We start from the raw sequence: 57671 nt of genomic DNA, 5'->3' as shown, positions 1-57671 counted from the left end.
CTCGGAGAACAGCGTGAACGACTCGCGCTTGTACTCTTGCTTCGGGTTCTTCTGTGCATAACCACGCAAGTGGATGCCGTGACGCAGGTGATCCATGGTCGACAGGTGGTCTTTCCACAGGTCGTCGAGCACACGCAGAACGATTTGCTTCTCAAAGGTGCGCAGCGCTTCGGCGCTCGCCTGCTCTTCTTTCTCGTTGTACGCGGCAAGCAGCTCGGTCATGAGCTTCTCGCGCAGGGTTTCTTCGTACAGGTGGTCGTCTTCGTCGAGCCATTTCTGGATCGGCAACGCCACACCGAAGTCGCTCTGCAACGCGGCTTCCAGACCGGCCACGTCCCACTGCTCAGGCAGCGATTGCGGTGGAATGTGCGCGCTGACGGTGGCGTTGAGCACGTCCTGACGGAAGTCGGCGATGGTTTCACCGATATTGTCGGCAGCCAGCAACGTGTTACGCATGTGATAAATCACTTTACGCTGTTCGTTGTTGACGTCGTCGAACTCGAGCAGTTGCTTACGGATGTCGAAGTTACGACCTTCAACCTTGCGCTGAGCCTTCTCGATGGCGTTGGTCACCATACGGTGCTCGATCGCTTCACCGGACTGCATGCCCAAGGCCTTCATGAAATTCTTCACCCGGTCAGAGGCGAAAATGCGCATCAGGCTGTCTTCCAGCGACAGGTAGAAACGGCTGGAACCGGCGTCACCCTGACGACCGGCACGACCACGCAACTGGTTGTCGATACGGCGCGATTCGTGACGCTCGGAAGCGATCACCTGCAAGCCGCCCGACTCCAGCACTTGCTGGTGGCGTTTCTGCCAGTCGGCCTTGATCTGGGCAATCTGTTCAGGGGTCGGGTTTTCCAGGGTCGCGACTTCCACTTCCCAGTTGCCGCCCAACAGAATGTCGGTACCACGACCGGCCATGTTGGTGGCGATGGTCAGCGCACCCGGGCGACCGGCCTGGGCAATGATCTCGGCTTCTTTTTCGTGGAACTTGGCGTTCAGGACCTTGTGTTCGATGCCTTCCTTCTCGAGCAGACTGGACATGTGCTCGGAAGTTTCGATGGTTGCAGTACCCACCAGCACTGGACGGCCCAGGGTCATGCATTCCTTGATGTCGGTGATGATCGCCGCGTATTTCTCTTCGGCGGTCAGGAACACCAGGTCGTTGTAGTCTTTACGCGCCAGCGGTTTGTTCGGCGGGATAACCATCACCGACAGACCGTAGATCTGGTGGAATTCGAACGCTTCGGTGTCCGCAGTACCGGTCATGCCGGACAGCTTGTTGTAAAGACGGAAGTAGTTCTGGAACGTGGTCGAGGCCAGGGTCTGGCTCTCGGCCTGGATGTTCAGGTTTTCCTTGGCTTCGATGGCCTGGTGCAGGCCTTCGGACAGACGACGACCCGGCATGGTACGACCGGTGTGTTCGTCGACCAGGACAACCTGACCGTCCTGCACGATGTATTCAATGTTGCGGTTGAACAGTTTATGAGCGCGCAGACCGGCATAAACGTGAGTCAGCAGACCCAGGTTATGCGCCGAATACAGGCTCTCGCCTTCAGCCAGCAGGCCGACGCGGGTGAGCATGTCTTCGATGAACTGGTGACCGGCTTCGTTGAGTTCGACCTGACGGGTCTTCTCGTCAACGGTGTAATGGCCAGCCTTGGTGACTTCGCCTTCCACTTCTTCGACGTGCAACTCCAACTGCGGGATCAGTTTGTTGATCTCGATGTACAGCTTGGAGCTGTCCTCGGCCTGACCGGAAATGATCAGCGGGGTACGGGCTTCGTCGATGAGGATGGAGTCTACTTCGTCGATCACGGCAAAATTGAGTTCGCGCTGGAATTTTTCTTCCATGCTGAACGCCATGTTGTCGCGCAGGTAGTCGAAACCGAATTCGTTGTTGGTGCCGTAGGTGATGTCGGCGGCGTAGGCCAGACGTTTCTCTTCCGGCGGCTGGAACGGCGTCACCACACCGACCGACATCCCGAGGAACTCGTAGAGCGGACGCATCCAGTTGGCGTCACGACGGGCCAGGTAGTCGTTCACCGTCACAACGTGCACGCCCTTGCCAGACAGTGCGTTGAGGTAAACGCCCAGTGTTGCCACCAGGGTCTTGCCTTCACCGGTACGCATTTCCGCGATCTGGCCTTCATGCAAGGTCATGCCGCCGATCAGCTGGACATCGAAGTGGCGCATACCCATGACACGCTTGCCGGCTTCGCGGGCGACCGCAAAGGCTTCGGGCAACAGCTTGTCGAGGGTTTCCCCTTTGGCGATGCGGGCCTTGAACTCATCTGTCTTGGCACGCAATTGATCGTCCGAAAGGGCCACCATTTGCTCTTCGAAGGCATTGACGAATTGCACCGTCTTGAGCATGCGTTTGACTTCACGCTCGTTCTTGCTTCCAAAAAGTTTCTTTAACAAAGGCGCAAACATATCGGCAGGATCTTCCACACTAAAGGGATGGAGGGCGGCCCCGTGAGTCGCCCGTGCAGCCCTCATGGCCGCATGCGAACGAGTATTCTACCCGGAAACGATGGTGAGGAAAGTGGCGTTATTCCACGATGCATGCACTGCGTTGTAACGGGGCTCACTTAAAATAAGGGCTTTTTGCGCAACTTCAAGCCATTCACGGCAGAAGTTACTTGTTGATTTAATGGGTAAAGCGCTCGCAAAGCAATGGGTCGGGTGCAGGTGGTGCTTTCTGCTACCATGGCGGCTCTGTTACTTCAGGTGTCTGATCATGGCATTTCGCCCTCTCACGGCCAGAGCACCCGCCGTTCTGCTTCGCGAAGCCAAGCCGCTGAAAGCCATTTTCAGCCACGCTCAACGCCTGGGTCATTTACAACGTCTGCTCGAAAGCCAGTTGCAGCCTGCTGCGCGCGAGCATTGCCATGTGGCCTCGTGGCGCGAAGGCAGTTTGTTGCTGATCGTCACCGACGGTCATTGGGCCACCCGCCTGCGTTATCAGCAAAAACGTCTGCAACGCCAGTTACAGATGTTCGACGAATTCGCCAGCCTGACGCGGATTTTGTTCAAAGTGCAGCCGCCGACCGTCCAGCAAGGGGCGGCGGGCCATACCATCAGTTTGTCGACCGATGCCGGCGCGACCATTCAGGCCACAGCCGATGGGATCAGCGATCCGAATCTGCGGGCGGCGCTGGAACGCCTTGCGGCGCACGCCAAACCCAAAACCTGAAATTAACACCGCCCCTGTAGGAGCGAGCCTTGTGGTGAGGGGATTTATCCCCGTTGGGCCGCGAAGCGGCCCCTGCTCTTCAAAGTCCAACCGCATGTAATGGGTTGACGTCTGCTTCGCAGCCGAACGGGGATAAATCCCCTCGCCACAAGGCTCACTCCCACATTTTTACTGTGCCCGCTTGTCAGCGGCGTTTGCTGCCGCCGAGCAGCGACCCCATCAACCCGCGTACCAGCTGTCGGCCCAATTGATTGGCCGCCTGGCGCATCGCCGATTTCAGCGCCTGCCCCGCCGCCGTGCCGAGGAATTCCCCGGCCTTGTCGGTGAAACTTGGCTCTTCGGCCGCAGGCTTGCCCGCAGCGACGTCAGGTTCTGGGGCCAACCCTTTACGGCCCATTAATATTTCATACGCCGATTCCCGATCAACCGGCTTGTCATACCGCCCTTTGAACGGCGACCCGGCGATCAGCATCGTGCGCTCGGTTTCGGTCAACGGCCCGATCCGCGATTGCGGCGGGGCGACCAATACACGCTGGACCATCTCCGGCGTGCCCTTGTCCTGCAAGGTGCCGACCAGCGCCTCGCCGATCCCCAGCTCAGTCAGCACCGACAAGGCGTCGAACGCCGGGTTCGGCCGGAAGCCTTCCGCCACCGCTCGCAGGGATTTCTGCTCCTTGGCGGTGAAGGCGCGCAAACCGTGCTGGATACGCAGGCCGAGCTGAGCCAGCACGTCATCCGGCAAGTCACCCGGCGATTGCGTGACGAAATACACGCCCACGCCTTTGGAACGAATCAGCCGCACCACCTGCTCCAGACGATCCTGCAAAGCCTTGGGCGTGCCAGCAAACAATAAATGCGCTTCGTCGAAAAACAGCGCCAGCAGCGGTTTGTCCGAATCGCCACGCTCCGGCAGTTGCTCGAACAACTCAGCCAGTAGCCACAGCAAGAACGTCGCATACACCTTCGGCGCTTCGTGGACCAGACGACTGGCATCCAGCAAGTGGATACGCCCACGTCCATCGGACGTCGGCTGCAGAATGTCTTCGAGTTGCAGCGCCGGTTCGCCGAACAGCGCTTCGGCGCCTTGTTGTTCCAGGGTCGCCAGACGCCGTAACAGCGCCTGACTGGAACCGGTGGTCATCAACGCCGCGTCGTCCCCCAGCAATTCGGGGTTGTCACGCAGGTGATTGAGCAGCGCCTTCAAATCCTTGAGATCCAGCAGCAACAGCCCTTCCCGGTCCGCCACCTTGAACGCGGCATACAGCGCCGACTGCTGACTGTCGGTCAGCTCCAGCAGGCTGCCAATCAGCAACGGCCCCATTTCACTCAAGGTCGTGCGCAATGGATGACCGGACTGACCGTGAATGTCCCACAAGGTCACCGGATACGCCGCAGGTTTGTGGTTCAGCCACGGCATCCCGGCGATCCGCTCGGCGATTTTGCCTTGAGGGTTGCCGGCGGCACCCAGGCCACACAGGTCACCCTTGATGTCTGCCGCAAACACCGCCACGCCAGCGTCGCTGAACGCTTCGGCCAGCCGCTGCAACGTAACGGTTTTACCGGTGCCGGTAGCGCCCGCGACCAGACCGTGACGGTTCGCCAGGCGCATGGCCTGAGAGACAGGCTGGCCGGCAAGGTCAGCGCCGATAACGAGTTGCGATGAGTCAGGCATTTTGTCACCCATGGTTAATCTTTGATCCTGCACGGCCGATACAAATAGTTGTAAGACCAATCCGAAAATAGCGTCGGTAATTCCCTAAGGAGAGGATGGAAATATCAGCTTTTTTTCAACATTGCCCATTTTGCGTGCCTATATAAAAGCACGCTCAGGACATTAAGACCTTAGCGGAACCCCAAGCCATGAACAAAAACCTGCGCTTCAGCCATAAAATTTTGCTTGCCGCCGCACTCATCGTTATTGCCGCCTTCGCCTCGTTCACGCTGTACAACGACTACCTGCAGCGCAACGCCATTCGCGAAGACCTGGACAATTACCTCAATGAGATGGGAGACGTCACCGCCAACAACATCCAGACCTGGCTGGCCGGTCGTATCCAGCTGATCGATAACCTTGCTCAAAACATAGCCATCAATCCTGAACAGTCCAATGTCGCCAGCCTGCTTGAGCAGAAAGCCCTGACGTCGACCTTCATGGCGTCCTACCTGGGCGATGCCACCGGCAGCTTCACGATTCGCCCGGACGCAAAAATGCCCGCCGGCTTCGATCCTCGGGTGCGCCCTTGGTACAAAGGCGCCGAAATCAGCAGCACGGCGACCCTGACCGAACCTTACATCGATGCAGCGACCGGCCAGACCATCATCTCCATCGCCACCGCCTCGAAAAAGGCCGGACAAAGCGTGGGCGTGGTGGGCGGCGACTTGAGCCTGCAAACCCTGATCGACACCCTCAGCGCCCGCGACTTTTCCGGCATGGGCTACGCCTTCCTGGTCAGCGCCGACGGCAAGATCCTGGTGCACCCGGACAAAGCCCTGGTGATGAAGTCCCTGAGCGAGGCGTACCCGAAAAACACCCCGCGTATCAGCAGCGACTTCAGTGAAGTGGAGGTCGACGGCAAGACTCGCATCGTCACCTTCACCCCGATCAAAGGCCTGCCGTCGGTCAACTGGTACATCGGCCTGTCGATCGATAAAGACAAAGCCTTCTCGATGCTCAGCGAATTCCGCGCCTCGGCGGTCGTCGCGACCATCATCGCCGTGGCGATCATCATTGCGCTGCTGGGCATGTTGATCCGCATCCTGATCCAGCCGCTGCACGTCATGACCCGCGCCATGGCGGACATCGCCGACGGTGAAGGCGACCTGACCAAGCGCCTGACCATTGAAAACAACGACGAATTCGGCGTCCTCGGCACCGCGTTCAACCGTTTCGTGGAACGTATTCACGGTTCGATCCGTGAAGTGTCCTCGGCCACCGGCCAGGTCAACGAAGTCGCGCTGCGGGTGGTAGCCGCCTCGAACTCGTCGATGTTCAACTCCGACCAGCAAGCCTCGCGCACCAGCAGCGTGGCTGCGGCGATCAACCAGCTCGGCGCCGCCGCACAGGAAATCGCCCGCAACGCCGCCCAGGCTTCCAGTCAGGCCAGCGATGCCCGCAGCCTGGCCGAGGACGGTCAACAAGTGGTGGATCGCAGTATCAAAGCGATGAATCAGCTGTCGAGCATGCTCAGCGCTTCGAGTACCAACATCGAATCGCTGAACAGCAAAACCGTGAACATCGGGCAAATTCTCGAAGTGATCACCAGCATCTCCCAGCAAACCAACCTGCTGGCGCTGAACGCCGCCATCGAAGCGGCCCGTGCCGGTGAAGCCGGACGGGGTTTTGCCGTGGTTGCAGATGAGGTGCGCAACCTGGCGCATCGCACGCAGGAATCGGCGCAACAGGTGCAGACCATGATCGAGGAGCTGCAAGTCGGCGCTCGTGAATCCGTCAGCACCATGAGCGACAGCCAGCGCCACAGCCAGGACAGCGTGGAAATCGCCAACCTGGCGGGCGAGCGGTTGAACAGCGTGACATTGCGTATTGGTGAGATTGACGGGATGAACCAGTCGGTGGCGACGGCGACTGAGGAGCAGACGGCTGTAGTCGAGTCGATCAACGTGGATATCACTGAGATCAATACGCTGAATCAGGAAGGTGTGGAGAACTTGCAGTCGACGTTGCGGGCTTGCTCGGACCTTGAGCAGCAGGCGGCGCGGTTGAAGCAGCTGGTGGGCAGTTTCCGTATTTAGTGTCTGAACCGGCCCCTTCGCGGGCAAGCCTCGCTCCTACAAGGATTCGTGTGAACCTGTAGGAGCGAGGCTTGCCCGCGAAGACGGTCTGAAATACACCGCAAAAACCTCGCTGGATCCCCCCGCCACAAAACCCCAACCGAACATCTATCCTTCATAAAGGTCAACCAAGGGAGAACAACGGACCGGAGGGATGCTCATTGTGCATATCGCGGACATAACCATGTTCTACGCCCCTGCCAGCGGAGGCGTGCGCACGTATCTGGATGCCAAGCACCGTCGCCTGAGTATCAAGCCAGGCATTCGCCACAGTTTGCTGATCCCGGGGGCACACCTGAGTGAACAGGATGGCGTTTTCACCGTTCCAGCCCCGGCCCTGCCCTTCGGCAAGGGGTATCGTTTCCCCCTCCGTCTGGCCCCCTGGCGAAATGTCCTGCAAGACTTACAGCCCGATCTGATCGAAGTCGGCGACCCTTACCTCACCGCATGGGCGGCTCTGGATGCGCGCCGGCAACTGGATGTGCCGGTAATCGGGTTTTATCACTCGGACCTGCCACTGCTGGTCAGCAATCGCATGGGCAATTGGGTGACCCCGAATGTCGAAGCCTATGTCAGAAAATTGTACGGCAACTTCGACCGGGTGCTGGCGCCGAGTCAGGTCATGGCCGACAAGTTGATCGGTCTGGGGGTGAAGAATGTGTTCGTGCAGCCGCTGGGCGTCGATCTGCAAATATTTAATCCCGGAGCAAGGGACAGCGGCTTGCGGGCTGAACTGGGCATCGATGAAAACACCCATCTGCTGATCTTCGCCGGCCGTGGCTCCAAGGAAAAGAACCTGCCGGTCCTGCTCAGTTGCATGAAGCGTCTCGGGCCTCGTTTTCACTTGCTTCTGGTCGGCTCGTCGATGCCCGCCGTGGTGCCGGACAACGTTACCGTCGTCGATGAGTTCTGCCCGGCCACCCAAGTCGCGCGGTTAATGGCCAGCGCTGACGCGCTGCTGCATGCCGGAGATCAGGAAACGTTCGGACTGGTAATCCTCGAAGCCATGGCCAGCGGCATTCCGGTCGTGGCCGTGGCTGCCGGGGCTTTTCAGGAAATCGTGACCGATCAATGCGGCCTGCTGTGCGCGCCGAACAATCCCCTGGCGATGGCCAACGCCGTCCGCGAGCTGTTCAGTCAGGGGAGCGCCGCTCTAGGCAAACGAGCTCGCAGTCATGTTGAACAGCATTACGCCTGGGACACCGTGGTCAACAGCCTGCTGGGTCACTATCACGCTGTTCTCGGCAGCCCATGGCCGCTGACCGCCAATGGTTGAGCCCATGAACCCGCCCAGCGTGTTACTCGTGCTGCACGACGTTGCGCCGCAAACCTGGGCCGATTACCAGCCTTTTGTCGAAGCCGTGGATGCCTTGGGCGAGGTGCCGATGACCTGGCTGGTGGTGCCGAATTTCCATAAGCACAACGATCTGGACGAGAACCCGGGATTCAGACGATTGCTCACCAGCCGAGTCGCCCGAGGTGACGAACTGGCATTGCACGGCTACTTTCATTGCGATGAAGACCCTCCTCCCAGCAACCCCAGAGACTGGTTCATGCGCCGGATCTACACCCACGAAGGCGAGTTTTACAGCTTGTCGCAAGCCGCCGCCCTCGCCCGTCTGCGGGCCGGAATAGAAGTGTTCCATCGCTATCGCTGGCCGCTGGAAGGCTTCGTCGCCCCGGCCTGGCTGATGAGCGAAGGCACTCGTCAAGCGTTGCGCCAGTTACCGCTGAGCTACACCAGCGATCCTCAGCATCTCTATCGTCTGCCGGATTTCACTGCCATCGATGCGCCGGGACTGGTCTGGAGCGCGCGCAGCGCCTGGCGTCGGGGCCTGTCGAAACTCGTCAGCGATCAGCGGGAACAGCGTTGGCGGCAAGCGCCGGTGATTCGTCTCGGCCTGCACCCGGTGGACATGCGTCATGGGTTTTCGCGCCATTACTGGCTGCAAACCCTCAGGCGCTTGCTCGATCAAGGTCGCGTGCCGATGACCAAGGCCCAGTGGCTCTCGCGGCACAGTGACCGTCTTGGTCGCGTCGCATGAGCCGGGGGATTCTGCTGTTTATCGCCCTGCTCGCCGCAGTGTTGATTCCGTTGCTGCTGGGCGGCAACCAGACATGGTCACGGCTGCAAAACTTTCCATTGAATGAATTGCTGATCATGTTCGGCATGATCTTGCTGTGCTGGGGGGTGAACACCCAGCGCCTGCGCCTGTTGCTGGGCGATCAGTGCGACAAGGTGGGCCGGATCAAAAGCCTCGGCGTGGTGATGGCCGCCGAGTTCGCCTACTGCGCCACACCCGGCGGCAGCGGTGGCCCGCTGACCATCATGGCGCTGCTGGCGCGCAACGGCGTGCGCCCGGCAAGGGGCAGCGCGGTGTTCGCCATGGACCAGCTCAGCGACCTGCTGTTTTTCCTCTGCGCGTTGAGCGGGATTCTGATTTATGCGCTGTTCCAGCACCTCAGCGAGCGCCTGGAATGGTTGCTGATCGTCAGTGCCATCTCGATGTTCGGCGGGTTGCTCAGTTGCGTGGTGGTGGCCCGCTACCATCGACTGCTGATTCGCCTGAGTGGGCGGCTGCTCGTTCGCCTCAATGTCGAAGGCACCACGCGCCTGCGCTGGGCGCGAAAGCTGCTGCACTTTCTGGCGGCGTTCACTGACACGCTGAAGTTGCCGGCTCTGACATTGATCAAGGTATTTGCCCTGACCTGCGTCCATTGGCTCCTTCGTTATAGCGTGCTGTATCTGGCGTTGCGCGGGCTCGGGGCGGATTTACAGTGGGCCTGGTGTTTCCTGATCCAGATGCTTTCGCTGAGTGCCGGGCAATTCAGTCTGTTACCGGGCGGTGCCGGTGCGGCGGAGTTGACGTCGGCGGCGCTGTTGGCGCCCATGGTGGGGAAATCCACCGCCGCGGCGGCGATTCTGATCTGGCGGGCGGTGACGTATTACTTCTACCTGGTGGTGGGTGGCCCGGTGTTTTTGCTGATGCTGGGACGGCCGCTGCTCAAGAAGCTGATGAAGTTCAAGCAGGCTTAGGCTTGTCGTCGGGTTCTTGCTGCAACTGCTCCCACAACTCGGCGGCACCGGGGAACTCCGTGCCGTCTTCGGCGCTCATGTCATCCGGATCGTAGCGACTTAGGCAGCCCTCCCCCAACGTAGCGGGGGCCTTGGAGGTGGCTTTGTCGAGTGGATCGGCCATGGTCATGTCCTCAGTGCAGAAACGGCGAAGGGCCTGAGGCGATTGAACGCCCAGGCCCTTCGAATTTCAACCGTGTTGTGTGACTGTCAGAACACCACGGTCTTGTTGCCGTGCACCAGCACCCGGTCTTCGAGGTGATAACGCAGACCGCGGGCCAACACCATCTTTTCGACGTCACGACCGAAACGCACCATGTCTTCGATGCTGTCACTGTGGCTGACGCGCACCACGTCCTGCTCGATGATCGGACCGGCGTCCAGCTCTTCGGTCACGTAGTGGCAGGTCGCGCCGATCAACTTCACGCCACGCAGGGAGGCCTGGTGATACGGCTTGGCGCCGACGAACGACGGCAGGAAGCTGTGGTGAATGTTGATGACCTTGTGCGCATACTCACTGCACAACGCGGGCGGCAGGATTTGCATGTAACGGGCAAGTACCACCACTTCAGCATCGTGATGTTTGACCAGCCGCGAGACTTCGGCGAAGGCTGGCTCTTTGTCCTGTGGATTGACCGGTACGTGGTAATAAGGAATGCCGTGCCACTCGACCATGCTGCGCAAGTCGTCGTGGTTGGAAATCACGCAGGAGATTTCGCAGTCCAGTTCGTCACTGTGCCAGCGGTGCAGCAAGTCAGCCAGGCAGTGGGACTCACGGCTGGCCATCAACACAACGCGCTTTTTCTGCGCGGTGTCGGTAATGCGCCAGTTCATCGAGAACTCTTCGGCAATCGGTGCAAACGCTTCGCGAAAGGCTTCAATACCGAAAGGCAGCGAATCGGCACGAATTTCGTGACGCATGAAGAACCAGCCACTCAGATTGTCCGAGTGATGGCTCGCTTCAGTGATCCAGCCGTTATGTGACGCCAGAAAGTTACTGACTTTAGCAACGATGCCGACGCGGTCCGGGCAAGCAATCACCAGCCGAAAAGTGCGCATGAGGGGGAAACTCCAGAACTTCGCAAAGGCCGCCATTCTAGCGATTGCGCAGCAAAACTGCAGTATTGATGACGCATTGCGCTGCACACGGGTCAGTGGAACAGCTTTCGGCAGCACCTCGCCGCCCGCGCGATGGTGTTCTTGTAGTCATTCTTCAAGCGTTCAATTGTGAATATCTGTGATGACTGCATCACACTTTTAACTCTGCGTTCAATTTGCGCCCTATTCACCACAACTAATTTAACTAAAACACCGGTTAAATGTTTACTTGATGAAACACCCTGACTATTATTGCGGCACTGTCACCCTGCCATCCCGCGCCCAACATAAGGTAGTCCTCATGTCCTTGATCAACGAATATCGTGCCACCGAAGAAGCTATCAAAGAGCTGCAAGCCCGTTTGAAGAACCTGTCCCAAGACGACAAACTGCAAACCGAGCTGGAATTCGAAGGCAAACTGCGCACCCTGATGGGCGAATACTCCAAGTCCCTGCGTGACATCATCGCTTTGCTGGATCCAGAGTCCAAGACCAAAGCACCACGCGGCGGCGCAGTAAAAACTACCGGCACCAAGCGTGCTCGCAAAGTTAAACAATACAAAAACCCGCACAACGGCGAAGTCATCGAAACCAAAGGTGGCAACCACAAGACTCTGAAAGAGTGGAAAGCCAAGTGGGGCGGTGACGTGGTTGAAGGCTGGGCTACCCTGCTGGGCTAATCCCCAGAGGTTGTCAAAGACTTATCCGCGACAAAAAATAACGCCAGCTGATGCTGGCGTTTTTTATGCCCGGTATAAAGCACCGGGCATTTTTCATTTTCAAAGATTCAAACGTTTGCGTAATCCCTGGACATAATTCTGCCATTCATTCAGCACCTCTCGCTGAAACGATGTAGCAGTAATGTTCAATTGGGCCGCGGCGTCTACAAAACTTTCAAGCGTATTTGGCGCGCCCCACTCGGGGGTCGACAAACGTTGCTGACAGAATATTCGCCAGCGCTCTTGCTCCTCGAAACTCAACGTATCAGGGAAGTTGCGTGCTCGATATCGAAACAATAATTCCGGTAAACGTTCGTCATCGAAAGGCCATTGCTCTTGTGATAATTGGGCAGGGTCGGCGGCCCTGACTTGCTCACAAAGTCGACGATCACGATCACCGATAAAACCATCGTATAACTGTTGCTCGGGGTCCTGGCTCGGAGTGAAATCTTCGCCGGCATAAATCGCCAACACTTTATCCCGCCAAACTTGTTGTGCGTCACTTAGCCGCAGTACGCGATCCTGATAAAGCGCCATGTCCAGCCCCAGCCGTTGCTGATCGTCAGGGCGAAGTACCGACAACGGCGCCACCACCGGGCACTTGTTGATATGAATGAGTTTGAGGGGCACCGGCAGTTCGCCGTCGGCCAGGTCATCGCGGCGGGTATACAGCCGCTGACGCAAGGTGTCTGCATCCAGATCGAGCAAGCCCTGGGGATCCAGATGCAGATCACAGACAATCAAGGCGTTTTTGTTGCGCGGATGCCAGGCCAGTGGCAGCACGACCCCCACATAACTGCGAGCCGCCGAGAATCGACCGGAAATATGCACCATTGGCTGTAACAGCCGAATCTGATCCATCACCTTTTGTTTGCCGCGCAACTGAAACAGCCAGTCATACAACTTCGGCTGCTTCTCGCGAATCAGACGCGCGAGGGCGATGGTGGCGCGAACGTCCGACAGCGCCTCGTGGGCATTGCCGTGGTCAATGCCATTGGCGGCGGTCAGCCGTTCGAGTTTGAGCGTCACCCGCCCTTCATCATCGGTTGGCCAGACGAGGCCATCGGGACGCAAGGCGTAGGCCGCACGCACCACATCAATCAGGTCCCAGCGGCTGTTGCCGCCCTGCCATTCGCGCGCATACGGGTCGAAAAAGTTTCGGTACAGGCTGTAACGGGTCATCTCGTCATCGAAACGCAAGGTGTTGTAACCCGCCCCGCACGTACCCGGCGCCGCCAGTTGAGCATGCACCCGGGTCATGAAGTCGGCTTCGCTCAAACCGTGTTCGGCCAACTGGCCGGGCGTAATGCCAGTGATCGCGCAAGCGGCCGGATGCGGCAGGATGTCGTCGCTGGGCTGGCAAAACAGGTTGACCGGCTCGTCTATTTCATTGAGATCGAAGTCGGTGCGAATCCCCGCCACCTGCAGCGGGCGGTCGCATCGGGGGTTGATGCCAGTGGTTTCATAGTCGTACCAGAAGATCGAGGTCACGGGCTGTTCCTGAACTGAAGATCGGCAAAGTCTAGGCGTTCACATCCCGCCCCGGCCAGTAATCTGTCATTCAACCACCTCTGGCCACTCACCGTGCAATACATAGTTATGTCGTTTTCCCCCGAGAGGCTGCTAGCATCGGACGGATATCGAATCCCGAACAGGCCACATCAAGGTTGCCCATGCTCGAGACCACAGCACTGCCAAGGAAAGCGACGCTGTCCCCGCCACTGGACACGCGGTATCAAGTCGAAACGCCCGAAGGCATCGACTTGCCACTGCGCCCGGCCGGGTTGATGGCGCGTGCGCTGGCCTTCTCCATCGACCTCGGGTTGCGCGGGCTGATTCTCGGCGTGCTGTTTATCGTTCTGGCGTTTCTCGGCAAACTTGGCGCAGGGCTGGGCTCGATTCTGTTGTTCGGGGTGAGCTGGTGGTACATGGTGCTGTTCGAGGTGCTCAATCAGGGCCGGTCGCCGGGCAAACAATGGATGGGGTTGCGCGTGGTACAGGACGACGGCACCCCGATCGGTTGGTCTGCTTCGCTATTGCGTAACCTGTTGCGATTCGTCGACCTGTTGCCGTTTGGCTATTTCCTCGGCGCCATCAGCTGCCTGCAACACCCCTCCTTCAAACGCCTCGGCGACCTCGCCGCCGGCACGCTGGTGATCTACCGCGAACAACCGTTGACCCGCCCCCAACTGCCCGACGTCCCGCCTCGACGCCCGGCGTTTACCCTGACGCTGGCTGAACAACGCGCCATCCTCGGGTTTGCCGAACGCCAGGTTGAACTCTCTGAGGCGCGGACCCATGAACTCGCGTCCATCCTTGCCCAACCGTTGCAGGTTTCTGCACCACTCGCCGTAGCGGAACTCAACGGCATCGCCCGTGGTTTGTTGGGGCCCGCATGAAGCAAAGCCTTTTCGAAAATCGCCACAAGGCCGAATGGGAGCAGTTTTCCCTGATGCTCGAACAGCTGGAGCGCGGCAAGGAAGCTCCAGGGATCGCCGGTTTCCCGAAAGACTACCGGCGGCTCTGCCAGCATTTGGCATTGGCTCAGGAGCGCGGCTACAGCAGTTTCCTGATCGACTCGTTGCAGCAACAAGTGCTACGCGGGCATCAACAGCTTTATCGGCATCGCAGTCGATTGGGTGCCAACATACTGAGTTTTATCCTTGCCGGATTCCCGCGACTGGTGCGCGAACAATGGCGCTTCGTGCTCGCCGCCGGCCTGATGTTTTTTGGCAGCCTGATCGGCTTCGCGCTGCTGGTGTATCTGTTCCCGGACCTGGTCTACAACCTGATCCCGGCCGAGCAGGTTACTGAGATGCAGAGCATGTACGACCCGGTCGCCGGTCATTTGGGTCGCTCGGCGGAACGCGCCGCCAGTGAAGACTGGGTGATGTTCGGTTACTACATCATGCACAACATCGGCATCGCCTTTCAGACCTTCGCCAGCGGTTTGCTGTTTGGTCTGGGCAGCGTGTTTTTCCTGCTCTTCAACGGTTTGATGATCGGCGCAGTGGCCGGGCACCTGACGCACATCGGCTTCGGGCAAACCTTCTGGTCGTTCGTGATCGGTCACGGCGCGTTCGAATTGAGCGCCATCGCCCTGGCCGGGGCCGCCGGCCTGCAACTGGGCTGGGCGTTGATCGCACCGGGGCGACTGCCCCGCGCCGAAGCCTTGCGACTGGCAGCGCGTAAAAGCGTGTTGCTGATCTGCGGTGTCATGCTGTTTCTGCTGATTGCCGCATTCATCGAAGCCTACTGGTCGTCGATGACCGCGCCGGCGCCCATGACCAAATACCTGGTCGGCGTGGCGCTTTGGTTGTTGGTGGCCACTTACCTGCTGTTTGCCGGACGAACCCGCCATGCGCCTGAGTGACGCCACGGTTGTGATCCGCCCGCGCACCTCCTGGGAAGCCATGGACCTGGGCGTGCTGCTGAGCCAGCGTCATCGACGATTGCTGATGACCAGCTGGGCCATCATCACCGTGCCGATCTTCGCCCTGCTCACCTTGTTTCTGTGGGACTCACCCTCCCTCGCCGTGTTCATTTTCTGGTGGTTGAAACCAGCGTTCGAGCGACTGCCGTTGTACATACTGTCCAAAGCCATGTTCGGTGAAACGCCCACCTTGAAACAGGCGCTGCGCCAATGGCCGCGCCTGCTCAAGCCACAACTGCTGGCCAGCCTGACCTGGCGACGCCTGAGTCTGAGCCGCAGTTTTCTGATGCCGGTGGTGCAACTCGAAGGCCTGGCGGGTGACGAACGACAACAGCGCTTGAGGGTGCTGCTGCAGCGCAACGCCGGCGCCGCGCAGTGGTTGACGATCATCGGTGTGCATCTGGAAAGTGCGCTGTGGATTGGCTTGATGGTGTTGTTCTATATGTTCCTGCCACAGCAGGTCGAACTCGACTGGAGCTGGCAGACCTTGATCACCGCCGCCACCCAGGACTGGCACTGGCTGGAACACCTGACCAATGCCTTTTATGTGCTGGTGCTGATTGTCTGGGAACCGATCTATGTAGCCTGCGGTTTCAGCCTTTACCTGAATCGGCGCACGGTACTCGAAGCCTGGGACATCGAACTGGTGTTCCGCCGATTGCGCCAACGCCTCAACACCACGGCGATCACTCTGTTTTTGGCGGCGCTCCTGCTGGTGCCGGCCGCACAAAACGTCTGGGCCGCCGACCCGATCATTACCCCGGACAGCCCACGCCTGCTGGACCAACCGCTGACCAGCCAGGCCTCCAGAGACAGCATCAAAACCCTCCTCGATCAGCCGCCGTTCAAGAACAAGGAAACGGTGACCCGCTATCGATTTGGCGAAGACAAACCCGACACCAAAACCCCGGACGACGGGAAAACACCTGAATGGCTGAAGGCACTCGCCAGCCTGCTCGACAGCCAGCGTTTCGGCTTTCTCGCCAACCTGATTGAAGTACTGTTATGGGGGGCGGTAATCGGTGGCATCGGCTTGCTGATCTGGCGTTACCGCGACTGGTTGCTGGCATTCGTCAGCCGTCGGCCGACATTAAACCGTAAAGCCGCACGCCCGTTACCACAGCAAGCGTTCGGCCTGGACCTGAGCCGCGAAACCTTGCCCGCCGACATTGCCGCCAGCGCCGAAAGCCTCTGGCAAACCAACCCGCGCGCGGCGCTCGGGTTGCTCTATCGCGCCCTGCTCAGCCATTTGTTGCACGACCACAACATGGCGCTGAAACCCGCCGACACCGAAGGCGAGGTGCTGCAACGCGTAGAGCAATTGCACCAACCGGCCTTGCTCGCCTTCAGTAAAACCCTGACCGGGCATTGGCAGAACATGGCCTACGGGCATCGCCTGCCACCCGCGCATTTGCAACAGGAACTGTGTGACGGCTGGCGAACATTGTTCGGCCCGGGGGTGGCCCGTTGAGCCAGCGTTTGTGGCTTTCTGTCGGCGTGTTTATCACCGTGCTGGTGGGTGCGTTGAGTGTTTATCTGTACCTGAAGGCCACGCCCTATCAGGCAGAAATCGATCACGGCCCCACACCCGAAGCCCAGGCCAATCCCTATCTGGCCGCCGAGCATTTCCTGCGTAAGCAGGGCCTGACCGTCGGCCATGCCAACAGCCTCGACGTGCTGCCCACCCTCGATCCGCATCAGCACAGTCTGTTGTTGCTGGGTGATCGCTACAACATGACGCCACGCCAGATTGATCAAGTGATGAACTGGACCCGGGCCGGCGGGCGTCTGCTGTTTGTCGCCCAGTCGCTGTGGGATGAAAAGGCCAGCCAGAGCAATGACCTGCTGCTCGATCGCGTGCAGTTGCACCAGTCGCTGAGCAAAGACCTCAAGGATCCACCGCCGGATCCCCTCGACGACCCCTACCCCAAACTGACCAAGCTGTACCTGGAAGATGAGGACGCGCCCGCCTACGCCAGCTTCGATACCGCGTTCCATCTCGAAGACCCGAAAAACCTCGCCCAGGCCTGGGCCAACAGTGGCAAAGCCACGCACATGATGCAGCTGAACCACGGGCTCGGTTCGATCATCGTGGTCACCGACGCCGACCTGTGGAAAACCCCGGCCATCGGCCAATACGACAACGCCTGGCTGCTCTGGTACCTGACCGCCGACACGGGCGTGACCCTGCTGTTCAACACCGATCACGACAGCCTCCTGACGTTGCTGCTGCGAAATTTCCCTCAGGCGTTGGTCGCCCTCATCGCCCTGATCGGTCTTGCCCTCTGGCATGTCGCGGTGCGCCATGGTCCGCTGCTGGAGCCTGCTGCGAAAGGTCGCCGGCAACTTCAGGAACACCTGCGCGCCAGCGCCGATTTCATGTTGCGCCGCAACGGCCAGCAGCACCTGCTGCAAGCCTTGCAACAAGACATCCTGCGGCGTGTGCGGCGCCGTCATCCCGGTTTCGAACAACTCGGCGTTGCCGAGCAATGGCTGGTGCTCGCGCGCCTGACCGGCCAACCCACTCGCGCCATCAGCCAGGCGATGAGCCCGCGACCGAAACAGCGACTGTCCAGCGCTGACTTCAGTCGTCAGGTCGCCCACCTGCAAACCTTGAGGAACACGCTATGAGTCAACAGATCGAGCCCGGCAGCGCGACCCACGCCGCCCAGCAACGCCAGCGCGCCAGTCAGTTGGCCCAGGCCGTGCGCAATGAGTTGCAGAAAGCCGTGATCGGCCAGAACAGCGTGATCGACGACGTCCTCACCGCGCTGATCGCTGGCGGCCACGTGCTGCTCGAAGGCGTGCCGGGTTTGGGCAAAACGCTGCTGGTGCGCGCCCTCGCCCGCTGCTTCGGCGGTGAGTTCGCGCGCATCCAGTTCACCCCGGACCTGATGCCCAGCGACGTCACCGGGCACGCGGTCTACGACCTGAACACCGAGCAGTTCAAACTGCGCAAAGGGCCGCTGTTCACCAACCTGCTGCTGGCCGACGAGATCAACCGCGCCCCGGCGAAAACCCAGGCCGCGCTGCTTGAAGCCATGCAGGAACGCCAGGTCACCCTCGAAGGCCGCGCCCTGCCCATCGTGCAACCGTTTATGGTGCTTGCCACGCAAAACCCGATCGAACAGGAAGGCACGTATCCACTGCCCGAGGCCGAGCTCGACCGCTTCATGCTCAAGGTGCGCATGGATTACCCCGACGCCGAGCAAGAGCTGAACATGGTCCGTCAGGTCAGCCGTTCGACCCGCGCCGACATGCTCGACGTGCAACCGCTGCGCACCGTGTTGCAAGCCAAGGACGTACTGGCCTTGCAGCGCATTGCCAGTGATCTGCCGCTGGACGATCAGGTCCTCGATTACGCCGTTCGCCTAGCCCGCACCACCCGCACCTGGCCAGGCCTAACCCTCGGCGCCGGGCCACGCGCCTCCATTGCGCTGGTGCGATGCGCCCGCGCCCGGGCGCTGCTGCGCGGTGGCGACTTCGTGATTCCCGATGACATCAAAGGTTGCGCCCTGGCGGTGCTGCGTCATCGCGTGCGCATTGCGCCGGAACTCGACATCGAAGGACTGGACGTCGATCAAGTGCTCAAGCAATTGCTCGATCAAGTGCCGGCGCCACGTTTGTGAAACCGTCACGCCTGTTGCTGATCTGGCTCGCCATCCTGCTGGCCATCGGCATCGTGCTGGGCACATTGCGGGCACTGGAATTCGACGTACCGTCGAGGCTGTTGTCGATCAACTGGGGATTGTTGCTGGCGCTGCTGGCCCTGGCCGTTCTCGACGCTGTTCGCCTCAAGCGTTTGCCCTCGCCTCGCGTACACCGGCAAATGCCCGGTAGCCTCGCACTCGGTCGATGGAGCGAAGTGCGTTTGGAGGTCGAACATGCTTTCAGTCACCCCTTGAACATTCAGATTTTCGACTATGTACCGGATGGCCTGAGCTTCGAAAACCTGCCACTGGAGGTCGAACTTCAACCCGGCGAACAAAGCCAGGTCGGCTATCGACTTCGCCCACTCAAGCGCGGCCACTTCACCTTCGAACACTGCGAAATCAACCTGCCGAGCCCAATGGGCCTGTGGTCCGGCAAACGCCTCATTAACGTGACTGACAACACCCGCGTCTACCCCGACTTCGCCCGACTCTACGGCGGTGAACTGCTGGCGGTGGATAACTGGCTCAGCCAGCTCGGCGTGCGCCAGCGCCAACGTCGCGGCCTCGGTCTGGAATTCCATCAACTGCGCGAATTCCGCGAAGGCGACAGCCTGCGCCAGATCGACTGGAAAGCCACCGCCCGCCAGCGCACGCCCATCGCTCGCGAGTATCAGGACGAGCGCGATCAGCAGATTATTTTCATGCTTGATTGCGGTCGACGGATGCGCAGCCAGGACGGCGAACTCGCCCATTTCGATCACGCACTCAATGCCTGCCTGTTGCTCAGCTACATCGCGCTACGCCAAGGCGATGCCGTGGGCCTGAGCACCTTCGCCAGCGACCGACCGCATTACCTTGCCCCGGTCAAAGGCACGGGCCAGCTCAACGTATTGCTCAACACCGTCTACGACCTCGACAGCACCCAACGCCCGGCCGACTATCAGGCCGCCGCCACCCAACTCTTGGCCCGACAAAAACGCCGGGCGCTGGTGGTGCTGGTCACCAACCTGCGGGATGAAGACGACGAAGAACTACTGACCGCGGTCAAACGCCTGAGCAAACTGCATCGGGTGTTGGTGGCGAGCCTGCGCGAAGACTTGCTCGACAGCCTGCGACACGCGCCAGTGCAAACCTTGCCGGAGGCGCTGGCTTATTGTGGGACGGTGGACTACTTGAATGACCGGGCGCAGCTCCATGAGCGGTTGAGTGCTCATGGAGTGCCGGTGGTGGATGCCCGGCCCTCAGAGCTGGGGGCCGGGTTGGTGACGCGGTATCTGGGCGGGAAGAAGGCCGGAGAGCTGTGAGCAATTACGTAAATAAATGAACATCATGGATCTACGAAACTGATGCCTGCACGTTGTTCAACGTTAACTGTACCGTCAGTGTTTTCGACTCGCATGCGTATCTCGAAATGCCCAAATCGGTCCGCTTGATAACTTTTTCTCACGATGCCTCGTTCAGACGATCTTACGATGCCATCGGGTACACCATTCTTGGTAAAGGCGACATTAACACCTTCGACACCTTCTCCAGTGGAGTTAACAACCAGCCGAAAGTAGAGGCGTGCAGTTTCCCCTACCTTGTATTCGCCATTGCCACTGAGATCAACAATGGCTAGCTCCCGATCCTCAACAGTAAACAATAGCAGTGCAGAATCCCACCCCGCCATTCCACCTCGCACAGAGGCGCCCAAAACACTCGGCTGGTCCGCTGAAAGCCTGAACATCACAGTTGCTTTCCCTTCTTTGTCTGTTCTCGTCGGTGCAATCGTCACGCCCGGGAAGCCCCACATTACCTCTACATCCGACAAAGGTGTGCCAGTGATAGCTGAGACTACGATAGCGTTGGCCGAGACCACCTCTCCGGGAAATCCGGCAGGATCCGGGCTAGAGAGCGACAGTATTTCCCGAGGGTCGTTCAAGAAAAACGGCAACAGAATCGACTCAGAATAATCCTGATCTCCGACAGTCGCAGTCAGTTGACCTAAACCCACCTCAGTCGGCGTAAAGCTGATCGTTGCATCACCATAGAAGTTGGTTTTGGTGGACACATGCTCCAGCCCCATGCCCTCCCAGACAACATCCAACCCTGCTATTGCCTTGCCTGACAGCGTCGACACAGCCTTCACTTGAGCGGTGATCTTCGAGCCCCAATCGACGACGTTTAGGAGACCGGCCGGTCCAGAGAGTTTCACTGCTTTCGAGGCCGTCCCCAACGACACGGCAGTGGGAGGTGACAACTCCAACAACCGCGAAGCAGCCAATTGAAAATACACACTGCCATCTTTCTCGCCGTCAGCGTTCAACGTAAAGGGCAAGGCATCAAGAAACGGCCGCCATTGCCCGAACGGAACCGGCCCAATACTCAATCCCAGACCATTGGGACTTGTGCCGGTGCACCCCAACGCCAGGTCTTGACCATGCAGGTAATTGCCATCGTTTGCCGATACAGTAAAACTGAATTCATGACCGCGTCGCGGGAACATCGTCTTCGCCGCCCAAAGATGCGACGGCTCATCCTCGGTCTCAACCCAAAGCTTCTCCCAAGGATCATCTTCTAACGCAACGACCTCGAAACTTTCTTCGGTACGACTGCCGTCATATGGATTTTCGAACCAAACGGGCACGTGGTTCGGGCCGGCGGATTCCGGTTTGCAGTCATTTATCGCCCAACCATTGTCGTCAGTCACCGAGAAAATTGGTGGGGTGCCCCACTGCACTTTCATACCGTTGGCCGGCATATTGGTAAACACTGACAGGTATTGAATTTCCAGCCGGGCACGCTCGCCTTTGCTCAGTACCGGGTCTACTGCGGCCTTTCGTACCGCTCCCACTTTAAGTTTGTTGTGGTCAAGTTTGAAAGATCGGTCCCAAATGGGAAGCAGCCCGCCATAGTAAGTATGAAAGGCGATACCAAAGTCCGCTGCTCCCACATCGGCCGGACACTCAATCTGGTATCGCACACCGCCGGCGGTTATACGTTGTGCAGTTCGCATACCGGGGGTAACGATCACCGGCGAACTCAATGGAGTGCTGTGTAAACGCAATCCCATTGCCCCGCTGAACGCATGAGGCCTTAGCGTCACTTGGTGCTTTGCACCTATGCAAGGGTAGCTCTTCTCACCCAATGGGGAGGTCCTGCTATCGAAAACAAATTCCATCTCATGCTCTAGCCTAGCTCCAATCAAACGACCGGATAGCTCGCGTTTTTCAGCAAGGAATTCGCTTGCTATCTCCAACTCAAACAGACCGCTAGTACCCACATCAGACGTAATCTGAAACTCCTGGCCTTCCTGTGTCAGTAACTCGGAATAAGGAAGCGGCGGATCGAATTTCAGCAGCCCCGATGTCTCTGACCGCAAGTTAATACTTATCCGGCGTCCGATAAATGAACTCCCCTCACGCGCCTCGATTCTGAATAAATGATTAGCACCGACTGTGCACATCATGCTCCGTTCGTCTCTCACGATAGGGCCGCCATCAAAGGAGAAGACGATGTCATTCGCCCACTGACTGGTAGCCAGCGGTTCAACCTGAAAGAGGTACTTCAAGGGTGCAATTTCTTCGCGAATCCAGACCTGCGCCTCGATGCCATAAGCAGCAGCATCCGTCGGTATATCGAACTCGCTCGCCCAGCCCCCCGTACCGGTGTAAGTCGTGGTGGTTATGCCACCCGGGCGGACCCAATCAACCCGAACGTCGAGTGCCGGCTCGTCATTGAGCGTCAGCACCTGCAACATGCAATGCACGCGGTCACCCTCGTCCACCACGGGGCGCTTGTTGGCCTCACGCACCTCTCCGATCTTGAGCTTGTTGCGTGCCAGCGACATGGCATTGTCACGAGAGCTGCGCAAAAGCATCGGGCTAGTGAGATACAAGCCAAAGACTGCGTCCCGCCGGTCACCGCAATCGAGCGTCCACACACATTCATTGCCCGCAATATCCACAAACTCATCAAAGTCAGGATCTGCGCTGACCTCCAGTTCGCCAGGCAAGTGATGTCCTTCACCCCAGCACAGCGCCACTTGAGAACCCAGGAACGGGCTGCCCTCGGGAAACATAAGTGTAAAGGGATAGAGTCCACCGCGACCGGGATGACCGGATTTGTCTCCCCAGACAGCGGCCTGCATGTCCTCGAAGCGGACCTGAACAGCTTTCCAGGGATCGTCCTTCAGCACACGGATCTCGAATGTCTGAACCTGATCTCCGGACGTGTAATAAGGGCTCGATACCGAGGCGGTTATCACCTGAAGGCCCTCATGGGTAACGGTAGGCTGCCAGCTAATCCCGGCCTTCCCCTCTCCATCCGTCTTGCCGGAATGCAATATCTCTTCCCCCCATCGCCAGGTAACCTCCTGATCCGGGACCGGCGATTCGGTGTAAAAGGACAGCACCTGAACCTCCAAAGGCACCGATTGCCCGTATTCCAGAACCGGAAAAAATGTGGCGTCTTTCAGTACATTCATTACCAGTCGGTGGTGCCCCAGCGATACCCGTATCGGGAAAGGAGCAGCGGTATATTTACTGTAGAAATTCAGGTCGAACAGGGAAGGCTCGGCCAACTTCAGGTCAGGGCAATCGAGACGCCAAGGCAAATCGATCCGCTGGTTATCGCCAAGCTCGGGCGAGGTGATAATTGCCTCCAGTGGATTGTCTTCGATCCACAATGCAGCTTCGGTATTGTTCCATGGGCTGTCGGGAGCCACTGTTAAAGCCAAGGTATGCGATTTAGTTCCTGTGGCCCCCAGGCACAAGGGAAGAACCTGCCCCGGATCAAACTCCCGCTCTTCATTGAACAGTTTCACCAACCGCAACGGCTCAAGCTCCACGTGCAGTTCGATTCGCGTCAGGCGTATGGCGGCGAATGCGCCATCTTCCGGCGTTTTTTTAGGGCTGATCAAGGTAATCTCGATCTCGTCATCCTTGTTGAAGGCGAGTTCGAGCGGAAGATAGCGTTCTAGGTCCAGCAGGATGAGCGCCGCCGGCTCTGTGTCAGCCGACGAGCCGATGGCAGGCAATTCGATTTCCAGCGTTTCGCCACCTGACCCCGTCTTGCCGACTATTACCGTGCCAGGGGACGTCTTGAAAGTGTTTTCGTATAGAAAACGCAGGTGATAACGCGCACCAGGGAGATTCAGATCAATCGGAACTTTGAGCGGTTGAAAAACCTTACCGCCATTGGTGAGCCTCATGACAGCGATGGGTTTTCCCTCCCAGGTATCCCCTTCGATGGCTACACCAGACGGATTCGCTAGCTTCCAACACTCATATCCCTTGGAAAAATCCCCATTGCACACCAGATTACTGTTCGAGTTGATCATGAGGTCGTTCATAATTTTTTATCCTTCAGTTCGGGTTCCGGATCAGCCAGCGTTACAAACTCTTGAACCTTTTTGGCAAACGCTGCATCTCCGACCTTGGCCGTGTAACGGATCTTGATCATGATGTCTGTCAACGACGCGAGCATTCCCACCTGTGGTTTACGCTGCGGCCAAGGGAACCTGATTTGCCAACGCGATACGGCGCCGGAATTCTCGAATGAAGCAAGCAAACGATCCTCAGGCCTCAAAACAGCCTTGCCGTCGTCGTCCAACCCGGTGGACAGGGCAACTGACTGGCCGCTACCCATGTTGGTCAGTACGTCCGCAGGGGGCATGACATCATCAGAACGGTATAGGAACTCCAGCGACTGCACCGACGGTTTGATCGCAATGTGGCTGCTGACTTGCAAAAGCGTTGCCTTGACATTTTCGAAGGCAGACGCAAGTAGGGGCAGCGTCACTTCTACGGACTTGATCTGCCGACAGTAATGATCATCGTAATCACGGTCGAACAGCAGTTGGCGTAGCTCGAAGTTCAGAGTGCCTGTGGTTATCAACTGGGTGTACGCCTCACTCCAGCTACTGTGACCCGTTTGTCCGCTGGTGTTATCGTCGAATAACTGCCTCAGGGAAATGGTTTTGACCAACTCAAGACGCCGCTGGAAGCGCAGCAAATAATCGGACTGCATGCGCGACAAATCCGCCTGCAAACAAGCACCCGAGGTCAAACCGTGACGATGATCGAGCCAGACATTAGTACGTATGTAATTTGAATCAAATTCACAGGTCTCCACCTGCAATGCCGCCTGAGCACTCAGGCACAGCCCAACTGCCGCGTCATTGGCTTGAAAATGCAAGGTTTTCAGCTGGCCGACCAGCCAGCGATACAAGTCTAGATTGGTCGTTCGTGTTTTCAGGAAATCAAAAAGGCTCAATGCCTGGGCATTAACCATCACGGTGTGATTCAGGTTAGCCTCGGCCGCCGAAATACCGTGTCCCTGAGCAATGATCTGAGCCTCGATGGCCGTGATTTCGCTGGTAGCCTGCTTCACTGCCAGCTCCCATTCCTGCCGACGACGCGCATAACCAGCAGTGACGGCAGCCTTGTCGGCCTTCGATTGCGCAACACCAGCCGCCAACTGAAAGGCAGACCCGAGCACTGTTATCAATTGGCCAAGCTTTGCGTTGCCAACGGCCATGCCAAAGACGGTGGGAATGGCCCCCACGGCAGCCCCCGCTATTTCAAACCCGCCCACGAGATTTCTAAAAACCACGGCATCTTCGGTGTGCTCCATGACTTTATATTCGAGATCATTGATATTTTCGTCGAACAGGGATTGGTAATGCTCTCGACGCTCTTCGGCTTGCGCTTTACTGACTTGCAACGCGGTCAAGGTGACCCGCTGTTGTTCAAGGGATTGCTCTTGTATTTGACGGGCGAAGTCGCTTAGTTGCGTTAACTGCTCTTGCCGAATCTGTTCTAGCTCGACCTGATCCTGTTGTTCGAGCAAGCGCTGTAGGTCATTACCAAACCCCACGAGCATCAACACCGCACTCATCGCCGCGTCGTACAAGACCTCCCAGCGGAACGCGGCGACATGCATTTGCCCGCCTATTGGTCGCACGGGCCCTGTGGCGCCGGCCGCCAAATGATTCAGTAACGCCCGGGGATCCATCGCAGCGAAAAGCGGAATCGACAATGGCTTGCCATCGAGTGTCATGTTATTGCGAAGGCTGAAAATGCGCTGGCCTGGCAGGGAAAAAAACGCCAGCAACCGTGGGCTGACCGGTATTTTGAAGGATGTTGTGCCAATGACACCCGGGTCCAGAAAACGTTTGGCCGTTACGGGTAACTCGTCAATCTCCAGCGACAACGTTTTTTCGAAGCTGGCCAACATCGATCTTTCTTCGACCTCTTTAACCAGATCCTTCAGCGTCTGAGGTGACCAGCTGTTGACCGTGCGGGTGTCTGGCGTTTGGCCCATCAGTTGCTGGGCCCGCAAGTACAACAGTTTAGCCTCCACAAGGCTGTCGCGAGTCAACTGGCGGTAGAGCCAGTCACCCCAGGAGATGATGCTGTTCACATACTCCATAAAGATCACGATTTGATAATGCACGGGCGATGAGTAGGCAATGGCATCCGGGTCGGTCGGCGCATTGGCTTCGTAGTCGATCGTGCTCGTTTTCACTGCCAATGGCCGGCATTGCCAGTATTCGGGTTGAGCACCAATGATGCCGTCCGCCGGCCTGGCCGGAGCCTGGGGATCGAACAGGTAGTGAAGCCACTGCTGAGCCTCGAGAAAACGCTGTTCATCGCGCAGGCGAGCAGCCACCAAATGAGGCAAATGAAAGAACAATTCCCAGAAAAACAGGCCGTTGCTGCTGTCGAACGGCCCGTTGGGTTCAATCAGACCGCCTGGAAACGGCGGTTCATCCGGGAACTGGGTGGACCAGTGAAGCAGCGCTGCGATTGATATATTGGAGCGGAACACCAGATCGGCACCGATCAGTGTGTTCAAACGAACGTACTTGAGTGCCAGCACGTTGGCAGGTTGGTTAAAGGCCAGAAACTGCGCGCCTTTATCCGTGTTGCCAACTTCACTGGCATCATCTTTTTTATGGATGTATGGCAGAGGACCAGTAGGGGCAATCGCGGCAGGAACTTTTAAAACAATGGTCCTGCTCCCGCTGCTACTGCTCAGTCTGCAAGTGATTTGAGCATTGGCAAATGAAGTTCTTGTCAGCATCAGCCATCCCGTCGACCACCCCCCATTTAAAGAAAAAGTTGCCTTAACTGGAGCGGGATCGTCTTGGGCACCGGCGAGCACTTCCAGTATGAATTCAGCTTGCGAAGCGTTCGTTTTGCCAGGTTCAACAAGCGCGCAATATCCCTGAACAAATAATTGGTAACTTGATCCATCTGATTTGATACAGGCAGCGATGCCCAGGTGACCAGCCAAATCACCTTGCGTCACGCTGCTGGTAACTGAAGGGAAATCACCAGGGGCTATCTTTTGCTGAACCGTCAGCGGGTCAACAAAAAGCGCGTTGGCCAGGTAGTCCATGGTCGGCGATTCGTCCGACACTTTACGGAGCAACGGATCCCGTGTCTCATAGATGGCAACATGGCCCTCCTGCATAGGGGCAAAGGCGGTATTTGTCACATGCACAGCCAGCCGGCCTTTGGGGTATCGCGTATCTATAACATCACGCAAGACCACCGCCACCAGACGGCAATTCTTTGCTACAGGCTTGTCATAGTGGGACAGATGTAAACGGATAGGTGGCGACCAGCTTCCGTTCAGCGCAATAAACGACAGTTTGATCTCCAGCTCATAGGGCTTGTGCATCTGCCCCCCGGCCTTGTCAAACATCGCCGCATGCGACTCGACCCACACCATGCACAAACGCCCTTCCCAAAAAACCAGGCGGCTGTCCAGTACATTCGCGTCAGCGGGGATTTCAGCCAGCTCCCACGAATACCAAGAGGTAGGATTGACCGACTTGGAGTCGGCTGCCAGCTCTATGTCTGCCTTGCGCCAGAAATAGCGATAAGGCGCAACGCGCTCTTGTCCAACAAAGTAATAGTCACCCTTTAACGGATCCGGACTGTCCCGATAACAGGTCAGTACATTCAGGTTGCAGGTTTCTTCAAAGGCTCTCAGGTATTGCCGCACTCCCGTGAGTACCGAATCCTGGGTGATACGCGCCTGGTTCAGATGACTCTCAAGCGTCTGGAACAAAGCAGTTTTGCGAATGCGCGTAAAAGGCGTGATGTAATCTTCGGGCAGGCACCTGAGCAACTGGCTCGCAGACCATGAGCCGTAGCTTTTGGCATAGAGCCATTCGGCCAGGTCATCAGAATCGAATTCGCGCCCTGTATAACCCGGTTCCAGCTTCTGATACACCGAATGGATGTACTGCTGAAGGCAGCTCACCGCTTCCGCCCCCCATGACGTTTGTACCAGTTCGCTGTCCAGCGGATCCGAGCGCAGCAGTAAAAGCAACTCATTGGCCGTTTGCATTCTAATCAAAGAAGGCAACTGCTCTTTGATGTGCTTCTCGCCGAGGCACAAATCAATCAAGGCATCGCGCCGCCGGGCCGCCACTTTATCGAGCTGTTGGGTGATCATCACCGCCTCCTTTCAGTATTGAGTCGCCACGGCTCGAGTCGCGTGCGCATGGCATTGAACGGGCAAAACCTTATTGCGCTGGATCAGACGAAACGAATTCGATTGGGTGAAAGGTGATATAATCCGGACCGTCTTCTCTCTCGACCTTTACGCTGACACTTGCAGCGTCTGCGCTGGTAAACGTTATTTCAGCGAAGCCCCTGCTGTTGGTCAGGGTTTCGATTGCGGGTTGTGACAGAGTACCCAGCGTCCACTTCAACCGTTCGTTCGCGACACGGTTCTCGTATTTATCCATCACTGTCACAAACAAGGTGACAGCGGTTTTCACCAAAACAGAGCCAGTGGGCACTGGGGACATGTAATCGTCTGGAAACTTCGCCGACGTTCTGTCCGGACCAATCTCGACCGGCGAAGCAACCCGGCGAATGCCCAGATCGAGCCAGAAGTTCACCATGGCGTTGCCCATCTGTTTGCCCGCTTTCAGCTTGACGGTGGCGGTCCCATTCTCCGCAGTAAGGACCAACTGCTTTTCAAGCTCACCCAGCGCAGAGCGAAAATGCACTCGAACGTTTTTCAGAGGCACAGCTGCGCGGTTCTTGACCGTCACAGTCACCTTGGCTTCGTCACTAGGTTTGTTCGCTACAAGCTGGGATGGCGTAACAGTGCAAGCGACCTGCACATCCTGCCCGGCCGCTTCAACATCTTCTGCCAGGATTGGATCAGATGAATTATGCAAACTGGCTTTGACGTGGCCCGCGACTACTGCATATTTTTCGAAAGTGCTGTCCGCGGGCAGTGTTCCCACCTCGAGAATGGTTTCGGCTTCCAGACCACTTTTCGCGGCAAAGAGGCGTACACGCGTCAGCAAATCAAGGTGTTCGATGGTACGAATAAATCCGCCATCCGGATTCACATGCTTGGCGCAAGCACGCACCTCACGGGCGCTCCAGGTAAAAAGCTCTGCCAGAATGCTCGCTGCTCGCTCCACGACCAGCGTACGTCCATCACCACTAAGGTCGTCGGGCAAGGCACTGACACGTTGCATGTAATCGAGCAGTTTTTCTTCGGGTTGACCGCTCAATTTGACCGCTCGCTTGTAGACGGTCAGGTGATACAAGGTCGAGATAGAGAACGCTTGAACCTGCTGCAACCCGAACCATTGGCTGTAACCGGTAACCATGAAATACATCAAGAAACCGGGGCTCAATTGCAATGTCGTGACCACGGCACTGCGGCGCTGGAACTCGGCCAGCATTTGCAGCAGAGGGTCGCCTGGCAACTCAGGCTCACGACGCCGGGCCGTGCTATCCATGTCGAGCGGCAACCGACTGAGTACCTGAGTCAATACGCCATGTACCGTCCCGCCGGACCATGTCAGCACAGGCCCCACTAACGCCGAGGCAAGCCCTGCGTAGCCGCCCAGATTTCCCTCCACCACGGCGTACTGACCATTTCTGATGCGCAAAAGCACCGCCAGAATTTTCTCGACGACGATCAACCTGGATTCGCTGTCGATACCACCGATGGCCGCCGTTACCGCTCGGTCGATCATCTCCCGGGCGTAGGTTTCGTAAGGCTGCTGGGCAGTTTCGGTGAAATGAAGCACCAGGCCCTGTTCATCCACCAGCGCCCGCAGTGCATGGAGCCATTGACGATTGTTCGTCAAGGGCACTACCCCGGCCATCGACAAAGCGTCTTCAGTAAACAAGACGGGCTGCAGCTGATTACGCAGTTGTGCGAACAAGTCGACTTCCGCCTCGCCCGGCTGTGCAGCAGCCACCGTCGGCATCACATGGCGCACCACCCAATGCACGGGTAATTCGGCATCGCGGCACCAGCGAACGCAGTCCATAAGGGCGTGAACGACGCTGAGTGCATCAGGCGCTCGTTTCGCCTTGACGTTATTGATCCACGGGCTTGCAGCCAGCGGAATGACCCAACTCTCGCCTCCCAACCCCCCTAGCAACAAGATGGCCTCAATCGGTGAGATGCCCAGCAAGCGAGGCAGCCTGGCCAATCGATAGAAACTGGAAAGGATCGGTAAACTGCGCTTTAACTCAGTGATTTCATTCGCACTGGCAATCAGATGCGCGAGAAAAAAATAAGTCTCCTGATCAATGCCCAGGCCACTGCGTATCTGGTTGGCCGTGAGTTTGTCCGCGTCGGTCACGGGGACAATTGCAAAGTTGGTATTGTCTATTTTCAAAGGCTGAGCAAGAAACGTCCGGTCGTTGAAAATACGGTCAAATTGGGACTTTTGGGTACCTCGACCAAAAATCGAAAGCACACCGAAAATGACCGCGAAATCTTCGCCCGTACAGTCGTAACGTTCTCGCAGTTCCTGGAAAAGCCCCAAGGCCCTTATCGTATCCTCCGTTATCGAGTAGGCCGGTTTTTCTGGCAGTGCCTCTTCAGCCTTCATGGCCGCGACGATCACATCATCCACCTCGTCACTGCGCATTCCCAACCACTTATCTAGGCGCACCTTTCGATTCATGCGCACCACGCGCTCGTAAGGCATTTCCACAAAGTGATGGAAGGATGCGTCGCTCCCACTGCCTTTCACATACTCAATGGAGATGGGTGGCGATTTACCCGCATTAACGAATACAGAACCCGCATGCGCTCCCGAAACAGTTTCAGGTTCAGGTTCAGCCTCCGCGCCAACAATCGGAGCAGCGTTTTCAGACTGCGTGATCGAATGCCCTACAAGCGATAGCAACTGTTCAAGGCTCTCAGCGCTCGTATTTGTCCTCTCGGTGAACATATACATGAGCCTGATATTCGAACCTTCCGGTGGTTTAAATCCGAAGTAACGCTGATAGAAGCCATCGGTCTCTTCCTCTCCTTCAGTCAGTATTTTCCGCTGACTGGGGCTGAGTCTCGCAGCCTGGATGAATGCCATACGGGATACGTCGGTCGATTGCGCCGACCGAGTGAAATACGGATAAAACCGGTCACACAGGCGAACCACACTACCGACCGATTCCCCGGCATTTTGCATCACATAATTGATCGTCTCCCAATGGAAATGAAACGGCAACTGAGTGGGGAAAAATCGCTCGTTCAGCACCTTGTCGATGTCTGTGATAGTGGTGTTCAAATTCTTGACGAAGGACTCCATCACCCGAGTAATCACCTCGACCGAAGACACCGAGCCATTGATCGCCTGTATGTCGACCAATAGCTTTTTGAGATCGGGGCGCCGATCTTCCAGGGGTAATGCCTGGTCATCCGTCGCCCCCAACCGATGCATAACCCAGTGCATGAGATGAACCAGATACGCCGCAGGCGAATGGACGGCCTCGATCGCTGTGGGTGGGCAAAGTCCATCGAAATGTGGATTAAACAACAGTTGATAGGTCGGACCGCTGTTAAGTCCTCGCCCCGGTTTTTCGGCTGAATCTTTACCGACCTGGCTGAACTCAATGAACTCACGCAGCACTTTGGTCGCCAATCCGTTAACCCGGCTTAAAAAATCACGGGCCTGCCGTTGGCTCAAGCCATACTCGAGTGTCAGCCCGGCAACGCCCTTTTGCGCCAGTACACAGACCGATCCGCCGTTGCCCAGATAGTCGGAAAGCGCTGGAAGCCTGCCACGTTCGGGCTCGTCGAAGAGTCGCTGAAACAGCTTCAGTGCGATTTCAGAGGGAGATCCGTTCATCCTGACACTCCTGCGTTCAGCCTGTGTTCAAGGGAAAATCGTCGGCGAAATAGTGGTTGCCACGAGAGACATTGGGCATCACCGCAACCAAGGCGTCTACTGTCAGAAATGACAGTAGACGCGACCGTTCGTCGATTTGTTATGAGGTTTTATCGTCAACGTGGAGCGTCGTCATTGACGAGACTTCAAATCGATGGCTCTCGCCAACGTCCGACGCTTTCCCGGCAACCGTTTGCCAGGCCCTGACCCAGCCGGGCCCATCGCGAAGTGATTCACTGGGTGGAGTTGCCCACTGTCCATCAACCACTGGCACGTCCGTGGCCAGTGTCACGTCCGGGTCGTACCAAGCGCATAGGTGGACAGTCGCCTCCTGCTTGCCCGTGCCTTCGACCGTCGGCATTGGCGACACCCATTCACCTTGCTCCGGCCGGGTGAACGTCGGTGGATCCGTGCGCAGCACAAAGGGGCGTGCGGCCGTCCAGGCAGAAACAAACTCGCCGAACGACTGTTGGGCCACGAGGGCGTGTGGACCGGCGGCTTCACTGAACGTGATCCACAACGACCAACTCCCGTTCGGCTGGACGACCGTTGTTCCAAGGATGACATCGAGTGCATGGGCAAAGGCAACGGCTACGGTATCGCCTGCGTAACCAAAACCGGCCACCACTATTCGCTGCCCGACCGGTTCATCCTGCGCGGGGATTTCGATCATCGGTGGGGCGGGGGCCACCTTTATCTGATGATCTGGCCCGAAATCGGACGCTCGCTCGCCGAAAAACTGTTTCGCCTTGAGCGTGTAATGCCCTAATGGCAGGGTCGCCTGGTACCACCAGAAGCCGTCATATCTCACTCGGACACGAGACAAGGGCTGGTCGTCCAACCACAACTCGATCTCTGACCAGACCTGCGATGTCGTCGGTCGGGCTTTACCTTCAATCCTGAATGTTCGTGCCACCGTGTCTGTGGGTTGCAAATCAATTAGCGGCGGCATGAGCACCACCTCGACGGTAATCCTGTCACTTGGATTGGAGACCACGCCGTTAAAGGTTGCCTGCGCAAAGAAGGAGTAACGGGCGAATTCAAGATCCACCAATCGCACTGCCCAGACACCGCCCTCGCCCACCAGCGCCTCGCCGAGCGTTTTTTCGGTGACCCAATCGACGATTTTCATCATGCTGCCCACATAGCCGCCGCTTCCCTGGACGACGATCTGAAAATCGACCTCTTCTCCATCCGCAGGCCAAGTGATAACGGACTGGGGCAAGCCGATGTCAAACTTGCCAGACGCCGGATTTGAGGTTTCCATGCCGAAGGTCTGCGTGACCGTGACGGTATGACTGCCAGGCACGAAGGGAACAGGACGGGTGTACTCCCAACGCCCATCCTTATCCGTATCCGATACGGTGTAAGACGCTTCGCCGTCACTGAACAAAAACGTGACCTCTGCACCCGGCCAGCAAGTACCGGAAAAAGCGGGGGTAAAGCCGTTATCTACGATGGGGTCGAGGACAGGAGACTGGGGGATGATCACCACCGTAATGGTGGGTTCAATCCAAACGGACCACAGCGAATTGACACCTTGCCTGGCTGAAACTTCATGGCGCCCCGGGGCCCAGCGCTCGATTGCCCTGCTGACCCAGTTTCCATTCTTTACTTCGGCAATCGGAACACTCGGCCCTGCAGACCCACCCAGACGGACCTCAACATGCGACGGGTTATCGGGCCAGTTCTTACCAGTACCGTAGAACTCCGGCGTATGAGCATCGATAAGTTTGAAGGAGAGCGTAGGCGGCGGGACGGGGACGGTGAAAGTGAGATGATTAAGCGACCACCCAGAAAATATCGGGGCGTTACTAAGCCCTGGAACCCATTGACGTGCACCAATAATGAAAGTACCGGGCAGCCAGTTATCGAACGTCTTGACCCACGAAGCAGCGTCTACTTTAAAGAATTTCAATACGTTGGGATCGTTTACGTAGTGAATATTCAGCTCAGCGGTAACATATCCTTTTCCCTTGATCGTTACAGTTCCATCAGCGGCTGCAACGGCCTCAAGCAACTCCACTTGGGGTGGCCTTACATTAAAACCTTGTATGGTTGCACGTTCGGATTTAACTCCGCCATAGAGTTGTACCGCTGTAAGATTGTGGGAACCAGGAGTCAACTTCACATACGCAAACCATCTGCCATTTACAACCCACCCGCCGCCGATCTTTGTTTCCGACAAGTCGAAGTGTACATCTACGCTATGTCCAAAAATACCTGTATGCCCCGTTCCCTCTATAGTGGCGTCCATTTCTACCTCTAGCGTGGCAGCATCGATCGCCGGAGGGGCCAGTAGAAAAAAGGTGCGGAGGGCTGACCAACCATGACCTGCCATACTGTGTTTTGCTTGCAGTCTGACTGAACCGCCACCGGGGTAATTTGACTGGTCAAACGTCAACGTCCAACTCCCGTACGTTTCAACAGTAGCCTGTCCGTGATAGACACCGCCACCATCAGTCATAGCGTCTATTTTTTCAAAAGGAGCTCCTCTTCCTCTAATTAAAATTGTACCGCCGAGCGGTATTACAGCATTTAGTACTGGAGAGTCCACAGCAGGCGCTTTGAGGCAATTTATTACCTTAGGCGCGGAATAAACAACGGGGAAATTCCCAACAACCTGCGCAACAGTAATACTTTGCTGCCCCCAAGGCACTGTATCCAGCAATCCAAGTGACCACCTATTATCACGACCAACTACTTTCGTTTCACTCAAGACAGTGCCCGTATTTGTTCGCACAACCGTCACTTGACTTTCATAACCCGCAGTACCTGTAATGGAATCGACAAAAATTTGAACCGTGTCATTTCCATCAACAACTGGCGCAGCTCGAACGTCGAGATTTTTTCTCCCTAATACAGACCAGTGGCCTTTGTAATTCCACTGAGTAGAATAGTAACCAACTCCCACTGGAAGATTTCGAACTACAAGGGTATTCCATTGCACACCTTTGTACCAAGCACCGGTAATTAAGTCTGTAACGGTAGCTCCAATGTGATACTTAATCCATACTTGATGTGAACCATCACTTTGCGGAACATTAAATATAATTCGCGAAGTCGTCCCACTCACCTCCGTAAACGAATCGCGTTGAACTTGCAACTTGGCCACATCCAAATCTACTGTTTCGCTATTAACAGAAGGTTCACTTACGGCATTTGACTGAAGCTGCTCCTCATCAATGCTTTTAAGTAATGAAGTAGTGATTGGATTTTCTTCGTCTGACATGATTCTGCTCCGTCGCCGCTCGCAGTGGAAGTTCCCAAGGCTCCTTTCTACGCCGCGAAGCAGAGCAAGCCTACCTGTAAAATCTGACAGTTCCGACGAACGGCGCAGTCGTCTATTATCACGTTCAGCCCGATCCTTCAGGCCCTTTCCAAGTGACTACAGCGCCTTGCGCAACGGACTACACATCCGCCAGAATCCGCCGGCTTGTGCACCTTGGCCTTGCCCCGTAACTTGATCCGCGTCGCTGCCAATCAGCGATCGGGTTTAGTCGCCCGGTGGTGAAAATGATGTGTATAAGCGTCATCCAGTCGGGTATTCCCTATCCCCGCACTTGATGGTGGCTGTACGCAGGGCGCCCTCGGGCGCGCCGGGCTTCATTTCTCCACCGGTCGACTAACCTGCGTCCAGCCGCCACCCTTCGTTTAGTCGCGAGCCAGGTGGCAGCCCTATTACGGAGAAATGAGATATGTTCAAACCAACACCCAATCCCCCAGAAACCGACCCGGTTTCCCCCTACGCCACCCTCGATTCAAGAAAGCTCCACGCCGCCGCCGACAGGGCGCTGGACCATTACCTCAAGCCCAACGTCGAATCCCTTCGCTCTTCCCAGGACCGTGCCATGAAAATGTTCACCGTTGTCGCCGATGCCAACCCCGAAGCGTTGAACATCGAGACCTACGAAACCTTTTCCACGGTCAGCACGTTGCTGCTCGACCTGGCCGACAGCCTGGAGGACAAGCCGCGGCATCTGGCGATGGCGATTTATCGGATCAGTGAGTTGGGGTTGATGCTGGTGGAGCGGTCGCTGGATAACGAGAAGGCGATCAAGGTGACGTAGCGTTTAGCCTGTCATTTTTGTTGTCTGGGCTGACGCCATCGCGAGCAGGCTCACTCCCACAGGGGATCTTTGGTGACCACAATATTTGTGAACACCCGATGCCCATGTAGGAGTGAGCCTGCTCGCGATGCTTTTGACGATTCACCTCACGCCGAGGCAGGCAACGGCTGAAAGCTGAAGTACTGCGTCAACGCCTCCACCAATTGCCCATACTCCGGCGGTGCCCGTTGCAGGCTGAACCCGGCGTCGTAATGGTGGGGGGTTTCGTCTTCGTGGCACCACAGACAACACACCGTCAGGTCAATGACCAGCTGGCAACCGTCGCGGGCGGGGATTTTCAGACGCAGGTCAAAGTCGACGCCCACCATCATGGGCAACTGGCTGATGAGCATCAGCCCGTCGGCGGACACATTGCCCAGGAAGCCGATGGGTTTGTCGGTGACGCTGTTGAACACTTTCAGAAAATACGGCAGTTGATGCCGCTCGATCCGGCGGTCGGTAATCATGCGCAATGACCCAGCAAGGCCCTTAAGCAGGGCCGAACTAATGCTTCGGAACGTGCCGTTTTTGCTCTTGTCGAAAAGCCTGGCTCGCTCTCCCCGATCCCGGTGCGTCAGTCCATGAAACCGCTGACGCTTATTGCTGCCGATCACAGGTATGACCTCGGTTTAGAAACAAGGCTCTAAAACCGATCTCTTCGACTATAGCTCACCACCGCAGGGCGGCCAGCCTTTGCATGAGCGCTGCAATCAGAACCGCGTCGGGCGCACGGCCGCCGCACTGCGCATCGGGTAATGGCCCAGGCTCTGCAAGGTTTCCAGACGCGCACGGGCGCGGTAGGCGTATTCGCTCTGCGGGTAGGACGCGATGATGTACTGGTACGTCTGCGCCGCATCGATGAACAACTTCTGCCGCTCCAGGCACAGGCCGCGCATCATCGACACTTCCGGCCACACATAAGGCCGCGCTCTGCTGGCGCGCTCGACTTTCGACAGTTCAAGCATCACCTGCTCGCAATTGCCGCGATCGTACGCGCTGTAGGCGTTATTCAAATGATGGTTCATCGACCAACGGGTGCAGCCCGTGACGCTGAGGACGCTGAGGGCAAGGGCGGCAATGGGCACGAATCGCATGGGGGTTCTCCTGTCTTGAGCTCTGTATCGACCCGTGAGCAAAAATCTTCAGGAATGTTCGGTTAAAGATATAAACGAATAACAAAGCTCTTCACAAAAAGTAGTGCAGATGAACAATGACTACACCCCGAGAGCATAGTAGCCTCACTCAGCGCTTGAACTCAGGAGTCTTTGCATGTCCGTCCGTCGTACCAAAATCGTCGCTACCCTTGGCCCGGCCAGTAACTCGCCGGAAGTTCTCGAACAGCTGATTCTGGCTGGCCTGGACGTCGCCCGTCTGAACTTCTCCCACGGCACCCCCGACGAGCACAAGGCTCGCGCGAAGCTGGTGCGTGACCTCGCTGCCAAGCACGGCCGCTTCGTCGCCCTGCTGGGTGACCTGCAAGGCCCGAAAATCCGTATCGCCAAATTCGCCAACAAGAAGATCGAGCTGAAGATCGGTGATCAATTCACCTTCTCCACCAGCCATCCTCTGACCGAAGGCAACCAGCAAGTGGTCGGCATCGACTACCCGGACCTGGTCAAGGACTGCGGCGTAGGCGACGAGCTGCTGCTCGACGACGGCCGTGTGGTGATGCGCGTTGATACCGCCACCGCCACCGAGCTGAACTGCACCGTGCTGATCGGCGGTCCGCTGTCCGACCATAAAGGCATCAACCGTCGCGGCGGTGGCCTGACAGCGCCGGCCCTGACCGAGAAAGACAAGGCCGACATCAAGCTCGCCGCAGAAATGCAGGTCGACTACCTCGCCGTGTCCTTCCCGCGTGACGCCGCCGACATGGAATACGCCCGTCAACTGCGCGACGAGGCCGGCGGTACTGCCTGGCTGGTGGCGAAGATCGAACGCGCCGAAGCCGTGGCCGACGATGACACCCTCGATGCCCTGATCAAAGCATCCGACGCCGTCATGGTGGCTCGTGGTGACCTGGGTGTGGAAATCGGCGACGCCGAGCTGGTGGGCATCCAGAAGAAAATCATTCTGCACGCACGCCGCCACAACAAGGCTGTGATCGTCGCGACCCAGATGATGGAGTCGATGATCCAGAACCCGATGCCGACCCGCGCCGAAGTGTCCGACGTGGCCAACGCCGTGCTCGACTACACCGACGCCGTGATGCTCTCGGCGGAAAGTGCTGCCGGCCTGTACCCGCTGGAAGCCGTGCAAGCGATGGCGCGCATCTGCGTCGGCGCGGAAAAGCACCCGACCAGCAAGACCTCCAGCCACCGCATCGGCAAGGTCTTCGAAAGCTGCGACCAGAGCATCGCCCTGGCTGCCATGTACACCGCCAACCACTTCCCGGGCGTGAAAGCGATCATCGCCTTGACCGAAAGTGGCTACACGCCGTTGATCATGTCGCGCATCCGTTCCTCGGTGCCGATCTACGCGTTCTCCCCGCACCGCGAAACCCAGGCCCGCGCGGCCATGTTCCGTGGCGTCTACACCGTACCGTTCGACCCGGCATCGCTGCCGCCTGAGCAAGTCAGCCAGGCCGCGATCGACGAGTTGCTCAAGCGCGGCGTCGTGGAGAAAGGCGACTGGGTCATCCTGACCAAGGGCGACAGCTACCACACCATCGGCGGCACCAACGGGATGAAAATCCTGCACGTTGGCGATCCGATGGTCTGAGTGACCGGCTGCTGAAAAACAAAAGCCCCGCCATGTGAATGGCGGGGCTTTTTGGTTTCCAGTTTGGGATGTGTGGTGTTTAGGCGGGCCTCTTCGCGGGCAAGCCTCGCACCTACAGGTTATGTGAGCGCCGAAAATCCACTGTAGGAGCGAGCGGTGCGGCGATCCGACTTGCCCGCGAAGGCGTCAGCTCGGTCACCGCATCTTCAATGTCGGCGAATAAAGGCCGACAACGCCGCCATCGCCTCAGGCGACCGCAACCGCTGGGTAAACAACGCACCCTCTTCCTCTATCACTTTACGCAGCAATTCCCGGTCCGGCGCTTTCATCAATTGCTTGCTGATCCGCACCGCTTCCGGCGGCAACGATTCGAACCGCAACGCCATCTCCCGTGCCTTGGCCAACGCGTCTTCGCCACTGTCCAACGCTTCGGTCGCAATGCCCCAAGCGGCGGCTTGTTCACCGCTGAAGCTCTCACCGAGTAGAAGCAACTCCGCGGCTTTGGCATGCCCGAGCAGACGCGGCAGGATCAGGCTGGAACCAAACTCCGGACACAATCCAAGGTTCACGAACGGCATCCGCAACCGAGCATCCCGGCTGACATACACCAGATCACAATGCAGCAACATCGTCGTGCCAATGCCCACCGCGGCACCCGCCACAGCGGCAATCACCGGTTTGCGGCACTCCAGCAAGTTGAGCATGAAGTGGAACACCGGGCTGTCGAGGTTGCTCGGCGGTTGTTGGATGAAGTCGGCGATGTCGTTGCCGGCGGTGAAGCACTCGGCGCTGCCGGTGATCAGCACGGCGTTGATTTCGGGGTCGGTGTCGGCCTGTTTCAGCGCTTCGGCCAGGTGGCTGTACATCGCACGAGTCAGGGCGTTTTTCTTGTCGGGGCGGTTCAGGCGCAGGGTCAGCAGGCCGCGTTCGCGTTCAAGCTGGATGGCATCGGTCATGGCGAGTCTCGCGTCGTTAAACGGTCAGCGCTCAACCACGGGGAACAAAGACATCCGCCAGCAGTTGGTTGCGCGGCAATCCGGCCAGGTACAAACGCCGGGCGAAGGCGTCGACACTGTCGGGGGCTCCGCAGACTAAGGCCAGTGTTTGCCGGGAAACAAGCCGCAGTTGCGCCAACGCCTGCGGCAACTCGGCCGGGGTCCAGCATTCGAGACTGAGGTTTTCACGCACATCGCACATGGCTTGCAGGGGTTTGGCCAGGTAATGCTCACTGGCGTCATGGGCGAGGTGAATGACGCGGATGGCGCCTTGGTGATCCTGACGCAACGCTTCGCACAACACACCGAACAGCGGCCCCAACCCCGTGCCAGCGGCCATCAGCCAAAGGGGCCGGGTGTTCCAGTCGGGATCGTAGTGCAGCGCCCCGCCGCGCAGTTCGCCGAGGCGGATCGGGTCGCCGATTTTCAGCTGTCGGGCCGCGTCGCTGAATTCCCCCGGCTGCCGACAATCGAGGTGAAACTCCAGAAAGCGGTCTTCTTCCGGCAGGCTGGCCAAGGAGTAAGGCCGTGCGACGTTGCCCGCCCACAACACCAGATGCTGCCCGGCGCGGTAGCGCAACGGTCGCTCAGGTGTCAGACGCAAACGCAGCACGCTGGTACTCAACCAATCGACCGCAGCGACCTGGGCCGGGCGGCCGTCGACTTGTGGATCGAAGGTGTGCACTTGCAAGTCTTCGACCACCTGACACTGACACGCCAGGCGCCAGCCTTGCTGTCGCTGATCAGCGCTCAAGGCATCGGGACGACTGTCACTGGGCAAGCCTCGAACGCATTGCACCAGGCACGCATGGCAACTGCCGGCACGGCAACTGTAAGGCACGACCACGCCGTTCTGATTCAGGGCGTCGAGCAGGTTGCTGCCCGGCGCCACCGACCAGCGGCGCTCGCCGACGCGCAACTCAGGCATCGACGTTCTCCCACGCCGCCGCGCATCGGTTGCGACCGTCACGCTTGGCGCGGTAGAGCGCCTGATCGGCGCGCTGCAAGGCGTCGTCGAGGTCATCGCCCAGCTCCAGCAAGGTCATGCCCGCCGACAAGCTGAGATGGGCGACGTTGAGGCCGATCAGCTCGACATCGGTGAACGCAATGCGCAGCCGCTCACAACAGGACGTCAGGCGTTCGGCGTTGCAGTCGGGCAACAGCACCACGAACTCTTCGCCACCATAACGGGCCAGTACGTCACCCTCGCGCAGGCAGGCGGTGGCCACGCCGGCAAAGGCTTGCAGCACCTGATCGCCCGCGGCGTGGCCGTGAATGTCGTTGATGCGTTTGAAGTGGTCGAGGTCGATCAACGCCAGGCCATGCACCACGCCCGCTTCCATCGCATTCAGCTCGCGAGAGGCCAGGCGCAGGAAATGTCGGCGGTTGAACAGCCCGGTGAGTTCGTCGGTGGCGACCAGGTCTTCGAGCTGGCGCATCATCCCGCGCAGGGTGTCCTGGTGCGCTTGCAAGGCAAACCGTCGTTGGCGCATACGCTGGCGCGAAGCCTGAACATAACGGGCGTAGAGCTCCAGCCAGATCAGCACGATAAACAGCACGCACACCTGCAACGCGGCGAGCGCCGGGTCGGGCAACCGGAAGTGGTAGCCCTCCCACAGCGTGATCGCGCTGAAACTGAAAAACACCAACAGCGCGCACCGCACAAACGCACGACGGGAAAGATGGAACAGCCCGAACAACATGATCAGCAGGTAGAACACCAGGAACGCACCGCGTGCCTCATCCAGATTGGCAATCAGCCATGTCTGCCAACCCAGGCCCATCAACACTTGCGCTTCGGTCAGGCTCGGGTCGGAGAATCGCAGGTTGCAGCCACTGTAAAACACCGCGAACAACGCCGCCTGAGTGATGACCACCAGCGCGCTGCCGATGGCCACGCTGGCCAGGGGTTCGTCGTAATGTCCGGTGAAAAACGCCAGCCACAGCAATACCAAAGCCAGGGCGTAGGTGCCGGCTGCGAGGGCAAAGCGTTTGAGCAAAAGCCGTTGGATGGCGTTATGGGTCAATCGTTGACTCACCGTGCGAAAGGAGGCTGATCGAGTGTCCTACTCTACAGACCGAATGCCACTTTAGTGGGGTGTCTGATAAATGACCATTCAATTTTCGGGGCAGAAAACTGGCGTCAAAAGCATGTCCCTGAATGACGCAAAACCTGTGGTGCGGGAGCTTCCTGTGGCGAGGGGATTTAGCGAAACGTCGCACCGCCCCGTTGGGTGGCGAAGCCGCCCCGAAAGCCGCACCTTGGTGCATCAGGCATACCGCGTGTGTCGCATTGGCGACTGCTTCGCAGTCGAACGGGGCGGTGCGACGGTTCGCTAAATCACCTCACCACATGATTGACTGCCGGCGGGTGTGCCCGGAACCGAGGCGCGCTATACTGCCGCGCCTTTTTAGCGTCGCGCCAGCAGCCCCGGCGTGCCTTGAAAGGTGCTTGCAACCGACCGATGCACCCCAGCTGCAAGCACCTTATTGAATGTTCCCGAATTTTAGAGGAGCGCGACTCATGACCGTGATCAAGCAAGACGACCTGATTCAGAGCGTTGCCGACGCCCTGCAGTTCATTTCCTATTACCACCCCGTTGACTTCATCCAGGCGATGCACGAGGCCTACCTGCGCGAAGAATCGCCGGCAGCTCGCGATTCGATGGCGCAAATCCTGATCAACTCGCGCATGTGTGCCACCGGCCACCGTCCGATCTGCCAGGACACCGGCATCGTCACCGTCTTCGTCCGCGTGGGCATGGATGTGCGCTGGGATGGCGCCACCATGGGCCTGGACGACATGATCAACGAAGGCGTGCGCCGGGCTTACAACCTGCCGGAAAACGTCCTGCGTGCCTCGATCCTCGCCGACCCGGCGGGCGCTCGTAAAAACACCAAGGACAACACCCCGGCCGTTATCCACTACTCCATCGTTCCGGGTAACACCGTGGAAGTGGACGTGGCGGCCAAGGGCGGCGGTTCCGAGAACAAGTCGAAAATGGCCATGCTCAACCCGTCCGACTCGATCGTCGACTGGGTATTGAAGACCGTTCCGACCATGGGCGCCGGCTGGTGTCCACCGGGCATGCTCGGCATCGGCATCGGCGGCACCGCCGAGAAAGCAGCCGTCATGGCCAAGGAAGTGTTGATGGAGTCCATCGACATTCACGAGCTGAAAAAGCGTGGCCCGTCCAACCGTATCGAAGAGATGCGCCTGGAGCTGTTCGAGAAGGTCAACCAACTGGGCATCGGCGCCCAGGGCCTGGGTGGCCTGACCACCGTGCTCGACGTGAAGATCATGGATTACCCGACCCACGCCGCTTCGTTGCCGGTGTGCATGATCCCGAACTGCGCTGCTACCCGTCACGCGCACTTCGTGCTCGACGGTTCCGGCCCGGCGTCCCTCGAAGCGCCACCGCTGGATGCCTACCCGGAAATCGTCTGGGAAGCCGGCCCGTCGGCCCGTCGCGTCAACCTCGATACCCTGACCCCGGAAGACGTGCAGAGCTGGAAGCCGGGCGAAACCGTCCTGCTGAACGGCAAAATGCTCACCGGTCGCGATGCTGCGCACAAGCGCATGGTCGAGATGCTGAACAAGGGTGAAACTTTGCCGGTGGACCTCAAGGGTCGCTTCATCTACTACGTCGGCCCGGTTGATCCGGTGCGCGAAGAAGTGGTTGGCCCGGCTGGCCCGACCACTGCAACGCGGATGGACAAGTTCACCCGTCAGATCCTCGAGCAAACCGGCCTGTTGGGCATGATCGGCAAATCCGAGCGCGGCCCAACCGCGATCGAAGCGATCAAAGACCACAAAGCCGTTTACCTGATGGCGGTGGGCGGCGCGGCTTACCTGGTGGCGCAAGCCATCAAGAAATCCCGCGTGGTGGCGTTCGCCGAACTGGGGATGGAAGCGATCTACGAGTTCGACGTCAAAGACATGCCTGTGACAGTTGCTGTCGACAGCAAGGGCGAGTCGGTACACATCACCGGTCCTGCCATCTGGCAGCAAAAGATCAGTGAAAGCCTGGCGGTCGAAGTGCAGTAAGCGCTTCAACTGACCGACACGGCCGGCTCGTCTGGATGGACGACCCGGCCGTTTTTTTGCCTGCAAATAATCCTAATGGCATTAAAAGCCTTCTTCTTACAGCCATTTGATCTAGAAAAACCCTCCTGACCTGTCAGATCTGACAGGTTACGCAGGGCTCCCATCTTGTTAGCGTCTGATCCATCAAGCGACACCGTTGCCACGGGCGAGCGCAAGGCCAAAACAGGATCAGCCCCATGAAAGACCAAGCGTCCCTGAGCATTATTGAACCCTCGATAACCAAGAGTGCTTCAGTCACCAGCATCGGTAAAGAATGGGGCAAGGTCGGCTGGACGGGAGGCGCTTCCTTCGCACTGTCGCTGCCGTTGTCACCCGGGCGCGGCTGGGATCCCGACCTCTCATTGAGTTACAGCAGCCAGTCGGGCAACGGACCGTTTGGCATCGGTTGGCTGTTGAACTTCAGCGCCATCACCCGCCAGACCAGCAAAGGTGTGCCCCGTTATACCGATGATGATGTGTTCATCAGCCAAATGGGTGAGGAGCTCATGGCCGAGCGCGACGACAACGGTGAGGTCAAGGCCAGGGAAGTCACTGAATACCGTGGCATGCCTATTGGACAGCACCGTGTGGTGCAATATTGGCCACGGGTCGAAAGCACTTTTGAACTGATTGAATACTGGAGCGCCGATACCGACCCCACAGGTTTCTGGTTAGTGCACGGGGCCGATGGCAGTTTGCACCTGTTCGGCAAAATCGAAGGCGCGCGCAAGGCTGACCCGCTGAATCCGGAGCGAGTTGTTGCCTGGTTGTTGCAGGAGAGCATGAATGCCCGTGGCGAGCATATCTGCTACGAGTACCTGAAAGACGAGTATCCTGACGAAGAGTCTGGCCCGCGTGACTACCGGGCCCAACGCTACTTGCATCGCGTGCTGTATGGCAACGTTGCGGCGTATGACCAATTGTATGGTTGGGACACACCGCAAACGCCTGCGCCTGCATGGCATTTCCACGTGGTGTTCGACTACGGCGAACGCACGGGGGACCTGACCGAAAAACCTGTTTATGACGGCCCGACACTCAAGCCATGGCTGATCCGTAACGACCCCTTTTCGTCCTATCGGCAGGGCTTTGAAGTGGGTACTCGCCGCCTCTGCCAGCAGGTTCTGATGTTCCACAATTTCGCGGAATTGGGTGACGAGCCTGTGCTGGTCCGCCGCTTGCTGCTGGAGTACGCGGCCAACACAGCCCCCTGGTCCTATAGCCAGATCGCGGCGGCGCATTATCAGGCGTATGACGCCAGCGGCACCGTGGAAAACATGCCACCGGTGGAGTTCGACTATTCGGCGTTCGAACTCAATAAAGAGCCGAGTGCCTTCTTCCCGTTCGAGAACATGCCGGGTATCGAAGACGGCCAGTTCTATCAATGCGTCGACCTGTTCGGTGAAGGCCTGCCGGGCTTTCTGTGTCGTTATGACCAATGCTGGTACTACCGCGAGCCCTTGCGCGCCGCAACAGGCCCCGACGACATCCACTACGGACCGTGGACAGCGCTGACGAAAATCCCGGTGGCCGACCGCAATAAACCCGCGCATCAAGCCCTCATGGATATCACCGGCGACGGTCGTCTGAACTGGATTGTCGCTCAACCCGGAATGTGCGGTTTTTATACGCTGAACCCGGATCGAACCTGGTCAGGCTTCATACCGTTTTCGGCCTTCCCTATCGAGTTTTTTAATACCCTTTCGCAGCTGGCCGATTTGACGGGCGACGGTCTCAGCTCGCTGGTGCTGATCGGTCCCAACTCCGTGCGCCTTTACGCCAATCAGCGTGAGGTTGGCTTTGCCAAGGGCGAGGATGTCCCTTATGAGCCGACAGACGACCGTTTGCCATTGTTCAGCAACTCACGCAGCGAACTGGTGTTTTTGAGCAATCTGCTGAGCAGTGACATGACCGAGTTGTGCCGCATTCGACACGACGAAATCAAATGCTGGCCAAACCTGGGGCACGGACAATTTGGCAAGGGCTTTGTCATCAGCGGCCCGAGTTTCGAATACGCAACGTTCGACGCAGGGCGGGTGCGAATTGCGGATCTGAACGGATCCGGAGCCCCCGCGCTCATCTATCTGAAATCCGACAGCTTCGACATTTACCTCAACCGCGGTGGCAATGGTTTTGAACCGACCCCCATCTCAGTCCCCTGGCCCGAAGGCGTGCGTTACGACAACCTGTGTCTGGTCACCTTCGCCGACCTGCAAGGGCTCGGCTGTGCCAGCCTGATCCTGACCGTGCCGCACATGAAACCCCGACACTGGCGTTATGATTTTGTCAGCGCCAAGCCGTACTTGATGATCTCCAGCAATAACAACATGGGGTGCAGCACTGAGGTGGTGCACAGGAGTTCCGCGCAGTACTGGCTGGATGAAAAACAGCAAACTCTCGAACTCAATCGCCTGCCCGTCTGTTACCTGCCTTTCGCGGTGCAAGTCGTCAGTCAACAAACCCAGCGGGATGAAATCACCGGCAATAGCCTGAATCAGTTTTTCAGTTATTTCGAGGCCTGGTACGACCATCAGGATCGGGAATTGCGTGGCTTCGGGCGGCTGCATCAGACCGACAGTGAAACCGGCTCGGGCGAAGACGATAGCTTTACCGCGCCGGCACTGGTGTGCACCTGGTTTCATACCGGCAAACAGATCGACAGGCCTCGCGACGGTTACTTCGATCTTGATGATGAGGCACCTCCGCTGGGCGACACGCTGTTTTGTCGATATCACCCGGGCGACGAGGTCGAAGAACTCATTACACCTGCCGATGAAGCCACCGCTCACGAAATCGCCCGAGCCCTCGCAGGCTCTGTGCTCAGAATGGAAACCTATGCCGCGGATGACCAGCCGCCGACGCTTCCCTTCCTGGTTGTCGAGTACCGATACATCGTCCGTGAAGTACGTGAGCGTGGCGAACACAATCCCGATGCGGTGTTGATGGCGTCGCCATTGGAAGAGATCAAATGCCACTATGAACGTTTTGTCGACGACCCGCTGTGCCATCATGTCATCAACTTGAACCGGGACGCCTATGGGCTGACGACCCACAGCATCACAGTCAGCTATGCCCGGCGCAGGACCGAGACAGACGAGCCACCTTTTACCGACGTCGATGAACGGAAATGGTGGACTGATGCTCATGATCAGGCTCAGCAGTTCTACTACTTGAGCGAAACCCGTGCCGAGTTTATTCACCTGTTCAATCTGCAAGGCTGGAGGCTTGGTCTGCCCTGGCGGCAACGCGGTAATGCGCTGGTATTGCCCAAAGGCGCTGCACCTGCGGGTTTGAGTCCGGAAACGATTTCCTATGAACACTTCATTGTTCTGTTCCCCTCAGCCGAATGGGTGGCGCAGCGGGAGTTGACTTCACAATCGGTGCAACGCTACGTCACCGCGGCCAACGAAAAGTTACCGGATGGCACTGCCGGGTTTGAGGCCTTGAAGTGGGCGCTGGAAATCGCTCAACTGAACAAGGCTGCGCTGGAAGTCTACGGCGACGTGGATCCGCCGATCGATATCCGGGCAGAGCTGACGAAGATTGGTTATCTGTGCATGAAGCTGTTTCTTGGTACGGACAAAGAAGCCGACGAAGAAGAGGATAAACAGCAAAATCTTTGGTCCGCCCTCTACACGTTTGCCACGTACGCAGACCTCAATCACTTCCACAGAGTGACGCAATACAACGAAACGCTCAGCCACGGCATTACCAAGGCGCAATACGACGACTACGCCCTGAAGACCATCAGCGTCGAGCGGCCGGATGGCTGTAACACGCGCGTTGTGTTCGATTACTGCTCTGGGCAACCGAGGCAGATCACCGATGCCAACGACAACGTTGAAGAAGCCCTTTACGACCCGTCAGGTCCGCACACCGTCACCCATCACGGAACAGAGTCCGGCGTTCCCGCCGGCTTCAAACCCATCGCCGACTACATCCGCCCCGTCGACGCGAGCCCGGGCACGGCCATCGAATTCCCCGAGGAAGCGCTTCAAGACGCCGCCAGTACCTTTCGCAAGGACTTGTTCAGCTGGATGTGCCGTCTCCCCGACTCCGTCAGGCAAACACTCGACTGGCTGAACGAATGGACCGCTAAAGGTTATGTGTTGCCAAGCCTGCACATCCGCGCCAGTGCCCGACTGCGCCTGAGCAGGCTCAAGTCCCGGACGCCGGCCGAACAGGCGTTGTGGGACCTGCTGCTCAGCGTCACGCGCATTCCGGTGCACAGCGTCGTTCTTAGCGCTGATCGTTACTACTACGATCAAGACGAACCGCACCAGATCCACATCATTCTGACAATCGTCGATGGCTTCGGCCGCACCCTGCAAACCCAGCAAAGGGTTGAGCCGGGGGATGCCTATGTCGTAGAAGGCGGCGAACTGGTGATCGAAAACCGCAAACCAAAGGTGGCACCTGCCAACTGGCGCTGGCGCATCAGCGAACGCGTTGAATACAACAACAAGGGATTACCCGTACGCACCTATCGCCCCTATTTCGCCGATGCTTATGGCTACATCGATGACGCTTGCTTCAAGGAATTCGGCCATCACGATAAAAGTTTCTACGATGTGCTGGGGCGCCTGATCAAGATCATCAACGCCAAAGGCGACGTCGCGTACACAATCATCCACCCCTGGTACACGACCCGTCTGGACTTTAATGACACGTACATTGCGCCACCGCCGAAAGCGAACAAGCCAGCTATGCAATGACCACCGGTTACTGGAACACACCCTCAATATCGTCCAATGATTCGCGTGGATTGGCAGTGCGCCATATTGCCTATCTGCGCCAAGGCCCCAGTGACGCTCTTGAACCCCTCATCACCCGGCAATGTCATGACGTTATCGGGCGGCTGGTGGAGCAACGGGGCGCGCGGCTGGCCGAGGCGCCAAGGCCTAACCTAGCCAAGGTCTATGGCCTTTCCGGGCAACCGCTCAAGGTCGACAGCGTCGACTCCGGTTGGCGGATAAGCCTGCCGGGGCTGGCCGGTGAAATCCTCCGGCGCTGGGATGGACAGGGCGACTATTGGCGCACCGTTTACGACGATCAGTTGCGCTTGCTCACCCTTGAAGAGAACGATCAAGGCATCGTCGAAACCTTCAGCTATGCCGATGCCACAGCCGACAAAGCGTTCAACCTGTGCGGCCAGTTGATCAAACAGGTCGATTCCTCCGGCACACTTGAGTTGCGCGGCTTCAGCCTGCACGGCCAACCGTTGCTCGACCGCCGAACGATCACCGATGTCGGCACCTTCCCCGGCAGCCGGACCTACAGCCCGCTCGGCACGCTGCTGACCCAGACCGATACCGCGGATCATCAGCAACAGATGTTTTACGACCGCGCCGGGCAGCTGCAAAAGGTTAAACTGCGGCTCGCGGCCAGCGAAGCCTGGCTGCCCGTTCTTGAAGGCGCCCACTACAACGCCGTCGGCCAGATCATCGAGCAACACGCCGGCAACAGGGTGGTCAGTACCTGGACTTACGATGACGCCGATGGCCGACTCACCACGTTGAAGGCCGGTGTGCCCGGCCAGGAGCCGCGGCAGCATTTTCAGTACCGGTATGACCCGGTCGGTAACGTCGTGCGCATCAACGATCTGACGTTTAAACCGGTGTACTTCAAAAATCAGCACATCGATGGCCACCGCACATTCACCTACAACTCTCTGTATCAGCTGAGCAGCGCCACCGGCCATGACGCCGCCCCAAGCGTTGATCTGCCTGGCCGCCCTTCGCCGAGTGACCCCAACAACCACCTCAACCACACACAGAAATACGAGTACGACACCGGCGGCAACCTGATCAAGTTGATCCATGAACGTGCGGTGGGCAACTACACCCAAGCGATGTTCATCGACCCGACCAGCAACCGTGGAGTGCGCTGGAAAGAAGGTGACAACGAACCGGATTTCGACACCTTGTTCACCCCCAATGGCGGCCTCAAGGCTTCGGCCCCAGGACGCCCCCTGCACTGGAACAGCCGCGATCAACTGGCCAGTGCGACACTGGTTGAACGTGACGGCGGCCCCAACGATGAAGAAGTCTTTCGCTACAGCCAGGGCGTACGGGTGTTCAAACGCCATGAATGGCAAGCCGCGACCCTCACGCATTTTCGTCAAGTGGTCTACTTGCCGGGGCTGGAAATCCGCACCCGCGACAACGGCGAAGGACTGCACGTCATCACCGTGCCGGGGGGGCGTGGCAGCGTGCGTTGCTTGCATTGGGTCAGCAAAAAACCCGACGGTATCGAACAGGATCAGTTGCGCTACAGCCTCGACGACGAGCTGGGCTCCTGCCTCATCGAACTTGACCAGAACGCCCGACTGATCAGCCACGAAGGCTATTACCCGTTCGGCGGTACCGCTTGGCTGACGGCGGCTTCCTTACTGGAGGTCGGCTACAAAACCATCCGGTATTCGGGCAAGGAAATGGATGAATGCGGGCTGTATTACTACGGCGCTCGTTACTACGCGCCGTGGTTGCAGCGTTGGGTGTGCGCCGATCCTGCTTGGGAGGTGGATGGCCTGAACTTCTACAGATTTGTGAGGAATAATCCGATGCGTTATGTCGATAGCGACGGAGAGGAAAGCGGCGAAGCCGTCATTCGCAACTATTCAGGTTTTATTTCCGCCGTTGGTGGCCACGCTGAGCGGACACTCGGACAAATCGACAACATCATTCATCAAAAGAACCTTAAAAGAAATTTGGCGGCAAATTTTGTAGTCGAAGTAGCCAACGGCGTCGCCGGCTATGAGGCCGGACTTGTCGGCACTGAACTAGCGAGCCACATTCTTCCGAGTGTCCCTCATACACTCCAGTTCCTGGACCCAAATGCGTTGATCGGTGGCAACATTGCCGGGGATATTTCAGGTGCGGTGGCAGCTCCGATAACAAACCGCTTACCGATGACGGGACCGCTCATACCGCAAACCTCGACGATGTCCGTTGAGGCGATCGACAGCTCATTGGGTATCTCTGAACCCGTTGAAAAAAAAATCAACAGCTGGAAAGACGTAAAAAATAAAGTAATCCATCCGGCACTCAATAAAGTCCTCAATCCTGATTTCATAATGAACAGGGTGATGTCGTCGTGGATATCGATCATTCCCGCCACCCTCAGTTTGTTCGCCCGGGCTGTGGAAGCCGAAGACATCAAGAACCGGCTCGACCCGGTCAAAGTTGGCAAAATCGAAACGATGCTTGCTGATTGGAAAGAGGCTGTCGAGCAACGTTGGGCCGGGGCAGAAGCGGCTTTCGATGCATTGGGCACAGATGGCATCAGCCATGGGGGCATGCCTCCCAAGCAGACGATTACGCGATCAGGGTTGCAGCAAACCACTAAAAAAACCCTCGATTACATCAATCGTGCTCAAAAAGGCATGGCCTATTACAAAGAGATGGGCACCACGGACAATCAGTTTCTATCACGGCAATCGCGCGCAGCCTCTCGATCGCAAAAAAAGGCCGCATGACCCATGACCGACACTGTTTCTGCCAGAACCCCGGACCTTACGGCCATAGATCCCAGAGGCCTGCCAATTCGACAGGTTGCCTACCTGCGCCAAGTGGTCGGTGGTGAAGTGGAAACACTCATCACCCGACAAACATATGACACCCACGCAAGCCTGTCTGAGCAATGGGATGCGCGGCTGTTCGACACGGCCCTGACGCCTAATCTGAGCAATGTTTATCGACTCACCGGCGACGCGATCAGAATCGACAGCGTCGATGCCGGCCGACGTGTGAGCCTGCTGGGATTGACAGGCGAAGAGCTTCAACGTTGGGGCCAGCGTGACAATCATTGGCGCACCACCTACGACAATCAGTTGCGCGTAGTCGCCGTTGAGGAAAACGGTCAACCGGATGATGAAACCTTCACCTACGCCGACACATCAGCCGACCCCGCCTTCAACGTGCGCGGCCAGATGATCAAGCATGTCGACCCAGCAGGCTCACTCGAATTGAGCAGTTTCAGCCTCCAGGGATCGCCGCTGAGTGAAACCCGAACGATTGCCGATGCCGGCGCCTTCAGCAGCAGTCGCACTTATGGCCCTCTGGGCAACGTGCTGATCCAGAGCGACGCAGGTGGCCATCAGCAGTGCTTTCATTACGACATTGCCGGGCAGCTCAAGCAGGTTGTTCTGCAACTGCGCGCCGACGACCCGCAATGTGTCCTGCAGGATGCGCAGTACAACGCTGCCGGTCAGATCACGATGCAAACGGCCGGTAATGGTGTGATCAGCCGATGGACTTACTGCCCGGCGGATGGTCGCCTAAGCACGCTCAAGTCCGGGAAACCCGACGAGGCCTTGCAGCAAAACCTCCATTACTTCTATGACCGGATGGGCAACATCCTGCGCATCGAGGATCACACCCTGACCACGGTGTACTTCGCCAACCAGCGCGTCGATGGCCATCGAGAATTTACCTACGACTCACTGTACCGGCTGATCAGCGCCAGCGGTTTCGAGGCAGAAGTCCCCAATCCACAAGCCGGTTTGCCAGAGTTGGTTCAGCCTGTCGATCCCGGCCGCCGCTATGGCTACATCGAGTACTTCACCTACGACAAGGGCAACAATCTGACCGAACAGCGCCATCAGCGCGACGGCCATAACTTCACCCTGCACATGCGCATCGACCCTGGCAGCAACCGTGGCGTACGCTGGAAAACAGACGACCCGGAGCCCGTTTTCGAGGAGCAATTTGACCCGCATGGCAACCAGCGGTATCTGCAGGACGGCGCACAACCCATGACCTGGAACGCCCGCGATCAATTGGAAAAAGTGACCTTGCTCACCCACAGCAATGGCCTGGCGGATGATACCGAAAGCTACCTCTACAGCCAGGGTGAACGGGTCTGCAAACGCCATGTCACCCACACCCGGTCAATGACACACAGCCGGGAGGTCCTTTACCTGCCGGGGCTGGACATTCACACCCGCGACGACGGTCGTGTGTTGCACGTCATCACCCTGCCGCTCGCCTTTGGCAGCGTTCGATGCCTGCACTGGGCCAGCGGGGGCCCGGGTGATCTGGAACCTGATCAGCTGCGCTACAGCCTCGACGACCATCTGGGTTCCTGCGCACTGGAACTGGATCGCCATGGTGCCTTGATCAGTCTTGAGTTCTATTACGCGTTTGGAGGTACGGCGTGGTGGGCGGCGCGTTCAGAGGTGGAAGCCGATTACAAAACCATTCGGTATTCAGGCAAGGAAATGGACTGCAGCGGGCTTTATTACTATGGCGCCCGGTATTACGCGCCGTGGTTGCAGCGCTGGGTCTGTCCCGATCCGGCGGGGGATGTGGACGGGCTGAATCTTTATGCGTTCGTGAAAAACAATCCCGTGACCTTTGTCGACATCGGCGGGCTGGGGCTAGGCGACTTCATGGATCAGTTTATTGAAACGCCTGAACAACGGGATTCACGCAAAACCGACAGCGGCGCCAAGCAAGCGCAATCTGTCGCCACAAGGGGTTTGTCGGACGGCATTGACCGCCATATCAACATTCTCGGGATATCGAAGCGGCGGGCGCTGGATGCTCAACAACAGATCCTCAACCACCGCTCAGCCGGCGATCACGCACTGTCTTCGGCCCGACGCACTACCGTGCATCTGGTCGGACAGGGCGTGAGTTACGGCGTCGGCATCGCGGTCGGCGTCGGAGCACAGGCGCTGGGTGTGGTAGCACCGGGGGTGGGCAATGTGGTGGGCACTGCACTGGGTTTCGGTGCCAAGAAAGCGGTCAGCCTGGCGGTGGATTATGTGGCTGAGCGCACGGGCGCAAGCGCTTCGGTCAAGCTCAAGGCGAGCAAATTGTCCCCCGAAAAAATCATCAACAAAGCCGAGTATAAAACCCTTAACTTCATGGATTACGTTAAGCAGAAATTCGCCAACATGAACCTATCCTCGCAAAAAAACATGCTCAAAGGCGCCAAGGAGGCAACCGGCACTGGGGCGGGTCTGATACTCAAGGCTGCCGCGCCTGACGTTGCCGGCGGCGCCAGTGCTGCGGTCGGCGGGCTACTGGGTGTCGTGGAAATCGTGCATGAGGTCGCGGGCGCGAGCACCGAGTTGTCTCCAGAGAAAATAGCCAAGGCCGACAGCAATCTGTTGAAACTGATCGAGGCGTTGAACGGGAACATGGACAACCTTGAGAGAGAATTTGCCACGGCAGGTGTTAGCGCCATGCACACGTTCAGTTACTTTGGCGACAACGGCGATACCGTCGATAGCCTGCGAAGCGCAACCAACGCGGTGGTCAACGAATTGGAATACACGCGAACCATGCTGCACTCTCGATCAAAGTCGTTCAGCGCAGTCTGAACGGGCGATAGGTGAAATGAGAGCGACAAGCGCCCCCATGGTATGGTGCCTGCCCGTCCTTTTTCCGTTCATCCAGCATGCTGCCGATTCCCCGCCCCTTGCGCTTGTTGTTGTACACACTACTGATCATCGCCGGAGCCGCGTTCGCTGCCACCCTGGCCGTCCGCCACGCCGAACGCCAGGCCCTGGTCGAGGACGCCGCCCGCGCCAATCAGCAACTAGCGTTGTACGCCAACTCCCTGCACACCCTGATTGATCGCTACCGCGCCCTCCCCGCCGTGCTGGCGCTGGACCCAGAGCTGCGCGGCGCGCTGAACGGTGAAGTGAGCCCCGAACAGCAGCTTGCGCTAAACCGCAAACTGGAAAAAATCAACGGCGCTGCACAGTCCTCGACCCTGGAACTGCTCGACCGTACGGGCCTCGCCGTGGCCGCCAGCAATTGGCGTTTGCCCAACAGTTACGTCGGCCACAACTACGGTTTTCGTCCCTACTTCAGCCAGACCCGCACCCAGGGCACCGGGCGCTTTTATGCGGTGGGGGTGACCAGTGGGATTCCGGGGTATTTCCTGTCCAGCGCGGTGACCAGCGACAGCGGCGAGTTCCTCGGCGCGATGGTGGTCAAGCTTGAGTTTCCGGAACTGGAGCGCGAATGGCGCCAAGGCAGCGACACGCTGCTGGTCAGCGATGCACGCGGGATTATCTTCATTGCCAACCAGCCGGGCTGGCGCTATCGCCTGTTGAAACCCTTGAGCGTCAGCGATCATGCCGAGCTCAAGATCACTCGCCAATACGACAAACAACCGCTGACACCGCTGGATTATCAATCGCTGCAGCGCTTCGACGACAACAGTGATCTGGCGCGCGTCGTCGGTCCTGACGGCACGGCGAATTACCTGTGGGAATCCCTGCCGCTGACCACGGAAGGCTGGACCTTGCACTTGCTGCGCCGCCCGCAAGTCGCGTTCGAAGACGGCCGCAACGCCGCGCTCGCCGCTGCCGGGTTGTGGTTGGCGCTGGTGTTTCTGTTGCTGTTCCTCAACCAGCGCTGGCGCCTGGCCAAGTTGCGTCAGCGCAGCCGTGAAGAACTCGAACAATTGGTAGAAGAGCGCACCCGCGACCTGCGCACCGCTCAGGACGGTCTGGTGCAATCGGCCAAACTCGCGGCCCTCGGCCAGATGTCCGCCGCCCTCGCCCATGAAATCAATCAGCCGCTGACCGCCCAGCGCATGCAGCTTGCGACTCTGAGGCTGCTGCTCGATCACGGCCGGGTCGACGACGCTTACAAAGCGTTGAAACCGGTGGACGACATGCTGACGCGCATGGCCGCCCTCACCGGCCACCTGAAAACCTTTGCCCGTAAAAGCCCCAGCGGTTTGCGCGAGCGCCTGGATCTGGCGGCGGTGGTCGACCAATCGCTGCAATTGCTCGACGCGCGTCTGCGAGATGAGCAGGTCAGCACCGTGCTGCACCTGGCGCGTCCGGCATGGGTGCGCGGCGATGCGATTCGGCTGGAACAGGTGCTGATCAATCTGCTGCGTAATGCGCTGGATGCGATGCAGGACAAACCCTGCAAACGCCTGGAAATCCGCCTCGAAGCCGACGAGCAACTCTGGCGCCTCACCGTCACCGACAACGGTGGCGGCATCGCCGAAGAGCATCTGCCGAACGTGTTCGATCCGTTCTTCACCACCAAACCGGTGGGTGATGGTTTGGGCCTTGGCTTGGCGGTATCGTTCGCCATTGTTCACGAATCGGGCGGACGCCTGAGCGCCGACAATCACGCCAACGGCGCCGTATTCACGGTGACCTTGCCCATCGACCTGGAGGCTCACAGCCCATGCTGAATTCAGTGATGGTGGTCGACGACGAGAGCAGCATTCGCAGCGCCGTTGAACAATGGCTGAGCCTGTCGGGTTTCGAGGTGCAGCTGTTCAGCCGCGCCGATGAGTGCCTGGCGCAATTGCCCAGTCATTTCCCCGGCGTGATCCTCAGCGACGTGCGCATGCCGGGCATGACCGGGCTTGAACTGCTGGCCGAAGTTCAGCGGCGCGATGCCGACTTGCCAGTGATTCTGCTGACCGGCCACGGCGATGTGCCGATGGCGGTTGAAGCCATGCGCGACGGCGCCTATGACTTCCTCGAAAAACCTTTCAGCCCGGAAACCCTGCTGAGCAGTTTGCGCAGGGCCTTGGACAAGCGCCGGCTGGTGCTGGAAAACCGCGCCTTGCATGAGCTGGCCGACAACCGCGCCAAACTCGACGCGACGCTGCTGGGCGTGTCCCGTGGCTTGCAGACGTTGCGTCGGCAGGTGCTGGATCTGGCGGCGCTGCCGGTCAACGTGTTGATCCGGGGTGAAACCGGCAGCGGCAAAGAGTTGGTTGCCCGGTGCTTGCACGACTTCGGGCCGCGCGCCGACAAGCCGTTTGTGGCGTTGAACTGCGCGGCGATTCCCGAGCAGTTGTTTGAGGCCGAGTTGTTTGGCCATGAGAGCGGCGCGTTCACCGGCGCTACGGGCAAGCGTATCGGCAAGCTTGAATACGCGGACGGCGGCACGCTGTTTCTCGATGAAATCGAAAGCATGCCGCTGGCCCAGCAAGTGAAATTGCTGCGGGTGTTGCAGGAGCAGAAGCTTGAGCGATTGGGCTCCAATCAGAGCATTCGCGTGGATTTACGCATCATTGCCGCGACCAAACCTGATCTGCTGGATGAGGCACGGGCCGGGCGTTTTCGTGAAGACCTGGCTTATCGGTTGAACGTGGCTGAGTTGCGCCTGCCACCCTTGCGTGAACGGCGTGAAGACATTCCGTTGTTGTTCGAATCGTTTGCGCAGAATGCCGCCGAGCGCTTGGGCCGGACTTTTCCACCGTTGAGTGGCCCGCAGTTGAGCCATCTGCTGAGCCACGACTGGCCGGGCAATGTGCGCGAACTGGCGAACGTTGCCGAACGTCAGGTGCTGGGGCTGGGAGAGCCTGCACCTGCAGGCATCGATCCCGGGCAGTCGCTGGCGGCGCAGGCTGAAGCATTTGAAGCGCATTGCCTGCGCTCGGCGTTGACCCGGCACAAGGGCGATGTGAAAGCAGTGCTTGAAGAGCTGCAACTGCCGCGCCGGACCTTCAATGAAAAGATGCAGCGGCATGGACTGACGCGCGAGATGTTCCTCTAACTGATCACACAAAACCTGTAGATACTCTGTTCACGGTCAAGCTTTCGCGAGATGTTTTTCGCTAAAAAGCTTGGCCGTATTAAATTCTTCTCCAGAACGCATGCATGCCCATAACCCGGTCAGGTATTTACGCATCACTGC

34 protein-coding genes (1 of these 34 running past the window's edge) are annotated in these 57671 nt (G+C 58.1%); 20 read left to right on the top strand and 14 right to left on the bottom strand.

Translation table 11 applies throughout. The features are described 5' to 3' along the window. Positions 1-2439 carry the 5' portion of a preprotein translocase subunit SecA gene (secA, locus tag EYC95_RS22335; protein ID WP_131062256.1) on the bottom strand. 297 nt of this gene lie to the left of the window's left edge, so the window shows 2439 of its 2736 coding nt (coding positions 1-2439); its start codon is at positions 2437-2439; the stop codon falls past the left edge of the window. A gap of 307 nt (positions 2440-2746) precedes the next feature. Here secA and EYC95_RS22330 point away from each other — a divergent pair, with 307 nt between their 5' ends. Next, positions 2747-3202: a DUF721 domain-containing protein gene (locus EYC95_RS22330; protein ID WP_131062255.1), complete on the top strand. Its 456-nt coding sequence runs from the start codon at positions 2747-2749 to the stop codon at positions 3200-3202. Positions 3203-3386: 184 nt separating this feature from the next. On the opposite strand, the gene EYC95_RS22325 is transcribed toward EYC95_RS22330, so the two are convergent. Then, positions 3387-4874, bottom strand: coding sequence for a helicase HerA-like domain-containing protein (locus tag EYC95_RS22325; RefSeq protein ID WP_131062254.1), 1488 nt, complete (start codon positions 4872-4874; stop codon positions 3387-3389). Positions 4875-5062: 188 nt separating this feature from the next. Here EYC95_RS22325 and EYC95_RS22320 point away from each other — a divergent pair, with 188 nt between their 5' ends. The 4 genes from EYC95_RS22320 to EYC95_RS22305 all read left to right on the top strand — a co-directional run bounded on the left by EYC95_RS22320 (position 5063) and on the right by EYC95_RS22305 (position 10028). Then, the gene (locus EYC95_RS22320; RefSeq protein ID WP_131062253.1) at positions 5063-6952 is read left to right on the top strand and encodes a methyl-accepting chemotaxis protein; all 1890 of its coding nucleotides are present in this window, start codon (positions 5063-5065) and stop codon (positions 6950-6952) included. 193 nt (positions 6953-7145) lie between these two features. Continuing rightward, the gene (locus EYC95_RS22315) at positions 7146-8267 is read left to right on the top strand and encodes a glycosyltransferase family 1 protein (RefSeq protein ID WP_131062252.1); all 1122 of its coding nucleotides are present in this window, start codon (positions 7146-7148) and stop codon (positions 8265-8267) included. Further along, positions 8260-9036 (top strand): DUF2334 domain-containing protein, encoded by a 777-nt coding sequence (locus tag EYC95_RS22310; RefSeq protein WP_131062251.1) that lies wholly within the window; start codon positions 8260-8262, stop codon positions 9034-9036. The genes EYC95_RS22315 and EYC95_RS22310 overlap by 8 nt, the downstream gene beginning before the upstream one ends. Then, positions 9033-10028, top strand: a complete 996-nt coding sequence (locus EYC95_RS22305) for a lysylphosphatidylglycerol synthase transmembrane domain-containing protein (protein ID WP_131062250.1) — start codon at positions 9033-9035, stop codon at positions 10026-10028. The genes EYC95_RS22310 and EYC95_RS22305 overlap by 4 nt, the downstream gene beginning before the upstream one ends. Here the strand turns inward: EYC95_RS22305 and EYC95_RS30215 are convergent. Together EYC95_RS30215 and purU are read right to left on the bottom strand one after the other, a co-directional pair. Then, positions 10015-10191, bottom strand: a complete 177-nt coding sequence (locus EYC95_RS30215; RefSeq protein ID WP_165557493.1) for a hypothetical protein — start codon at positions 10189-10191, stop codon at positions 10015-10017. The genes EYC95_RS22305 and EYC95_RS30215 overlap by 14 nt on opposite strands. A gap of 86 nt (positions 10192-10277) precedes the next feature. Beyond that, entirely contained in the window at positions 10278-11126 is an 849-nt protein-coding gene (gene purU, locus EYC95_RS22300) for a formyltetrahydrofolate deformylase (protein ID WP_131062249.1), read from the bottom strand. 340 nt (positions 11127-11466) lie between these two features. Between purU and mvaT the strand changes: the two genes are divergently transcribed. Further along, the gene (gene mvaT / locus EYC95_RS22295) at positions 11467-11844 is read left to right on the top strand and encodes a histone-like nucleoid-structuring protein MvaT (RefSeq protein WP_007933316.1); all 378 of its coding nucleotides are present in this window, start codon (positions 11467-11469) and stop codon (positions 11842-11844) included. A gap of 99 nt (positions 11845-11943) precedes the next feature. On the opposite strand, the gene sbcB is transcribed toward mvaT, so the two are convergent. Further along, positions 11944-13374, bottom strand: coding sequence for an exodeoxyribonuclease I (sbcB, locus tag EYC95_RS22290; protein ID WP_131062248.1), 1431 nt, complete (start codon positions 13372-13374; stop codon positions 11944-11946). 182 nt (positions 13375-13556) lie between these two features. Between sbcB and EYC95_RS22285 the strand changes: the two genes are divergently transcribed. From EYC95_RS22285 to EYC95_RS22260, 6 genes are read left to right on the top strand one after another with little or no spacing between them, the layout of a single operon-like run. Further along, positions 13557-14282, top strand: coding sequence for an RDD family protein (locus EYC95_RS22285; RefSeq protein WP_131062247.1), 726 nt, complete (start codon positions 13557-13559; stop codon positions 14280-14282). Next, positions 14279-15256 carry a stage II sporulation protein M gene (locus EYC95_RS22280; RefSeq protein ID WP_131062246.1) on the top strand — a complete coding sequence of 326 codons (978 nt, stop codon included), beginning with the start codon at positions 14279-14281 and terminating at the stop codon, positions 15254-15256. Before EYC95_RS22285 ends, EYC95_RS22280 begins: the two co-directional genes overlap by 4 nt. Further along, positions 15243-16787, top strand: coding sequence for a DUF4129 domain-containing protein (locus EYC95_RS22275; protein ID WP_131062245.1), 1545 nt, complete (start codon positions 15243-15245; stop codon positions 16785-16787). Before EYC95_RS22280 ends, EYC95_RS22275 begins: the two co-directional genes overlap by 14 nt. Next, positions 16784-17947: a DUF4350 domain-containing protein gene (locus EYC95_RS22270; RefSeq protein WP_131062244.1), complete on the top strand. Its 1164-nt coding sequence runs from the start codon at positions 16784-16786 to the stop codon at positions 17945-17947. The genes EYC95_RS22275 and EYC95_RS22270 overlap by 4 nt, the downstream gene beginning before the upstream one ends. Next, entirely contained in the window at positions 17944-18945 is a 1002-nt protein-coding gene (locus EYC95_RS22265; protein WP_109634332.1) for a MoxR family ATPase, read from the top strand. The genes EYC95_RS22270 and EYC95_RS22265 overlap by 4 nt, the downstream gene beginning before the upstream one ends. Beyond that, on the top strand, positions 18942-20273 hold the full coding sequence (locus tag EYC95_RS22260; RefSeq protein ID WP_131062243.1) for a DUF58 domain-containing protein: 1332 nt from the start codon (positions 18942-18944) through the stop codon (positions 20271-20273). Before EYC95_RS22265 ends, EYC95_RS22260 begins: the two co-directional genes overlap by 4 nt. 23 nt (positions 20274-20296) lie before the next feature. Here EYC95_RS22260 and EYC95_RS22255 read toward each other — a convergent pair whose 3' ends face one another. The 4 genes from EYC95_RS22255 to EYC95_RS22240 form a co-directional block, all read right to left on the bottom strand. Next, complete coding sequence (locus tag EYC95_RS22255; RefSeq protein WP_131062242.1) at positions 20297-24301, bottom strand: hypothetical protein; 4005 nt, start codon at positions 24299-24301, stop codon at positions 20297-20299. Next, positions 24298-28422 (bottom strand): neuraminidase-like domain-containing protein, encoded by a 4125-nt coding sequence (locus EYC95_RS22250; protein WP_131062241.1) that lies wholly within the window; start codon positions 28420-28422, stop codon positions 24298-24300. Before EYC95_RS22250 ends, EYC95_RS22255 begins: the two co-directional genes overlap by 4 nt. A 70-nt stretch (positions 28423-28492) precedes the next feature. Then, positions 28493-32086, bottom strand: coding sequence for a Tc toxin subunit A (locus EYC95_RS22245; RefSeq protein WP_131062240.1), 3594 nt, complete (start codon positions 32084-32086; stop codon positions 28493-28495). Positions 32087-32225: 139 nt separating this feature from the next. Then, positions 32226-35357: a hypothetical protein gene (locus tag EYC95_RS22240; RefSeq protein ID WP_131062239.1), complete on the bottom strand. Its 3132-nt coding sequence runs from the start codon at positions 35355-35357 to the stop codon at positions 32226-32228. A gap of 466 nt (positions 35358-35823) precedes the next feature. Between EYC95_RS22240 and EYC95_RS22235 the strand changes: the two genes are divergently transcribed. Beyond that, complete coding sequence (locus tag EYC95_RS22235; protein ID WP_131062238.1) at positions 35824-36195, top strand: DUF6124 family protein; 372 nt, start codon at positions 35824-35826, stop codon at positions 36193-36195. Positions 36196-36341: 146 nt separating this feature from the next. Here the strand turns inward: EYC95_RS22235 and EYC95_RS22230 are convergent, their stop codons facing one another. Together EYC95_RS22230 and EYC95_RS22225 are read right to left on the bottom strand one after the other, a co-directional pair. Continuing rightward, on the bottom strand, positions 36342-36701 hold the full coding sequence (locus tag EYC95_RS22230) for a PilZ domain-containing protein (RefSeq protein WP_131062237.1): 360 nt from the start codon (positions 36699-36701) through the stop codon (positions 36342-36344). A 243-nt stretch (positions 36702-36944) separates the two neighbouring features. Continuing rightward, positions 36945-37328, bottom strand: coding sequence for a tol-pal system YbgF family protein (locus EYC95_RS22225; protein ID WP_131062236.1), 384 nt, complete (start codon positions 37326-37328; stop codon positions 36945-36947). A 175-nt stretch (positions 37329-37503) separates the two neighbouring features. On the opposite strand from EYC95_RS22225, the gene pyk reads away from it, so the two are divergent. Beyond that, on the top strand, positions 37504-38955 hold the full coding sequence (pyk, locus tag EYC95_RS22220) for a pyruvate kinase (RefSeq protein ID WP_131062235.1): 1452 nt from the start codon (positions 37504-37506) through the stop codon (positions 38953-38955). A gap of 206 nt (positions 38956-39161) precedes the next feature. Here the strand turns inward: pyk and EYC95_RS22215 are convergent, their stop codons facing one another. Genes EYC95_RS22215 through EYC95_RS22205 form a run of 3 tightly spaced genes read right to left on the bottom strand, consistent with a single transcriptional unit; the run spans position 39162 to position 41977 of the window. Next, positions 39162-39911 carry an enoyl-CoA hydratase-related protein gene (locus tag EYC95_RS22215; RefSeq protein ID WP_131062234.1) on the bottom strand — a complete coding sequence of 250 codons (750 nt, stop codon included), beginning with the start codon at positions 39909-39911 and terminating at the stop codon, positions 39162-39164. Positions 39912-39942: 31 nt separating this feature from the next. Then, the gene (locus EYC95_RS22210; protein WP_131062233.1) at positions 39943-40878 is read right to left on the bottom strand and encodes an iron-sulfur-binding ferredoxin reductase; all 936 of its coding nucleotides are present in this window, start codon (positions 40876-40878) and stop codon (positions 39943-39945) included. Beyond that, entirely contained in the window at positions 40871-41977 is a 1107-nt protein-coding gene (locus tag EYC95_RS22205; protein ID WP_131062232.1) for a diguanylate cyclase, read from the bottom strand. Before EYC95_RS22205 ends, EYC95_RS22210 begins: the two co-directional genes overlap by 8 nt. A gap of 497 nt (positions 41978-42474) precedes the next feature. Here EYC95_RS22205 and EYC95_RS22200 point away from each other — a divergent pair, with 497 nt between their 5' ends. The 6 genes from EYC95_RS22200 to EYC95_RS22175 all read left to right on the top strand — a co-directional run bounded on the left by EYC95_RS22200 (position 42475) and on the right by EYC95_RS22175 (position 57530). Then, a complete protein-coding gene (locus tag EYC95_RS22200; RefSeq protein WP_131062231.1) occupies positions 42475-43998 on the top strand; it encodes a fumarate hydratase in 1524 nt (507 codons plus the stop codon). Between the two features lie 236 nt (positions 43999-44234). Beyond that, a complete protein-coding gene (locus EYC95_RS22195) occupies positions 44235-48752 on the top strand; it encodes a SpvB/TcaC N-terminal domain-containing protein (RefSeq protein ID WP_131062230.1) in 4518 nt (1505 codons plus the stop codon). A gap of 56 nt (positions 48753-48808) precedes the next feature. Further along, positions 48809-51514 carry an RHS repeat domain-containing protein gene (locus EYC95_RS22190; RefSeq protein WP_305955873.1) on the top strand — a complete coding sequence of 902 codons (2706 nt, stop codon included), beginning with the start codon at positions 48809-48811 and terminating at the stop codon, positions 51512-51514. Between the two features lie 3 nt (positions 51515-51517). Then, complete coding sequence (locus EYC95_RS22185) at positions 51518-54367, top strand: RHS repeat-associated core domain-containing protein (protein WP_131062228.1); 2850 nt, start codon at positions 51518-51520, stop codon at positions 54365-54367. A gap of 77 nt (positions 54368-54444) precedes the next feature. After that, positions 54445-56211 carry an ATP-binding protein gene (locus EYC95_RS22180; protein WP_131062227.1) on the top strand — a complete coding sequence of 589 codons (1767 nt, stop codon included), beginning with the start codon at positions 54445-54447 and terminating at the stop codon, positions 56209-56211. Continuing rightward, on the top strand, positions 56205-57530 hold the full coding sequence (locus EYC95_RS22175) for a sigma-54 dependent transcriptional regulator (protein ID WP_131062226.1): 1326 nt from the start codon (positions 56205-56207) through the stop codon (positions 57528-57530). Before EYC95_RS22180 ends, EYC95_RS22175 begins: the two co-directional genes overlap by 7 nt. Positions 57531-57671: the final 141 nt, after the last annotated feature.

This window comes from Pseudomonas sp. BGI-2 (assembly GCF_004310295.1).
Taxonomy (GTDB): domain Bacteria; phylum Pseudomonadota; class Gammaproteobacteria; order Pseudomonadales; family Pseudomonadaceae; genus Aquipseudomonas.
This window is presented reverse-complemented; position numbering and strand designations above follow the sequence as displayed.

Coding starts and splice junctions, on each gene's coding strand:
- EYC95_RS22330 (WP_131062255.1), top strand. CDS start 2,747: ATGGCATTTCGCCCTCTCACGGCCAGAGCACCCGCCGTTCTGCTTCGC.
- EYC95_RS22325 (WP_131062254.1), bottom strand. CDS start 4,874: ATGCCTGACTCATCGCAACTCGTTATCGGCGCTGACCTTGCCGGCCAG.
- EYC95_RS22320 (WP_131062253.1), top strand. CDS start 5,063: ATGAACAAAAACCTGCGCTTCAGCCATAAAATTTTGCTTGCCGCCGCA.
- EYC95_RS22315 (WP_131062252.1), top strand. CDS start 7,146: ATGCTCATTGTGCATATCGCGGACATAACCATGTTCTACGCCCCTGCC.
- EYC95_RS22310 (WP_131062251.1), top strand. CDS start 8,260: ATGGTTGAGCCCATGAACCCGCCCAGCGTGTTACTCGTGCTGCACGAC.
- EYC95_RS22305 (WP_131062250.1), top strand. CDS start 9,033: ATGAGCCGGGGGATTCTGCTGTTTATCGCCCTGCTCGCCGCAGTGTTG.
- EYC95_RS30215 (WP_165557493.1), bottom strand. CDS start 10,191: ATGGCCGATCCACTCGACAAAGCCACCTCCAAGGCCCCCGCTACGTTG.
- purU (WP_131062249.1), bottom strand. CDS start 11,126: ATGCGCACTTTTCGGCTGGTGATTGCTTGCCCGGACCGCGTCGGCATC.
- mvaT (WP_007933316.1), top strand. CDS start 11,467: ATGTCCTTGATCAACGAATATCGTGCCACCGAAGAAGCTATCAAAGAG.
- EYC95_RS22285 (WP_131062247.1), top strand. CDS start 13,557: ATGCTCGAGACCACAGCACTGCCAAGGAAAGCGACGCTGTCCCCGCCA.
- EYC95_RS22280 (WP_131062246.1), top strand. CDS start 14,279: ATGAAGCAAAGCCTTTTCGAAAATCGCCACAAGGCCGAATGGGAGCAG.
- EYC95_RS22275 (WP_131062245.1), top strand. CDS start 15,243: ATGCGCCTGAGTGACGCCACGGTTGTGATCCGCCCGCGCACCTCCTGG.
- EYC95_RS22265 (WP_109634332.1), top strand. CDS start 17,944: ATGAGTCAACAGATCGAGCCCGGCAGCGCGACCCACGCCGCCCAGCAA.
- EYC95_RS22255 (WP_131062242.1), bottom strand. CDS start 24,301: ATGAACGACCTCATGATCAACTCGAACAGTAATCTGGTGTGCAATGGG.
- EYC95_RS22250 (WP_131062241.1), bottom strand. CDS start 28,422: ATGATCACCCAACAGCTCGATAAAGTGGCGGCCCGGCGGCGCGATGCC.
- EYC95_RS22245 (WP_131062240.1), bottom strand. CDS start 32,086: ATGAACGGATCTCCCTCTGAAATCGCACTGAAGCTGTTTCAGCGACTC.
- EYC95_RS22240 (WP_131062239.1), bottom strand. CDS start 35,357: ATGTCAGACGAAGAAAATCCAATCACTACTTCATTACTTAAAAGCATT.
- EYC95_RS22235 (WP_131062238.1), top strand. CDS start 35,824: ATGTTCAAACCAACACCCAATCCCCCAGAAACCGACCCGGTTTCCCCC.
- EYC95_RS22230 (WP_131062237.1), bottom strand. CDS start 36,701: ATGATTACCGACCGCCGGATCGAGCGGCATCAACTGCCGTATTTTCTG.
- EYC95_RS22225 (WP_131062236.1), bottom strand. CDS start 37,328: ATGCGATTCGTGCCCATTGCCGCCCTTGCCCTCAGCGTCCTCAGCGTC.
- pyk (WP_131062235.1), top strand. CDS start 37,504: ATGTCCGTCCGTCGTACCAAAATCGTCGCTACCCTTGGCCCGGCCAGT.
- EYC95_RS22215 (WP_131062234.1), bottom strand. CDS start 39,911: ATGACCGATGCCATCCAGCTTGAACGCGAACGCGGCCTGCTGACCCTG.
- EYC95_RS22210 (WP_131062233.1), bottom strand. CDS start 40,878: ATGCCTGAGTTGCGCGTCGGCGAGCGCCGCTGGTCGGTGGCGCCGGGC.
- EYC95_RS22200 (WP_131062231.1), top strand. CDS start 42,475: ATGACCGTGATCAAGCAAGACGACCTGATTCAGAGCGTTGCCGACGCC.
- EYC95_RS22195 (WP_131062230.1), top strand. CDS start 44,235: ATGAAAGACCAAGCGTCCCTGAGCATTATTGAACCCTCGATAACCAAG.
- EYC95_RS22185 (WP_131062228.1), top strand. CDS start 51,518: ATGACCGACACTGTTTCTGCCAGAACCCCGGACCTTACGGCCATAGAT.
- EYC95_RS22180 (WP_131062227.1), top strand. CDS start 54,445: ATGCTGCCGATTCCCCGCCCCTTGCGCTTGTTGTTGTACACACTACTG.
- EYC95_RS22175 (WP_131062226.1), top strand. CDS start 56,205: ATGCTGAATTCAGTGATGGTGGTCGACGACGAGAGCAGCATTCGCAGC.